Source organism: Brevibacillus sp. SAFN-007a, assembly GCF_051967035.1.
Classification (GTDB): domain Bacteria; phylum Bacillota; class Bacilli; order Brevibacillales; family Brevibacillaceae; genus Brevibacillus.
The window spans coordinates 1-49092 of record NZ_JBQCKK010000022.1 but is presented as its reverse complement, the minus strand read 5'-3'; the positions used below and the strand labels follow the sequence as shown (position 1 = coordinate 49092).

Here is a 49092-nt window from a genome sequence, read left to right as displayed (position 1 = left end):
TGTCAAGGGTCCGCTACGCCTTACGCCCTTGACTTTATTGGCTTCGAAAAAGATGTCCCAATTAGGGGGATGAAACCTTTTCATATATCGGTTGATCGAGTTTACACAAAAACCTTGACAGACCCGAAATTCGAGTTTTCCCAGTTATTAGAAGGGTATTGTCGCACATTGAGTTGCGAAAGCTGAGAGATATCATTAGCATCATTGTTGATTTCTATTTGATTACTACTAATAATAAAAACTTTATAATGAAAATAATACAAACAAAAGGAGCATATAAGCATGGATTCATCTGTTTCAAAGAAAGTAACCATTCTTTCATATATCATTAGTTTTGCATTCATCATCGCAATGATTACGGCTTCGGTGATGTTGAAAGATCCCGAAATTATTTTGCCGGAAGTTGCGGCAATGGCGATTGCCATGTGGGTGTACCGAGAAGCGGGATAGATCAGGCAACCTTCGAAGATTTTTCTTGCTCCGTCCATCACTGCTGCGATCGGTTTCGTAGTGAATCAAATACACATTACTTATATAGGTAAAGTAAGCCTTACCCTCATTCTGATGATGCTTTTTTTACGGATCATTCAATCGAACTTGGGACCGTCAATTGCAACGGGCTTACTACCGGTGGTGACGAATGCAAACGAATGGTCTTTTATTATTTCAGTTTTCATTTTTACCTTCATATTGATGCTTGGGGTACTCGTATTTGGGTTGAATAGAGGACTTGAGAAGAAAGTGATGATACAGTACAAGTACATGTTAGTGTTCTTAGTGCTGATTTTCATGTGGATTGGAGTATGCTGGCTCGTTGGCTATCAACTGGCAGTTATTCCGCCGATTCTCGTTGTTGTATATGAGTCACTCCAGAAGCCAATGTACAACGGAAAAATGGCTTTTAAACAAGGACTTGTGTTGACAATATCTGCGACTGTCGGAACGCTGTTGTACTTTGCTATCGATTCGTGGATATTGGTAACGCTCTTAGATATGATTTTGATGCTTATTCTGCTGCGTATTGTTGGCATCCGTATTCCAGCAGTTTACGCCTTTCCACTGCTCCCGTTTGTCTTCCCTGATGAAATCGTCGTAATGTTGCCGCTAGGTTCGTTGATTACGTGTGTATTCCTGTTTGTTTCGGCGTTGATGTATAAAAAGATTGAGATGAAGCGAAGAGGAGAGGGGATACAAATTTGAAGGAGATGGAAAAGAATTCGTGTAATCGAACGGGAGCAACTTCCAACTCTTCGCAGGCATCTCGTAGAAACATACTGTTCCAAATCAGATTCCAAACCGTTAATAAAACCTTTTTTGGAAACGTAGGGCCTATATTTAGTTGTATGTCTCAAAGTATCCTGGTCCTAATTCGATGTAGGTTTGCTTACATGTCATCATTACAATAATCGCTCGTAAGATAGTGTAAAAACAACCCGATTCTTTCCTCATTGGGTGACAACTCGATGGTAATGAGTTGCTAAAAGATTTCTTTCTTTTTTGCTGCTGCACGTGCGGATTCCACTAACGTACTACGCAGCTTTTTGCTTTTATTACCCTTACTAGTCTAAGTAGGATATTTTTCTGAAATTTCCAGGGATATAGATAAGCGTCCTTTCAATCCTGGAAGCATGTTGACATAATTCCTATTCACTGTCACATATTGGACTCGACTTTGCCCTTTGTTTCCAGTTTCGAGTTATAAGACCTGCGAAGCTTCCTTTCAGGAATACCTTCTGATCGAAAATTCCGACTAACTGTATATCGAGAATATCCCGTTTGACGGGCGCTTTTACAAATAATCTTGCCTTTGTAACGATACTACTATTCCACTTCCTTAACATTATGTCATTCCCTCCGATGAAAAATTTTCGCTGTTATCAAACTGATAAAGATATCCGCTAAGGGGGGCAATTCTTTTTTTGGCGCGCCCGAGCAATTACACCTCGATGACATTGATTTGCCTTTACAAAAAACAAGCTGGCGCCTATCGTAAATAGAAGCCATAGCCAAGAACAATTATGGATCATTTGCTACATCAGTCTTCACATTTAAAAATTTTGTCCGTGGTGTCTAATTTGTACGAAGACCGGTGCATTTCCCTCTCCTCTAAGATCACTGGATGCAGCAGATTTTTCATTTTTTTGTCCTTTTAAGTCTTGAACCTCCTGATACAATCGTTTATTCTTTTCCGTCAGTTCTTTAATCTTCATTTGCAATTCATTAACATCTATCGGATCATCCGTTTTTATAGAGCTCACATGCCCTTTATGATTGTGATTCATACCCTTCATGCAAATAAGCATCATTAACGGACAAGCCAATAGGGTCAATATAGACAACCATTCCATGTAATCGAACACTCCTTTCTAAAGTACCTTGGTCTTCATTGTAACCTCAAGTTGTGAGGAAAATATGAAGACACCATAAATTGATGTCACAATTACTGCTGGGACAATCGCGATTACACGGGTAAACAAAAGGCGCTACCACGATTTCGTATCGATATTTCAATCCTTTTCATGAAAATTTATCCTGCGCAGAAGGAAGAGACACCTTGTGCGGAAACAAAGTGTCTCTTTTGATGTTATTTGACGTATTTGACGAGAACCATCAGTCCCCCCGGTTCCACATCGGCGTTTGTCGTGTGGTGAAGTTCATGACAATGGAAAACCCATTCTCCAGGATTATCGGCAATAAAATCGATGTCGTAGGTCTCGCCCGGATTTACCGTAATCGTGTTCGCAATGAGGGGATTGGCAATAGGATGTCCATCCTTTGCGATGATGCGAAAATCGTGGCCGTGCAAGTGCATTGGATGGATGCCATTACTGATGTTAGCCAGACGTATACGAACTAGATCTCCCATTTTTACCTCAATTGGATCGGTGTCTGGAAACGACTTGCCGTTAATGGTCCAGTAATTGTAATCCATCCCCATAACTGTACTGCCTGAGTTGTCTTTCGGGGATTCTGTCGGTGGCATGATCATCCCCTCATGAGGGTTTTTCTGCTGGTCTTTGTTTTTACTACCATGTTGCATCATGCTTCTGACGTTACCTTTATGTTTTTGCCCGTTTGGCTCTCCTTTAGACATTCCTGTCATATGGTCGTTTTTGGTTTGATGTTGTTGTCCCCCAGACTTGTTCGGGACGTTCCACCCTCCAAACAACATGGTGAACTCCCGGTCGTGTTTCAACGGACCCTGGTTCTGCGGGTCGATGATCAACAATCCGTACAGACCTTTGTCAATCTGCGGGATGCTGTTGAAATGTGAGTGATACATATAGGTTCCCGCGTGATTGGCTACAAACTCGTAGGTAAACGTCTCACCCGGTCTCACAGCGTGTTGGGTGAAGGATGGCACCCCGTCCATCTTGTTGGGAACGTGCAAACCATGCCAATGAATGGCAGTTTCTTCCGGCAGACTATTTTTGAGAATGACACGGATGGTGTCCCCTTCCTTGGCGCGAATGGTAGGACCGGGAACCGTTCCGTTTAACGTGTAAGCGTCCGTCTGTACTCCGGACACAAGCTCCCAACGAGCAGGCTTGGCCTCAATTTTGTATTCGTGGACATGCCCTGTTGGCCGAATGGCATCTGTTTCCGTAAGTACAGGCAGCTTTCTTAGTTTTTGGGTAGTAAGAATTTCATTATTAGGATTTGTCTTGGCTGGCGCCTGATTCTCTGCAGCGATCTTTGTTTGATCTGACGGTTGCATTGCATTTGGCACACATCCCCACATTACCAGAACAGTTAGGGCGGTGAAGGGTATAGCAAGTCTTCTCATGCGTATTCCTCCCTGTAGTGTTACTTGTATTTTTTGCGTAAGAAGACAAACTATGTATACGATATGTTCAGAGGGGAGTGGAAACGTAATTCAATAAATTCGATCTTTTCATTCCACATTTTCACATGTAAGCTGTTATGCATCTGTTCCGCAAGGTAATTAAACACTCTTGACTGTATCCAGTCACGAGCTAATAGCCTTTCTTGTTTGATCTATAATATCCTTCATACTGAAGTGGAATCGGCCAGTACGTGGTTTTTTTGCGGTGGTTCGACTCTGGTAATAAAACTGTTTGGATAACCTTAACAGCACATGTTATCGGACCGAGAGTCCGAACAAAAAATTTTCGTCTTCTTAAGGTTGTGTTTCCGGTTCCACACTTTCTTGTCAGGGGATTTGCGATGATGGAAAACATTTTGTCGTTTCTAACCCCAGTGTGACATCCAAGTGTGTTTTCCCCCGCTTGGTGGGCCAAGATAAATGAGGTTCTTCTGATGCTCGATAAACTGAAGCCTTATCCTGTACTTCACACCTCGCCATTTTCATAAAAAAAGATGGTCACGCTTTCACGTTCCCATCTCATAACAAATCATTGCTCGATTTGCCCCTTCCATTTAGCCATGCCGCCCTCAAGGTTATAAACATCCTTATAACCATTTTGCAGTAAAAAATTTCCACTTTCTGTTCCCATACGTCCAGTATGGCAAACAAACACAATTTTCTTATCTTTAGGAATGCTTGTATACTTCGTTTTAATATCTACGAAAGGGATATTAATAGCGGTGGGTATCCTCCCTTTTGCAAATAGTTCCGGCTCCCGAAGGTCGACGATAACCATATCCATCTTTTTTTCTAACATTTCTGTCAATGTTTCAGAACTGATCACCTGCAATGTCTTTTCTTGCATGTTAAAAAGGTACATCACGAAAATACTTACTGCGGCGACAAGAGCAACGAGTGAAACTAACCAAACTTTTTTCACACTTTATCGTACCTCCCAAAACATATTCCATTATGTGGATTATTTCATTACCGGTACAATGGATAAAATGCTTCCATTTGCTGAACCGGAATATAGCATACAATTAAGTAATGAAGAAATTATGGAGAACAAACAAATAAAAGAAGCCCGATAAATTGTTTTAAAGATGAGAGCAAAAAACCAGTATCCGATTTCACAAATGGATACTGGTTTTTTCACTACTACATTTACTGTTTCATTCCCTCATCTTTCTTGGCGTTATACGCTGCCATGAACTTGTTGCAACTTTGCATCATCTGTTGTCCTTCGGGCGTATTCATCATATTCATCATACTTTGTTCATCCATCATCTTCATCATATTCGTCATGCCGTTCATCATGGACGGGTTATCGATGTCGGATTCGGCAGCAAAAGAAACTTGACCTACGATCAGAAGAGCTAGTATAGAGAACACCAAGATCAGTTTCGTCTTCTTTTGCATTATGAATTCCTCCTTGTGGATTGATAGCTACACGGTTAGTATAGGGGAAGGGTTTGTTCAAACCTTGAGGAATTTTTGAAGAAATGGTGACGCAGCTGTTAATCGTCTTGATTTCTTTTCGTTTTCATCAGTACATAAAAAATGGCTGCGGTAATGACTGGTACACTAATCCAGAAGCAAATTTTAAAAAGTGTTTTTACGTAAGCAAAAATGGAATCCGGACTCGCCATCCAAGTAGCCGACATCGTCAGGCAGGACAGGCCGATTACTATCATAAGGGAAACCATGATCCAATCAATCCATCTCACCTGTCTTCCCCCCTTTTCTCGGTTTCAGCCACATTTGGAAACGTCAACTCAAACCGAGTTCCTTTTTCTAACTCGCTGGTAACGAAAATCGTCCCTCCTTGAAGTTCAACCAGGTTCTTCACGATTGCCAAACCTAGCCCTGTTCCACCATATTGACGTGAACGTGACTTTTCTACACGATAAAAACGGTCAAAAATATATGGAAGTTCTGCTTCGGGAATTCCCATCCCGGTATCTGTAACGGCAATCTTGATTCCATCTTCTTCTTGCCACATCGTAACAGATATTCGGCCTTTTTCTGTATACCGGATTGCGTTATCCAGCAAATTGATAAAAACTTGTGTCATCCTGTTTCCATCGCAATAGGCGAGTGGTAGTCTATCCTGGACGCTATACTCAATATCTAGGCCCTTCTTTCTCGCTCGAAAAACTGATTTATGAATGGCCCCTTCCATCACTTCGGACAAATCAACCCATTCCATCTGTAATGAAATTTTTCCCTCATCCATTTTTGAAAGGTCAAACAAATCTCCAATCATATTGGAAAGCCGAACAGACTCCTCATAAATGATGTCCAAGTATTGTTCTTTTTCTTGCTCTGATTGATACATCTTGTCTTTCAACGCTTTTGCATAACCTTCCACGTAAGTGATCGGAGTTCGCAGTTCATGAGAGATATTTGCAAAAAACTCCCTGCGTGAATCCCGAACGCGTTGTAAATCGAAGGCTAAATCATTAATCGCCTGCGCCAACGATCCAATCTCATCTGATGTGCTCCTTACTGTTATCCGTGTATCCAAATCCCCTTTAGCTATCTTGCGAGCTGCTTTTTCCATTTGTATTAACGGATGTGATAATTTCTTGGATAGGATGTAGGTAAACCCAAGGGCAAGGAAAAAAGCGCCAACTCCCGATAACAGCAGCATGGCCCTTACATTTTGCAAAGATTGATCAATTCCTTCGATAGATGACATCACATAAACTCCGCCCAAAAATCCCTGTTCATTTATGATTGGCTGTCCAGAAACAAGATATCGTTTCCCGGTTGACGGTTCCATGTAAACTTTTTCAATCGCTTTTCCTTGCGAAAGAGGAAATATCTCTTCCGTTGGCAGAAGAGTCCCTTTTACAAGGTCCGGTATACCGGAGTTTGCGATGATTCGACCGCGACTGTCGACGATATACAATTTGATTTGGGAAAAACCGGCCATCATTTCAATCATGGGGATTACACTGGAATTGTTCGTATTGGCAATTATAGTTGCATACTGGGTTGACAAACCGACATTTTGTTCCCGTACTTCATTGTAGTAGAATCCAGAGAAAATCCTTTCGATAACGAACCCAACGGGCAAAAGCACAATGAGGAACAGCAAAATAATAGTTCCGCCTAACTTGACAACAATTCGACTTCCAATCATTTTCGTCCATCAATTCCCTGAAATTTGTAGCCCACACCCCAAACTGTATGGATCGGGTTAAAGGATAATCCTGCATTTCTTGCCTTTTCACGGATGTTTTTCACGTGTGTGTCAACCGTTCGTATATCCCCCAAAAAATCATGCCCCCATATGTTTTCTAAAAGTACTTCTCGACTGAATACGCGCCCTGGCTGACTAGCAAGGGAAAAAAGCAAGTCAAATTCTTTAGGCGTAAAATCAACTGTGTTTCCTTGAATCAGCACTTGCCTTCCTTCCGGATCAATCGACAGGTCGTGGTAAACAAGCATTCTTCTTGCTGGGATCATTTCCGTTATACTCGTCCTTCGTAGAAGAGCAAACACCCGGGCAAGCAATTCTTCCGGTTCAAACGGTTTGACCAGATAGTCATCTGCACCAATCTGTAGGCCCTTTACCTTATCCTTAGTTTCGTTTCGTGCTGTCAACATGATGATTGGTGTATCTTTCTTTTCACGTATTTGCCGGCAGACTTCCCACCCGTCCATATCTGGCATCATAATGTCTAAAATGATCAGATCAAATGATTGCTGGGTGGACAGCGCTACAGCCTCGTTCCCATTTTTTGCTTCCGTCACTTCGAATCCATTCTTTGCAAGATAGATACGGAGGAGATTCCTCATGTTCCATTCATCATCAACGACAAGTACTTGTACTTTTTTCATGCGTATCCCTCATTTGTTAAAGTTCTCCCAAATCACCAAAACGTAAAGAAGTCGGAGATTCCCAATAGGATAAAGATCACGCCGGCGAGCTTTTGAGTGAGAGAACCCATTTTCCTATACTGTTTCATAATAATCGGTCTGCCACTCGCTGCTACGAATGTAAGCAGGACAATCATTAAGGGAATAGTGGTCCCAACGGCAAAAACAGCAGGAAGCAGAGGCCCAACTGAACTGGAAAGCATTAACGGCATCGCAAGACCAAAAAACAGCCAAAACATCGTCGGGCAAAATCCTAGCGAAAACGTAAAGCCAAGAAGGAACGACTGCATTCCTCCATGAAAACGATCTGTAAACTGCTCCATTTTTTTTAAGAACGATTGCGTCCGGAAAAAAGGCAATCGAATCCATCCCAGCATAAACAAACCGATCAGGAGGAACAATGGGGCGAGTAATTTCCTTGCCCACTGGAATACTGGAATGGCTTGTGTAGAAAGCTGCTCCCCAAACATGTACACGATCCCGCCTAAGGCTGAGTAGACCACGATTTTTCCTAGAATAAACAGCACAAGATTATAGCCGAATGTACCTTTATTAATCAGATTTTTTCCAAACACGGTGAAAGCAGCGACGTTCCCCGACAACTGGCAAGGGGCAAATGCTCCAATAATCCCGAGTAATAGCGCTCCGATCAATGGTGCTTGTTCCCCCATTCCAAAGTATAAGCTAGTAAATGGCTTGGCAAACCAGGAGCCTAGTTGGTACAAATACAAATACCAATCCATATCTTTCCCTCCGCCCTATGCGATAACTTTCTTATCCAGGTATTTTACGATCCTTTTTTGAGGGAATTATGAAGAACACCGGTATACATCCTCAAGATTGATTCATACTACATTTGAATCCCGGAAAGGAGGTGTTTAATCATGCCCGTTACCATTTCGAACACGTATCAACAATGCATTGAGGCGTGTATGAAATGTCTTCAAGCCTGTGAACAATGCCTCACAGCCTGCCTTCAAGAGCCAGATGCCCAAAACAGAACCAGGTGCATTCAAACTCTGCGCGATTGCATCGATATCTGCGCTCTTTCCGTGCAATTTATGTCACGAAACAGCCAATACGCAAAGCAGATGTGCAGCATTTGTGCCACGATCTGCGAAGAGTGTGCTACCCATTGTGAGATGTTCAAGGATCCCCACTGCCAGGAGTGTGCCAAAGTCTGCAGAGTGTGTGCAGAGCATTGCCGCAAAATGGCAGGATAATCGAAAAGGGGAAAGGCAATGTTCCTTTCCCCTTGAACACAATTTCTATCCTTTGAACAGACATTTTTATGGTTTCCTCCCCGTTATAGAGAGAATGTAATTTATATTGTAATGGAGCATTTCGTCTATTTAAACAAAACCTGCAACTCTCATTAAGTATGACAGCAGCCCGTTCATGTTATATGTCGTTGTTTCAAAACCATCCAGTAATAAATTGGATGGAAAGGCAATTCGCATGACCGTATTCTGTGGCTTTCCCCAATCGCCAAAGTGTAATTTTTTTAGGTTTTTATTCACGAAATACTTTATTATGTTCTGATTTTATTATCACATTTAAGTGATGGATTTCTGCTTCACATATGTTCATCGTATAACAATACCGTTTACAGGCCGCATTCTTTACGAATGTTATCTACCCCGTATCTCTGTACAAACTTGGAAAACTTCTCCCGTTTCTTTCCTTTCTCTTGATACAAAGTAATCACACTTTTGACTACCGTTGATAGTTCTTCTTCTCGAACTTGATCAACCAACAGATCAGCCGTTTTCGCTTCCATTGATTTTGACTGACCGCCAATGTAAATTTCAAACATATCTTTCCGCTTCACAATCCCAATATCTTTAACCAACGGTTCCCCACAGGCATTGGGACAACCTGTGTAGCCAACTCTCATCGTGAAGGGTACCGGCATTCCTGCGATCGTTTCGTTCAGATCTCTTGCTGCCTGAAGCCCCTCAACCTCTGCACCTTTACAAAAGGTGCAAACTGACAAGTTCTTTACGACAGAACCGACTTCATACACACATAAACCAAAATCTCGCAGCGCCTGTTTGGCCTCATCAGCCTTTTCTTCACTCATTTCTACAATCAATTGCTGAAAGGTCGTCAGCTCGATTTGTGCGTCTTCCCCTACAATCTCTCCGATAGCCACCATATCCTTTGGAGTAAAAACAGCGCCTCCTACCCTGATTTCAGGACTGACTGCGAACTTTACACGATTCATTCGTAATGCCTCCCCGACATGATAGTGTTTTCTTTTTTTCAATTTCCCAGATAAAAGATGTGACGTTGCCCAAACAACAGGCCCCTTGCGGATTATTCACTTCACAACCACAGCGATCGGCTTTGACCTGCTCACGTATAAATTGGATAGGATCGTTTTTTTCTTCGACTGCATGGTTCAAGCGCTCTCTCGTCCATCCAAAACAGTAACAGACAGGTACTTGTACTCGATTATCCTTTTGGAACACAGGTACTTTCATATCCTGGGTTTTGAAAGTGTTGGCTTCACTGTAATACACCACTTCACAGGTTGACGTGGAACAAAAGAAATATTTCAACTTTGGATGCATCATGGAAAGCGCATCAGGCTTAAGCAATGATTTCAACGTGATGATAGGAACACTTCGACCATTTTCATGGCAGGTTGGGCAAAGAGTAACTCTTGAATTCGCTTGTGTAGTGGGCTGACAGCAGCTTTCCACAATCAGTCAACTCCTGTTTACAGAATAGATCGTCTTTATTGTGAAGAAAGGCCGCGATTAAAAACCGCAGCCTTTCCTCCATCTCTGCATCAGATAACATCATACCCTTGGTCTTCAATGGTTTCCTTAACTTTATCCAACGAGACAGCAGATTCATCAAATGTAACGGTTACCTGATTATCTGCAAGGGAAACTTTTGCTGATTGTACACCCTCCAGTTTATTGAGTGCCCCTTCGATAGAGTTCACGCAGTGATTGCAAGACATTCCTTGTACGTTCAAAGTAACTGTGCTCATAATCAATCTCTCCTTTTCATCTAATGAGGTTTATAAACACTTGAATTGCAGTATGCTACCGACTATAAAGTTCGTCAGATCTTTACCCGCTTTAGTCGTAATGCATTTAGGACAACGGAGACAGAACTGAAAGCCATTGCTGCACCTGCAACCCAAGGTGCTAACAGACCTGCTGCTGCAATCGGGATGCCGACGCTATTGTAGAAAAGTGCCCAAAACAGGTTTTGTTTAATGTTTTGCATTGTTTTGTGGCTAAGTGTAATGGCTTGCGGGATGCTTGTGAGTTCGCCGCGCATCAATGTGATATCGGCTGCCTCCATGGCAATATCAGTACCAGTCCCAATAGCCATTCCGACATCAGCCGTTGCCAAGGCGGGAGCATCGTTAATCCCGTCACCCACCATCGCCACTTTTTTGCCTTGCTGCTTGAATGCTTCCACTTCTTTCGCTTTGTCCTCAGGTAGAACTTCCGCTCGAACCTGAGTTATTCCAACCTGTTGTGCAATAGAACGAGCTGTCCGTTGGTTGTCACCCGTAATCATGACCACTTCAAGCCCGAGATTTTTAAGCTGGGCGATCGCTTCTTTCGAGCTTTCTTTTAATGTATCAGCAACTGCAACAACTCCGGACAACGCGCCGTTTATTGCAACCAGCATCGCGGTTTTTCCCTGGTCTTCCAAGTGCTGCATCTGATTTTCCACCGAAGAGGTATCAATGTCATAACGCTTCATTAATTTTCTCGTTCCGATCAAGAGACGTTGATCGTTCACTTGTGCTTGCAAACCAAAACCAGGGATCGCTTCAAAGTTGGTCACAGGAGACAATGTCACTCCTCTGGCTTCGGCCCCTTTCACGATAGCTTGGGCCAGTGGGTGCTCGGAATTTTTTTCAGCAGAAGCAACCAAAGTCAGTAGATCCAACTCAGAATTGTTACCGAGAGCGATCACATCGGTTAACGAAGGCTCTCCTTTGGTAATGGTACCAGTTTTGTCGAGAATGATCGTGTTCAGTTTATGGGCTGCCTCCAAATGTTCGCCGCCCTTGAATAGGATTCCAAGTTCAGCCCCCTTTCCGGTACCTACCATTACAGAAGTAGGAGTGGCCAATCCAAGCGCACAGGGGCATGCAATCACCAATACAGCAATCGCTGGTTCGAGTGCTGCCGTAAAGTTACCTGGCTCCAGGAAGAAATACCAAACAATAAAGGTAATGACTGAGATCCCCACCACGATGGGAACGAAAATACTCGAGATTTTATCGGCCATCCGTTGAATGGGTGCCTTTGAGCCTTGTGCTTCCTCCACCACTTTAATAATCTGGGCCAGCGCCGTATCTTTACCGATCTTTGTCGCTTCAATCGTCAATACGCCATTTTTGTTTATCGTGGCACCGATTACTGGGTCTCCTGCCTTTTTGTCGACAGGGACACTTTCGCCTGTAAGCATTGATTCGTCGACAGCGGATGTACCGCTCTTTACCACCCCGTCTACCGGAATCTTCTCGCCGGGCTTGACTAGGGTGCTGTCTCCTACCACGACTTCTTCAAGGGGGATCACCATTTCCTTCCCGTCCCTGATCACAGTAGCTGTTTTAGCTTGAAGCCCCATCAGCTTTCTGATCGCTTCCGATGTCCGCCCTTTTGCGAGCGCCTCGAAAAGTTTGCCAAGGATAATCAACGTAATCAGTACGGCACTCGTTTCGTAATACAGCTTATCCGTTCGTCCGGCAAGGCTGGCAAAGAAACTGTAGAAGTACGCGGCAGAGGTACCCAATGCCACTAAGACATCCATATTAGCGCTGCCGTTTTTTAACGCCTTGTAGGCTCCTCTATAGAAGGGCCATCCGATTATAAATTGCACCGGTGTGGCTAGAGTAAATTGAACCCATGGATTCATTAAGAAATGCGGCATGTAAAAGCCAGGCAACCCTAGATGAGCTACCATGGTATAGAGAAGCGGCAAAGACAATGCAGCCGAGACAAAGAAGCGCGTCTTTTGAATCTTGATTTCTTTTCCCCGTTCGTCTTCTTTTATGCCTGTTTCTTCACGCTGACTGGCTCCGTACCCCAAATCCTTGATTTTTTCGATCATCTGTCCGGGACTGATTTCACCCGGATTGTAGTGGACTGTCGCCCTTTCCATCGTTAAGTTGACGTTTGCATCGATCACGCCAGGTAGCTTCTTTAAGCCTTTCTCAATACGAGCTGCACATGCCGCACAGGTCATGCCTGTAACATCCAAATCCACTCTCTCAGTCGATACTTTATACCCGAGGTCATTCACTTTTGCTTGTAGGGCGGTCACGTCTACCTTTGACGGATCGTACGTGACTGTTGCTCTTTCCATTGCGTAGTTGACGTTTGCTTGCTTGACTCCTTCCATCTTGGCAAGCCCTTTTTCAATTCGGATTGCGCAGGAAGCGCAGGTCATTCCCTCGATATTCAATGTTGCACTTCTTTCATTCGCCTCTTTGGCCGTGGTTGCCGTGCTCATACAGGTCAACACCTCCATTGGCAAAACGATTGTGTCTTAATAATACAATACCCCAGTAGGGTATTCAATACCATAAGTTCTTTTAATTTTTTTATCTGGGGTTACAACCTACCGTTTACCTTTTTCTTTCGCATTCATTCGTTTTTCCTTTTGATAACGATATATGTAATAAGTAACTGTGCTTCCGACCACTAATGCGATCAGATACAACAATTCATCCAAGCAGCAACATCTCCATTTTTACTTTTACTTTTCCCATCCCTCCATGTTTTATCCACTCTTGCTCCCCCTAACCGGGAATGAAACACCAGAATACGACCATGCTAAATGCGAACAAGAAAGTGAAGTATGGAGGTTGAGTCCAATGAATAAATTCACAAGTATTGTCATCTATGCTTATGCGCTTGCCCTAGGCGCATGTACCCCCAATGCCGCCCAACCGCAACAACCGGCACAAGACCACGCCCAGCATAATCAACCAGCAACAGGGGGTAACGAGACGACCAACAGTTCACAAGTACAGGCGGTCTGAGTTTAGCAACCAATCACTTCAAAGCAATCAGAAAGAAGAAATATCCATTCAGATACAAGACAACACGGGAAAACCAATCGAAAAATTTGAGATTAACCATGAAAAAGAGATGCATTTGATTGTGGTCAGTAAAGACCTATCCACATTTCAACATCTTCATCCCGAGAACAGAGGGAAAGGATTGTTCACCGTTACGATGACTTTCCCTACGGGTGGCGATTACAAGCTGATCGCAGACTTTATTCCGAGCGGCGGAGAACCTAAAACGAAGAGCCAGTGGATTACCGTATCCGGTCAAGCTCCCTCCCCTCGTCCACTTCAGCCGGAAATGAATCTGACCAAAATCGTAGAGGGAAAAGAAGTTACGTTATCCTTTGACAAATTGCAGTCCGGACAAGAAGCGACGATGACATTCTCTTTTAGAGACGCAGCCAGCAAGCAGCCAATCACCAATCTGCAACCGTATTTGGGAGCTATCGGTCATGTGGTCATCATCAGTTCCGATGTGGAGAAGTACATCCATAATCATCCGTTGGAAGAAAACACAACGGGACCTGAAGCCAAATTTGGAACTTTGTTTCCCAACTCCGGCGTCTATAAGATCTGGGGACAGTTTCAACAAAACAACAAAGTATTCGTCGTACCATTTGTAGTGGAGGTACCCTAGAAATATCCCATATCACTGACACTCTGCTGAGTCCGTGTTCTGAGGTGCCGGTCCTTGGTTATTAAAAGTGCTTCCAAAAACAAATATGGTAGATAAAATGAAGACTCCCCGGGTCCTTACCCGAGGAGTCCTTTTCTCATTTCTTGGAGGTATCATTGTTGTTCATGTTGGAGTGATCCATATTTTGCATGTTGGAATGGTCCATATTCTGCATATCCCCGTTTTGCTTATCAGATGCTGAACACGCGCTTACCACTAGCGAAAGGATGAGAAGCGATGCAAAAACAACCTTTTTCATGCAGTAATCCCCCTCGGAAAGTAATCTTGGGGATAATCATACCCAAAGATTGTGTAGAGAATATGAAGAACTGGTTTCCACTACATACCCGCATAGGAGTGTAGGCCAGCAATGACAAGATTGACAACCACCAAGGTGATTAGGATGATGACGAAACCAATGACTGACATCCACGCTGATTTGGCTCCGATCCAGCCACGGGACAGTCGCAAGTGAAGGTAGGCACTGTAAAACAACCATACTATCAAAGCCCATACTTCTTTGGGGTCCCATCCCCAAAAACGGCCCCACGCTTCCTCTGCCCATATCATCGCGAAAATGAGAGCACCGAGCGTGAACACCGGGTAACCGATGCTGATAGCACGGTAACTGATCTCATCCAGTAATTCTGGATCAATACCTGCAAGCGAAGGCTGCATCACCGATCCCAAGCGTCTACGGAAGAACAACCGAAGCCCTCCGTAGAGCACTATGCCCGACAGGATAGACCAGACCATCGTGTTCAGTTTCCTCGCTGCGTCTTTCCCATCCATCCAAGCGGGGGCCTCGAACCATGGCGACAACGGACCTGGTTTGACAATCTTGGAGTTAGCCGGGGCCACAATAGCTGGAAGCGTATATTCCACGGTCACATTCGTCAGTTGCCCCATATTGTCCATTTCTTGCTTGGGCATTTCAAACACTGTTTTTTGATCCAGACGGACAAATGTTGAATCCATGATAATAAACCCAACCAACATCAATACGACAGCCAGCACGATCTCCAGCCATCGTGTCCCTTTGGTCGCCGTATCCTGGGGCACGGTTCGGATCAGATACATCAAACCTGCAGCAAACCCGACAGCCAGAATCCCTTCTCCTAGAGCAGCCGTGGTTACATGAATTTGCAGCCAGTAACTTTGCAGCGCCGGAATAAGTGGCGTCACTTCCTTCGGAAACACGTATGCATACCCCAGCATAATGACGCCGAGTGGAAGCACGAATGCACCAATGACTGTCAATTTATAAATCCGATAAATGATAAGGTATGCGAGGATTATACAAAAGTCTAGAAACGCCATAAATTCAAACATATTACTGGTAGGGCTGTGTCCCCCTGCAATCCACCGGCTAACAATATATCCCCCCTGTGCGAGAAAACCGACGACAGCTATCCAGTATGCCAGCCTGCCAATGCGCTGTTCATGTTCTTTTGGATCTCTTCCTTTCCAGTTCTTTCCTGTCAATACAAAGGCGAAACAAGCCGATGAGATCACATAGAGTGCGAAGGCGATATCCAATAGCCATTCACTTACTTGGACGAGCATCAACTCCATCTCCCTTCTTTAGTTACCCTACATCTTTGTTTTGTCCTCTAATGAAATCGACAGCTTCATCTCTTCCATGAAAGCCTGAACTTCCCGGCGCATTCCGAACCAGTTTTTGTTGGTGTGGCCTGCCAGGTACAGGTGCCCGTCCCCGAGTTGGATCCAGATGCGGCGGTGCTGCCAGAAAAAGCCCATGACCACCCCTACCATGAAAATGAACGCGCCGAAATATATCAGCGGTACAGCCCTGTCTTTACGTACCATGATACCGGAAATATCTACGAAATCAGGCATTTCGATTTCCAAACCAAAACGGCCATTCTTGTCCTTCAAAATGACCTGTCCACTAAGGTACGCCATTTTCTCCCTTATATTTTCTTTTACGGATTGGACCTCGATCGCAAACATGGGATTTTTGGGCAGGTTGCTCTTTGTAGCGGCTTACCGTTATTGTCTAGATAAAAGTTCGGAAAATAGTCCAAAACACGTACTTTTACCCCATCGGTCACCAATTGCTCAGGTTTAGGCTCATACAAGTCCAACTTGATTGTGCCAAGCTTTTTGTTTCCCGCCTCCTTATCGATCAAACTGAAATTAAGTGCGCCCAGTTCCATCTCCTGCACGCCAGATTGGTACAAAGAGATGTCGTCATACTTCATAGGGTGGTTGACTACAATCGGTCCTCTCTGTATTTCTACAAGATCAGGGTTGGCCCCAGGAAGCTCGGTGTTCTTGTTGAGGTAAAGTACCGCGTCTGTTTGGTAATTCTTTGGAATTGTGCCGCCTTTCAAATCTAACTTTTCCGCCATTTCTTCCTCCTTCCAATACTCCGTCTTGTAACCAAGGTTTTTTATGTAATAGGGCGTGTCCGGCAATGCCACCGTTTCTCCTTCTCTGACCCAGACATACGTGTCCAGGTAAAATCCGGGAATGTTGCGCATCAATACCCCGATGAGAAAAATAATCAACCCGATGTGATTAACGTAAGGGCCCCAACGACTGAAGCGTCCTTTCTCTGCAAGGATCGCTTCACCACTCTGAAATATTCGATAACCCTTTTTCTTGAGCAATTTCTCGGAACGTTCCAGTAACGCTCTAGAGTCTGCCGTGCCGTCAAAATTTGTCTCACCGAAAAGTTTCTGCCCTTTTAAGAAAGAAAGATGCTGGTTAACACGAGGTTTGTTCAAAGCCTTGTATAGCGGAATGACCCGGTCCAGACTACAGATGATCAAAGAGGTCCCCAGCATAACCAATAACGTGACAAACCATCAGGAAGAATAGAGGTTATGCAAGCCAAGCCGGTAAAAAAGTTGTCCCCATATCCCATACGTTTCACTGTAAAATCGGGCAACATCCGCTTCTGTAGGCACCGGAACGGGAATGTACATCTGCTGAGGGAAGATTGTCCCGATGGCAGAAGCAACCAGGATGACGAGGATGATATAGATGGCTACTTTGACAGATGAAAAGAAGTTCCACACCAGGTTAATCGGTGTGGAAGCAAATGTTTGAGATCGCCGCGCCATGCCTTCATAACGTATATCTGGAAATTGTGGCTGTTGAATCGACTGATTCGTGTCCAAAAGCTTTCCGCACGATTCGCACAAAAGCGTTCCAAACGGATTGGCATGTCCGCATTCACATTTACGTTGATCCATAGTGTTCCTCACTTACGGTAAGATTTTGGCCACGTTTTCCGCAATAATGGATTCCGTCATTTGCCCGACAAAGATTTCCTGTACTTCTCCGTCCGGATCGATAAAAAAAGTGGTTGGTATGGGCCCGATACGGTACAGTTTGGTTATATTGGACTGACGATCCATTAGAATCGGGAAGTTTACATCAACCTGTTTCACGAATTGCTCTACTGTAATGGCTGATTCTCCAATATTAACACCCAAAACCACCAGTCCTTTATCCTTAGAGGCTTCATATTGCTTTTGCAGGGCAGGCATTTCAGCTTTGCAAGGCTCACACCAGGTCCCCCAAAAATTAAGAACCACACCTTTTCCTCTAAGGTCAGAAAGGGTTACAGGTGTTCCGTTCAATTGCTCCAGGCTAAAGTTGGGAGCGTCTCGTCCCACTTTTATGACATTTGGGTCTTTAACAAAGCTTGAATATACTGCAAAAACCAGCGCCACAAGCAATATGCCGAGAATGGCAATTCGGACGGACGTTCGGTTTTTCGTGTTCATCGCCGCTTATTTTCCTTCCTCGTTCCCTTCAGAAATGCTCTTCCCTTGATCAGCGATTTTTTTCCATTTCAAACCTTGGTCGTTTGAGATATAGACGTCGTTTTTGAAAGTCGCAAATGACATTTGGTCTTCATCTGAAGGATTCTGGGCAAAATAGGCAACTGCGTCTTCGGTCAGAGCAGGAATTAGCAGGTTTTCTGCCTTCTTACTCGTCATATCCATTTTTTGCAGATACGCCTTGTTCTGGTAACCGCCGATGAACAACTCGCCGTGATTATTAAAAAATAATGCTGTAGCTTGTCCAGCCGAAACCAATTTTTCAAAAGTGTTGCCATAATCCTTGGAAAGGTAGACAGCGCTAGGTGTGCCAATAGCTATTACTGATGCTTCCGTAGGATGCACAGCCATGGCAGTCGGTTCCTCACCGAAGCCGTTCATTTGACTTTTTGTCCATGTAACGCCTTCGTCTATGGAATAGTAAAGACCCGGAGTGTTCATTTTAGAATTAGGCTGGGGGTTCATCACGTAAATGACATGAGACGAATAACCAACTGCCATGTTGTGAAAGTCTGTTTCCCCTTCAAGAGCCAGTGTCTGTAATGATTTTCCTTCATCAGTACTTTTAACGATTCCGAATGGATTTTTCATATCAGATCCCACTGCTGGATGACCGCTGCTGTAAAAACCGTTATCAACCGGGGAGAAACCCATATAATCGTGCTTTTCACCTTCTGGTATTTTCCAAATCCCATCTTCATATGCCTTTAATCCATCGTGAGCGGGAATCAAAACCCTTTTGCCATCTGTCGAAAAACCCAATCCGTGTATGTGCTCAAGATAAATCGCCCTATCCGCATTAATGCCGAAGATAGAAAGCACTCCAGTCGTCACCACCATAAGGACGGCTGCACTCAAGCCCCATTTTAAATAGCGCAGCATTTTGGACAACTGCAGACGTTTTTCCCTGTCTTCCTGTTTCTTCACATTTTTGAGCGTTTGGATTTGTCTTTTCGTAACGATAAACCAAACAAACAGCACAAGAGTTACTAAAGATGTACCTACCAGTGCAAGACCCATGAATGAAACTCCTTTCGCTCTTTCTCTCTTTTTCAGGAAACGATATCAAGAATCTGTATTATTCTAACCGCCACTTGTGAAGAAATTATGATGAAAGTAAGAAAGACTTGTGTCGAATCATTTCCTATAGATTGATGCATATGAATAAGGTATTGCTGGTGCTGAATGATGAATCTTCGCGAAAGTTAAAACGCTTATTCAGTCAGTAAAAAATGCACCTTTAAGAAGGTGCCGGATTATTACGACGTCATCACCCCTGAGGAAAGACAATACTCTCTTCAATTTCTATTTGTGTTGGATATGCAATGGAGTCAAAATTGCCGAACACAAAGCCATGCATGAAGGGAGGTTGTGGTGGCCTTCTGAAAGGAGGTCGCAGGGATAGGAGATAATCTTTTATTTCTTTTGGCAGCCTACCTGATCGGGTTATCAATAACGGTGCATGTTTCCCTAGATGAGAAAAGAGCCCCGATATAATGGCAAGTCGCCAATCTCTTCTGTTTACGAAGGAAAATGCATCCCCTCTTCCCTTCTCATTCCGGTTCCACCCTACACGTGTTTCAGCGTCAAAAAATTGCGAGAATTGGACAGAAATATCAAATGAAGATGTACCTGAAATACGGACCACTTTTCCATCAGTCAAGCGATGCAAAGTCCGCTCAACCTCATGCGAAATGGTTGCTTCAGAACCGACGATGTAAATATTTATCTTCGGACGGGAATAGATAAATTGCTGTACTGGAGTCGGTATCCGATCCTTTTCTGTAAGTAGAACTGGAATCCCCTGATGCATGGCGTAATTTGGTACGAACATACTTTCCTCGAACGTCTCTCCTGATAGGAGGAAGGCGTTTTTTCTTCCCTGTTCTGACGGGGGCGGATATGTCAAACGAAATTGAGAGGCTTCCACCGAAGTAGAATACGGATCTTGATTGCCGATTCGAATGGTGGAAAACCCTATTGTCTGAACCTCACGTTCAAAATACTGACTCACAGGACCAACTAAAAAGATCTGGGCTGGTACGTTCTTCCCCTCTGGAGACAATCGAAGGATTTCGTTTTTTATTTCCTCAGTAAGCCTTTCGGGGACAAGCATCACTGGGGCGTTATTTGGATCATGCACCAGGGAAGCAGAGGTAAAGGCGAAGGGAAAATGCGAGGAAGGTACCATCGTGATTGCATTTGGTTTCCAAGGCACCTTAGCCGTAGGGAATCCGGGATAAGCCATCTGAAAAGCATTTAACATAACGGAGAACACATCTTCTCCCCAAACTCTCGTGGTATCAGTGGTATTTCCGCTGAACATTTCGGTCACCTCCCCCAGCATCATATGTGTTGATACCCACAAAGAGTTCCTCATTTAATGGTATAGCCGTGTCGTCATCCATCCGGATGATTTGTGTGGCTGGCAGTACAGCCAGAACACCCTTCCGCATGACCTGCTGAAAAGTCTCGGATTTATTCTGTAACTTATCAATTGTGGTCCTTTGATAAAACGAATAGCCCGATTACATCTTCATTTTTTCTCCATAATCGTATGATATGCTTTCCCCAGTAGCAGTTGAGGAGGAGTGAATATGCTTAAGAAACGCACGAAGAAGTGGGTTGCACTACCAATCGTTCTGACGGGTGTGCTTGTGCTTTCCGCTTGCACAAATGGTGGCCAAAATATGCAAGGCCATGACATGTCAAATATGGAAAATATGAATTCCATGAAATCAGAAAGTGACCAGCAGCCAAAGCAAATGTCTGCCTCTTCGGATTCACCAATCGAGGTGCTGACTGGAAATACGTTTACGCTTACCGCCAAAGAAAGTATGCTTCATCTCGACGACAACACAATGAAAAATGCTTGGACGTATAACGGAACCGTACCTGGGCCGCAGTTGCGTGTCAAACAAGGTGAAACCATCAAGGTTGTCTTAAAGAACGAGCTACCAGAACCGGTTACCATTCACTGGCACGGGTTGCCTGTTCCGAACAATATGGATGGAATTCCGGGAGTAACGCAAAATGCGGTAAAACCAGGGGAGAGCTTTACGTATCAGTTTAAAGTAGAAGTACCCGGTACCTACTGGTACCATTCACATCAGAAGAGTGTCGACCAAGTGGACAAAGGGCTTTATGGATCAATTGTAGTGGAGCCTAAGAATCCCGAACCAGTTGACAAAGACTTCACCCTTGTTTTGGATGAATGGATGAAGGACGACAGCATGGCTGACATGCACGGCGGTGGTGGTGCAGGAATGGATAAGAATGGTGGTAACTCCAGTAACTCAAGTATGGATATGAGCAGCATGAACCACGGAAGTAGCACCAACAGCTCCAGCATGGACATGAGCAATATGAACCACGGAAGCAGCACAAACAGCTCTGGTATGGACATGAGAAATATGAGCGATGCCGAAATGATGCCGCTGATGTACACCATCTTCTCTGTAAACGGGAAGACAGGGTCGGCTATCCAACCCTTGAAAGTAAAAGAGGGAGAAAAAGTAAGGATCCGTCTAATCAACGCAGGTTACCTCTCCCATAAACTGCATTTGCCGGGACATGACTTTAAAATCGTCTCGACGGATGGACAGCCGATTAACAACCCGCCCAAGATAAATGGACAATTACTCAACATCGCCCCCGGCGAGCGATATGATATCGAATTTGTCGCAAATAATCCGGGCAAATGGCTATTGGACGAACACAGCTCCAATCCTGGAGCAAAATCTTTGGCCGTTCCCATCGTCTATGAAGGATATGAAAATGTTTCTCCGAAAACAGATTCGGGCGATATGCCTTTGGTTGATATCACCAAATACGGGGAAGCAGCAAAAAGCAATTTCTCTCTGGAAGACAAGTATGACATCCAATATACAATGGACTTGGGTACGGATATGAGTAACGGCAAGATGGCTTTTACGATCAATGGTAAGACTTTCCCGAATACTGATCCCCTAAACGTGAAAGAAGGCGACCTGGTAAAAGTAAAGTTGGTAAACAAGTCTCCAAAAGACATTCACCCGATGCATTTGCATGGCCACTTCTTCCAGGTATTGAGTAAGAATGGTAAACCTGTTTCGGGATCTCCACTGGTGAAGGACACACTGAACATCTTGCCAGGTGAAGAATACGTCGTTGCTTTCAAGGCTGACAATCCGGGGAACTGGATGTTCCACTGCCATGATTTGGGCCACGCTTCCCAAGGGATGGTAACGGAAGTGAAGTACGATGGATTTAAGCCTGACTTTACTGTTGACCCTACAGCAAACAATATGCCGGAATAACAAGAAAAAGGGCAGAAACAATTGTTCCTGCCCTTTTGTATATGTACGAGGTTTGGACATAACCTATAGGTGTAAAGGTCCCGTTTTTATTAATTTCCCCGGGCTTTGGAGAAGCCGCCAAAATTGTCCATAAATGCACTCCCCGGTTCTTTTTTCGTTTAAACTAAACCTTTACCGATTCGTTTCCCCCTATCCAGTTGCCAAGCACATCTTTGTGGCCTTCCAAGTCAATGCCGATGGCCATGTAGCGGGGTTTTTAAACGATGGCGCCGTCTTAATTAACTATAAAGTGAATGGTATTCAAGTAGACGACCGCGAATACCGTCTGTAACGGTTTTGCCATTCTTTGATCAATTGTCCACGTTCAGTTTCTATTTACTCTTTCAACTTGTGATTCTATTCTTCTCCGACACGACATAAATTTATAGAGACTAGCGAAAAGGAGGAGAATTATGGTTACAATAAAAAAACACTTATACCTTTTATCAATTGCTTTTGGATTCTTTTTTGCTTTTGCTGGTTCTTTTTTCCACGAAAACAATTCTTTCCTGATGATTAGACAAAGTCTTCATAGTTTTCAACGCACACCTACTGTCGAGGCATTAACCACCAAATTATCGCAAGGGCAAGAAATAGCCAAAGCATTTCTGCAGCAAAATCCTAAAATTACCCAGTTGTTATTTGGATTACCAGCTGGAATTAATATATCGGATTTACACACAATTTTGGTTCAAGAATTACCTGGGGCGTCAGCAAAACACATAATAGAAAGCACTATTCTGAAAGATCAAAATATGAACTCTTCCATAACTTTACGTAATGAGAAGCATACAGTACGCAGATATGACAATGATAAGAAACATTCAGAAGGTTTAAAGAGCACCTCCCCCCCACCTCTGTTTCCAAAATCGAATAAAAAAATAGCGTTTGTTTATCATACACACAATCGTGAATCATGGTTGAGCGTTGTAGACCCATCCCCACAAACTGAGTCTGTTGAACACCCGACAAAAAACATTACTCTTATTGGGCGCCACCTTGCGGAGGCACTGAACGATAAGGGGGTAGGCACGATTGTGAACACTGATGATTTTTACCAAAAATTACTCGATCAAGGTAAGTCATACGTGGATTCATACGAGGAATCATTAAGGGCAATTAAGACCACAAAACAGAAGTATAAAGACTTGCGTTTCTTTATTGACTTGCACAGAGACGATAAACCTCGCGAAAAAACAACCATATTGATTAATGGCAAATCATACGCTCGAGTTTTCTTTGTTATTGGTAACTCAAGTAAGCGTAGAAATGAAAATGCACAATTTGCCACAAAATTGCATGAGATTATGGAAAAAAAATATCCTGGTCTTTCCCGTGGTATCGTTGAGAAAAATGAGGCAGGTGGCAACGGAGAATACAATCAATCTGTTTCCCCAGAGAGTGTCCTTCTGGAGATAGGTGGCATTGAAAACACCATTCAAGAAGGTTATAACACTGCAGATGCTCTTGCAGAAGTCTTATTTGATTATTATTTTATTTATCAAAAAAGCGATTCGATTCCTACTGTTTCTTGATTAAGACTTTCCGTTTATAAATGGCTGTGCTTACTTTTCTATCGAACACTTTTCAACTTCTTAACGAACGTGTCAAGTAAAATAAACTTGACCAACCATCTACCAATCGGCAAAATCTCAGGGTCCTCGCTACTGATCTGCAACGTTGAACATAAGCACCGCTCAGGCGAAGAACCGTCTCTTGGTTAGGATAATACGAATCACCCGTTCCCAGCAGCGAATTTGTTAATATCTTAGGGACTGGTGTAAATTTTCCAATACCCTTTAGCCGAGGAAACCATAGAGTGCAATCTACTAGAAATGACGACGAAATCCATCCTAGTAGTAGGCGCACCTCGATAGCTTCTATTCAATCAGTTACCCTTTTGGTACTGATTCGGTAGGCATTTAGGGAGACATCGACTTCTTGCGAGTTGGGTTAAAGAAACTAGTTGAAGGAGATGGATGTGGAAGTCAGCCAGCAGATTGGGGCTGAGCGTTATGAACGCACCGGGAAGCGTAAGAACTATCGAAACGGGTATCATGGTTGTGGGATACAAGAGTGGAACCATTAACTCTCGAAACTACGAAAATCATACTACTTCCTAGTCTTCTGAATCCGCGCAGACGGGTGGAGCATTTTTTGCTCTCTGTGGTCAAGGTGTGCACACTACGTCAGCTGGTTTTCCGACTCGCCACTTTTGTACGTTGTCAAGGGCAGTTAGGACATTGCCCTTGACAAACGACAAGTAAAAAAATTTTTCGGAACAAGGCTAAAAAGGATTACTTTTATCCTCTGGATAAAATCATTAATTAGTTCAACGAGGTATTGACCGCCTCGTACATAACAGGAGGTGTTTTGGTTTATGGAGAAAACGCAATTAATACAAAGGTTCGATAAACAGGCTGTCAAATATTCGAAAAAACGTCTAAAACAAGAGCAAAATAAATGGCGAAAGAAAATTTTCCAGTCAGTTAAAGGAAAAACTCTAGAGGTAGCCGTTGGAGCTGGATGAATTTCGCCTTCTATCCTAAAGACATTGAGTATATAGCTGTAGATTTCAGTCCCAAAATGATTGAACAAGCTGAAGAAGCAGCAAAGAAATATGGGATTAAAGCTGAATTTATTCTAGCTGATGTAGAAAGTCTTAACTTTCCTAATAATTACTTTGATACAATTGTCTCATCGGGTACTTTATGTGGTTATGAAAATCCAGTTCATGTTTTAAAACTTTTTAATCAATGGTGTAAGGAAGAAGGACAGATATTACTTATGGACATGGTTTATTTTCTGTTCCTGCACTCGCTTGGATTCAAAAGAAACTTGATTACTTTGCAGTAAAAGCTATTGGATGCCATCAAAATCGAGATATCTTAGATATAGTCAAGCAATCCAATTTGATAATTAACAAGCATGAACGTGCACTTTTTGGATATCTTAATCTGGGCAACTCCACAAAAATATAATAGTACAATATTTAGCCGCTAGTTCGACAAGATGGTTTAATGATCCAAAAGAACGCATCACCGTTGGGTTCCAATCCGTTAAACACATCGGCTACATACGAAAAGTGAATAAACGTCTAAACGCACTCAAAAAATACATCATCGAGTGATTGTTTCCAAATATAAAGAAGATATATGGTTTGCGTGGACCACTTTGCGTGCACTGAATAAAGTGAAAATGCAGGCAATACTTGTTTTACTTGCATGAATTTGAAAAATTAGCGAACTTGCTATAGCAGCTGGGAAAAGACGGACGCTATTTATTTTTTGCATATAAACACGACAAACTCCCTCTGCTGTTGTGGTATATTTACTTTCATCCCTTTGCTATCTTATGTAATATTTCTTTGTCGTCGCCAAACTTGCACATCGCATCACAATGTTCGCATAGATCCTCAAAAAATAAATAGCGTAATTTCATATCGGTTAGCTCCCTAAAGCTCGGCCGTCTCAACTGTGCCAAAATTTCCTTCTCTCGCTCCTGTGGCGCCACCAGATAACAAACCTGCCTTCTACCGAGTGAAAGGGACAAATCATACATTCGCAGTATGCCGGAGTAAATAGACGTTGTACTCTCAACTTCAAAAACAGCCTCTATCTTATTCGTGTCCTTTTGAAACCAGATGACATCAATGAGCTTTGCCGTATCAATCACTTCTTGGGGATAGGGCAGAGAGGGAAATACGGGCAGGGAATGACTCCCCAGCTTCTCTCCGTTGTATTCTTTTCCGTGATCGTTTGAAGCAATCCAGACATCGTATCCAAGTGCCCTCCCCAGTTTCGACAGTAAGTACTGCTGTTGTTGATGGGCATTTTCCTCTTTCTTCATTATGCTAGCAGAACTTGATCTCTTCTCCTGATATTTTCGAATTTTTTCGTCGTCCAGCTTAATAACAATACCGGAAGAAATCGGCGGCAAGATTTCTCCGGTCCCTACTTCAAAAAGGAGACCGGCAATCATACCTAAATCTTTGGACAGTTCTCGGCTGTACGCCCTATTCACCTGGATGACCATCTCCCGCATAAACAAATAAGATTCCCATGAACCCAGTTTTGCTTTCTGCTGAAACAGCAGGTTAAACCCCTCCACCATTGCAGTATTAAAAGGAAGAAAAATTGTGGGATGCAGAAAATACAAGATATTGGCAACAGCCGGTCCCAATCCTTTAATCCTCCGATTGGCCAGCTTTTCTACTTCATTCAAAAGGGAAGATTCGGTCTGTCCTTGCAAGCAAGCTTCAAGAAAGGCGCCGAAAACACGTTTATTCTCTTCGTTTTCATAAATGTCCGGTATCCTTAGTTTTGGTTTCCAGATAAACGCGTGACTTGCTCCCTGGAACACTTCCTTTTGCTCACAAATTGACTGTAGCACGGATTCCAGAGATGATCCTTTAAAGTCGTTTCCAAATGAACCTGCCTTTATTTCGTCAATAACCTTGATGACGCCTTTTCGTATGGATCGAAAATATTTTAACCGATTGTCGTTGGCAAACCATGTATTGTAAACGGAATTGGCGTCTTTTTTGTAAAGTTCAATCAATTGCAGAAACCAAGGCTCAATCGAATTCAGTTCGATCATTATCGCTCACCCATTTAAAAACGATTTTTTTGGAAAAGTATAGCACAAATACATTCAGAATTGAACGAAAAAACTCAGGGACTCCTTCAAGTTGTTTTTTCCTTAAATACCTCCTGAAAATGCTCCGGGGGGGTGGATTTGTGATAACGGATATTCTCTTACTAATTCGTTTCATCGTACCGGAAATCAATAGTTTCCGATGATTGTCCTTTCTAAGTGGATTTCCCCGAATATCTTGAATCCACAGATTCTTAAACATTGTACTGATGGACATATTTTTGAATTTAAAGCAACCCCGGTCGCTTAATGTGAGTACCGCTAAGTCTTTTAGTTGCCATAGCCGGAACAAACACCAAACCCACCCGTTTGATCGTATGCAGGTGCCTCCTCAGAAATTATTTAACGAATTTGACCAGAACCATTAGACAGCATGGTTCAACAACGGTATTCGTCGAATGGATAATAGTTCATGGCAATGGAATACCCACTCTCCAGGATTGTCAGTAACGCTTCTTCCTGACCATCAATCGTTGAGAATGAGCGTCTCCGAGCGATTAATGGAATCCGGTCAGCGATTGATCCAAATGCACGTTTTGGCAGGAAAAGCGAGACCAACCCCTTTTTTGGCTACAATAAGGGCACAACGCGTTTACCGATGAAGAAATCATTACAGCCATAAAAGAAAGTTACGTGCGGGAACGAAGACGATGGAAAGCAACTCCCGAAGCTATTGGAGCAGACAGAGCAAACCGGAATCGAGATTCAAGAAGTGGTGGGAGTATTTATAGGCATAGTAGGAACCAAAAGCCACAGAAGTATACTTTTTTAGGGTATTCGGAAAATAGTGTGGAAAGAGGGCTAAAAGGAACCCTCTTGCATTGTCTTAGTCGGTGTGGAAATGTCAAAACCATAGACTTTCGCATAGACCTATTCATGAGCAAGTGGTTGAAGATGTAATGGCTGGTCTGGCATCTTCCCGAATGAAGCATTGACATCTTTGAACTTCGTTTTCTTCTTAGTCTTACGATAGCCCTCTGTGAAAAGTATTTTGGCTCTCAGGGCTTCAAATGAGTAACCTCGGCCAATTTATTCGGTACCTTGATTAGATTGTTTAGCGAATCTGTATAAGCGTTTGTGATAGACACATCAAAGTAGTTGAATATCTCTACTTTCCAATTAGTCATGGAATTAATGAGTGGGTCAAAGTAAGGCATTAATTCCTTGGGTATCTCAGTAAGCCAAGATTAATAAAAACTAAAGGCTTCATCCATAGATTCAGTTTTATAGATGTCAAAGAACTTCTCTTTCAACCCGTAACCTTTGCCAAGTAGAGGGAAGTTTTCCGTCCATATCTGAAGCTTTAATTGATCGTCAAAGTCCTTAAGTTCACTTTTGCGTTTAAGAAGTACATTGCGATCCTTTTTAAGTTGTCTGCGTTCTTTTGCGGTAATATTCTCACGGTTCGCTTTCCGTATCTTTGATTGACATCATTCTGTTCCTTTCGAATGCAGCTTTATTGTATCGGGATTGGATAACCTGCTAATCTGAATGGTGTTCTCCTAAATAAAGTGGTTAACTTCAACAAAATGAAGCCGCATTTCTACGTTAAATGCGGCTGTTTTCCAAATAAATAGGTTGTTTACTCACAAAAAACTTTGAAAAAAACTTTTTACCGGCTTAATGTTAATTGATTTTATGTCGGCTGTGCTGATCTCGCCGAGCAAGGGTGGGCACGTAACAATTGGGCACTAGGCACGCTCCCATCAAGCCACATCCCCGCTCGTCGCAGACTCGGCAGGACCGCACATCGTGACAAGCCACCAACCCCAGGCTGGGACAGCGAAAAAACGAGCGAACCCGGTCAGGCGGTCCTCAGCCTCGCATTGATTGCGCTCCTATGCCGTCGTTACAGGACAGAGTTCGCTCGCTCGGTCGAGGCCGAGCAGAAGTCGCTGCATCTACGGCTGCGCCCCCGTACGCTGCTCGTGCTGCTTACGACACCCGTACCGGGTCATGCCCCGTGGCTTGTACACCGAGAGTATCGTGGTCACGACCAACACCAGAAGGCCGCCCCCGGCGTGGAGGAGTTCGCCCCACAGCGCACCCCGCAGCCCGCCGAGATCGGCACTTCCCGTCTCTGCCGCTACACCTGCTAGGAAGCTCACTGTTTGCATGTTCAGCACCAAGACGATGATGGCTAGGATGGTTAGCAGGAGTTTGAAAAGGACCCAATAGTGCCGGAACAAGCCCCACGGGGTGCCAAGTGACATGACAAGTCCGCTTAGCAGCGAGGCGAGGGCCAACGGGACGATGGCGAACCAGCCGGTCAACTCCATCGCGATTAAGGCGGCACGCACCGTCTGAGCATCCTGGCTGGTCAGAGCGGTGACGACGAGAGATAGGAAACCAACGACCGCGCCGAGCCAGCCGACCGAGGAAGTGACATGCGCGGTGAGCGCGAACTTGCGGAGGCCAGGTGTCATGGTCATGGCTGTTTCACTCCTTGTTCTATGCCGCTGGAGGACGGTATGTGGCGACCAGGGCCGTGTTTACCACCGCCGATGAACATCATAATGACGAACAGCAGGACCAGGACGATCGCGATGATCCCAGACACCTTCACCCAGCGTGGTGTGCTGGTGGTCGATCTGCGGTCGGGCATGTGCGTGTCCTCCTCTGTTGCGCGTCGTACTAATAATTTTCTCATTGAGATATTCTCCTCTTTGTTTTCATGATCTCTTAGTGCAAAATCAGTATAGCAATGTTTTATGAACAGAAGATGAACAGAGAATAACTCTTTTTCATGTTTTTTAGATTTGTTCTGAGCTATAGGGAGCATAAAAGTGAAGATTGACCCATTTCCCACTTCACTCTTCACGTGAATGGGGCTTTGATGGAGATCTAATATGTGCTTAACAACGGACAAGCCGAGCCCTGTAGTATACCCCCTATAGTATTGGCCAATGGCTTTTTAAACATTTATTTCCATTTTGACTCTTTACCGTCCAAGCAAGAACCGCCCTTTACGTGTCTTTTCTTGCATGTAAAGCATAAGAAACCTGACGTGAAGCAAAACACATCAGGTTTCCGTTACAATTGTATTAACTTCCTTCAAACACTTGATTTTCCCAATTCACATATCCGTCGACGAGAAAAGAATAAGGGCGGATGGTTCTCCATCTAACGATAGTAATAAAGGGGTAGATGAACCAAAATGTGCATGAATACTCTCTAATGGGCCAATCTGGCAAGATGCTCAGTCATGTAACTGCACTTTGATCTTTTAATTGAGTAGAATAATTTAATTTCTTGTCAATCACACTGGCACACACGGCATCTCCCAATACGTTAACCGATGTCAACGGCATATCGACTAGACGGAACAACCCCATAATAATTGCTATTCCTACTCCCTCAATTGGCAATCCGACGGCAAGGAAAATCATAGAAAGCGATACAAAGCCTCCACCGGGGATGGCTGGGGCGCCAACAGAATCCAACAATGAGATGAAGATGATCGTGAGATACTCCGTGAAACCAAGATGAATACCGTTTAGTTGTGCAACAAATACAGCAGCAACACCGTGACTCAATGATGCGCCGTTCATATTCATTGTCATTCCAAGAGTGAGAACAAAGGAGCTTACATTCTTTGACATTTTTAATTCATTTTCACAACAACTTTTCGTAATAGGAAGGCTTGCAGCACTGCTACTAGTTGCAAAACCGGTTCCAATGGCAGGCATCATTTTTCCGAAAAAATCAAAAGGATTTGTTTTTGATAAAAAGGCGAGCATCGACCCATAAACGATGAAAACTTGTATTGCCAAGCCAATAAGAATGGCCATCAAATATTTTGCAATAGAGCCAACCAACTCTATCCCCGCATTGCCCATTGCCTCGGCAACAAGTGCAAAAGCAGCATATGGAATAACTTTCATAAAAATTTGGACGAGTTTCATCATCAGTTCATTTAACTGATTTACCAATATTCGCATTGTTTCCGCTTTTTCTCCTAGCATGGCCATAGCGATACCAAAGAAAATGGAAAAGATAAGAACCTGCAACATGTTTCCAGTAGCCATTGCACCTATTGCATTACTAGGAATGATATTTAATACTGTTTCTTTTAGTGTAGGCGGTTTTGTAGTATCTGATGATGAACTACCATGGCCACCACTACTTCCGTCTGATAAGGGGTTGCATGTTCCGGAAGAGTTACATTTATTCCCGGCCCCACCACTATGGTGGTTAAAATCCCAACCGTACAGGCAATTATGGTTGTAATAACAAATAAAGACATTGTTCTTGTACCAAGTTGCCCCAATTTCTTTACACTGCCTGTTGCCGTGATACTGGTGACAATCGCTGAAAATACCAGCGGGATAACAACCATTTGGATGGCCTTAATGAATAAACTGCCAACCGGGTCAAAAATATAATTGTTCAGTGGATCATAAACAACTGGAGCATAAATACTCAATCCTAGTCCAGTACCGATGCCCATCAATATGCCAATAAGCGTTTTTGTCGCCAAATTCATTGGCTATTCCCCCCATAGATCTTTCTGCTCTAAATCCCTTTAAAACCGTGTGAAGTGACGATGAGAACGATTCGATCATCCTCGTCAACTTTTCCTGATTGGACGAGCTTGGACACCGCCGACCAGGTAACTGCGGAAGCACCTTCGGCAAAAATCCCTTTCCTTGCCAAATTTCCTTGGGTCTTCTCTACTTCTTCATTGGATACAACTACCGCTCCCCCTCCAGAGGATTGAATCGCATGTAACGATTGATAGGTTACCGTATTACCTCCTATTGAGGGTAACAACCTCGAATCGCCTGGAAATTCCCCCCGGTAATCTCGTCCGGCCAAAACTTCAACCAGACGGGGAAAAGGCTCGACAGCATAGAGGCGGGGCAGTTGTTCAATCCATCTCATCCGTTTCGCTTCAACAAATCCTGCCCAAATTCCCCATAGAAGATCCCCTCTTGCACAAGGAACAACAACCGCTGTCGGCGGTGTCTTCTGCATCTGTTCGACTATTTCTAACCCCACAGTTACATATCCTTGAACGCCAAATAAGTTACTTCCCACCGGTGGTACATGGTAATTTGTTGCTGGATACCCCCCCTCTTCCTCAACCAACTTCCTAACAATTTCCCAACGCCCAATGGAATCGGAAACTTTAATAATTTCCGCCCCTGTCATGCGAATCGCTTTCTCCCATAGATGATGTATTTGTGATGTGGTGACAATCTTACAGTGAATTCCTGCCGCGGCTGCATATGCAGCCAGTGAAACACCAGCGTTTCCGCTTGACGCCGCAATCACCGCTGGACATTGCAATGACATGGCCCGAGCTACAACGAGCGGACTCATTCGATCTTTGTGGGATCCGGTTGGATTTTGTCCTTCGTTTTTTATCCAAACCGTTGGAACCCCGAGTTCATTTTCTAATCCTTTTACCTCAATGATTGGTGTGCCACCTTCACCTAAAGTAGGAAAGGTACGGTAAGGTAAACGATCGACATAGCGAAACATTCCTCTCGCCGAATTATTAATGTTCCATGGCTCCTGCTGCTCGTACGTCACTTGTAGACTAACCGGATATCCTTGTTCCAAACAGCGGGGACACCCCGTGAAATAGTCAGCAGGTACGTATTCATGTTCACACCTTAAACAAGTAAATTTATCGACCAACCCGTTCCATTCGTACATATCTTCCCTCCTTTCAGACTGAATTATCTAAATATTAAGAAGGTATTTTCGATTTGTAAAACGAATATTTTCAATGATCTTCATTTCGTTTCTCGATGGTTTGCAATACAGGAGGAGACAAAATGGATGTAGATCAGTTAAAAGCGTTTTTGCTCGTTGTGAATACGAAAAGCTTTACCCGTGCGGCGGAGTCGATGAATGTTGTCCAATCGACAATTACGACACGAATTCAAATGTTGGAAAGAGAATTAGGTAAAGAACTGTTTAAACGGGATAAGCGCCAAATCAGCTTAACTTCTGCGGGAAGAAGCTTTTTACCCTATGCAGAAAGGATTGTGGAATTATCAAGAGAAGGCATGAAGGTCGTGCAGCTGGAGCATTCGTTCCATGATCAATTGGTAGTTGGTACCACGCATGCGATATGGGACTATGTCATTTTTGAGGCAATTGATCGTTTTCACACAACATATCCGGATATTTCGGTACGAATGGTCACCGAACATTCAAGCATTATTATTCGAAAAATGATAGACGGATTAATTGATTGGGGCATTGTTTTTTACCCCGTACATCACTCGAAGTTGGAACTGATTCCAATCATAGAAGACACCTTTGAACTTATTGCAGCTCCCACTTTTACCACTCCCCCAATTCCTTTGATTCCTGACGATTTACGCACACTTCCGTATGTACATTTGAATTGGGGCGGTTCCTTCTCCGATTGGATACAGCAAATTTTTGGAAGCCATTATGTATTCCCGTTAGAAGTAGATCATGTTTCGCTTCTATTGAAGTTTCTACAAAGCAAACAGGGTGTCGGGTTTCTACCACGCTCGGTAGCAAAAAGTTTAATTCATAACGGAGTAGTAATAAGCCTTCCGTTCATCACAGATACACCTATACCGAAACGTATGATATACCTTGTGCAAAGGAAAGGGAATATCAGCATTGAACATACAGAAAAATTAACCGAGTATATTAAAATTGCATTTTCTCAATGAACCGTCTCTCTTTTTTCTACAAATTCTTCTGTTAAAATCGTACTGAATACAGCAATAATATGATTCATGAACCATTATTTGAAGGAGTTTCTCATTAATGCGAACAGTGGAATTAGAAACACCATTTTAGATCCTTTCTTGGCTGGTACCGATCTCTGTTTATTTTCGGTTATTATTTGTATACAGAGCACTAAACCGTGGATGAGAACAGAACAAGTACGCTTGGCTATGCAACTGACCATTGTTGCCGCAAAGTATACTTTTTCATAGCAAGAACTCTTTTGCATGTCAGCCACAAAAACAAGCATGTTGTCATTGATGATCAAAAGCGATTTTTTTTATCGCTAAATGCGTATTAGTTCTAATACCCTGAACGAAGTATGGCGAAGCCGTTGTTTTATACATGGAAAAATGGAAACAAAAATTAAATTTAGATCGTCTTACTTACATAAATGACATAAGGAGGGTTGATTTATGTTTAAAGTGTCGGTAGCTGTAGTAATGGGTATCCTGCTTTTTGCAGGCATCTACTCGTATCCAACAACTGTTGACCCCATACCAACTAACTCTTCGCCGAATTCAGCCAGTTATATCGACTTGATAAAATGGGGCGGCATCACTTACGTAAAATCCTTTGAAAAGAAAATTTCAAAAAATGAAGTTGGCGACAAAATTGGTGAGATTAAATTTAAAGTGGTGGGAAGCGGCAAAAGTCCCGATTATCAAATCAAAGATGGAGACGCCACTTTTCTTGAGGAAGGAACTGCTTTTTACAAAATTAAAAACTCCCAGGATATTGCTGTTTATTTAGGCGATAAATGGGTGGTTTATGAAAAGACAAATTATTAAAAGCAGAACGCTGCCAATCTTGCAGCGTTCACTGGTTGTCGAGAAAGTCTCAATGGCCTGTTTTTTTCAATGAACTATTAACCGCGCTTAACATACTAAATTATCACGAATATTTCATCATGCAGGGGTTTTTAAGAACAGGAGTTGAAGTATTAATAATTCTGTATCGAGCATTTATTACCATATAATTGCTCCATGAGGTGTACCAAGCCCACACAAAACTTAAATAATCGCTGTATGAAAGAGGAGCAGTCAAACGTACTAGTCATCTTTTTAATGGATCCATATCTATATGGAGTAACCAGATACTTCTCTCTGTTCTTGATAATCCGATCCGCCATTTTGTGTCGTGATGTCTGATCCTATAGTGATTGGCGGGAATCTGTATGTAATCACAAAGACATCATTACAGAACGGTAATACTTCCAACCATGCCACTTTCCTTGTGCCCTGGGATTGTACAATAAAACTGATAAGTCCCGGTAGCCGTGGCCATGAAAACGACGGTAGCCGTTCCCCCTGGTTTGGCATGAAGATGCACCTTCTTAGCAGCTGTGTTTTCGTGTTGAGAAGCGTAATCGGACGTGGGTTGAATCACGATGTGTTTATTCGAAACCAGTTCAAAATCGTGCTCCACGTTCCCTCCATTTTTTAACGTAACTTTAATGGGTATATCTTTTTTGATTACAAACTCATTAGGTTTATAGGAAAAGTCAACAGCAACGAGATTCACTACTTCTAGAGTGGTCTCCCCTTTTTCTGTGAATTGAAAGGAGAACGGTAGAGATTGATACCAAATGAATGCGCCGGTCAGAAGAACAGCGGGCAGCATTGGATTATGTATCGTGAACACCCACTTTTTCTCCTCTCTGTTTTCTTTCCCCTTAGTTTCAATTAACTTCGCAAATATCAGAAGACTGGCCGTGTATAACATAACAAAAAGAAATAAGAGTGGAACCACCTTATCAGCAGGGAGCATCTCCCCAAGCATTGCCCCCATCATGCCAGCCATAATACCGGAAAATGTTCCTTCTATCGTGCAAAGAATGGACAAAGGAATCCCGAAAAGAAACCCTACACTACCTGCCAAAATCATTCCCCACATTGTGGAGGTATACAGATCCCCTTGATAAACGGCACCAAATAAAAGTCCAGTCATTAGACCGACCATCATGCCTATTGCCATTCCGATTATCATCCCGTGCATATGATCGAGATGCTTTTTTCTTTTCCAGACAAACCATGTGAACCACCCAAACGACAATCCGATGTACGCTAAAACCTGATAGGTCCCATTCATGATACCGCCCCCGAGTATAATTTCATCAGTACAATTTATGCGGTTATGAAAAAAACAGGACAAGAATAAAAACCCTCCGATCACTTCGTGAGGGGTCACCGTTGCTGGTTTCTTTAATTCGCGTACTCTTTTCGACCACATCGTGGTGATGGTTGACTTGGACACAGCATCAAGCAACGACGTAGGTTCGTCAGCCATTATCGTATGCCAATTAGGGCCAATTTTAAATTTTGTGTCTAGACAAATTTGTACCCCCTAAAATTCTTTGATTTTTCCAAGAGATCACTTTTGCAGCAGTCAACGATCATGGGCTCTTTTTGACTTCTTAAAAATCAATGCTTTTACGAAAAAACATTTAACAAAATTGAAAAATTCCCTAAAAATATTGACAGGTTGACGCCCATTCTCCCTCACAAACCAAGTATTAAAAATCAATACGAAAACAGAACACGAGCCTTAGAAGCGATTCTAGAGGCTCGTTTTTTGAAAATGATGTTGATCGTACAGAATGCGACTTTTGAATTGCTCTCGTGACCGAGCTTTTTATCACTTGCGTAAAGATGGTAATCGGATCGTTACTATAGTTCCTTTCCCCAACTCACTTTCAATCTTAATTTCTCCTTGATGGGCTTCCACGATTCCCTTTGCGATGGTTAGTCCAAGTCCGGATCCACCCCGTTCCCTGTTGCGTGACCGATCGCCACGATAAAACCTTTCAAAGACATGCGGAAGATCTTCTTCGGGAATACCGATACCATTGTCCTGTATTGTTATCAGCACCGTCTCACGATCTTTTTCGACGGAAACAACTACCTCTCCATTTGGCTCCGTATGTTTGAGCGAATTGGTGAGCAGATTGGAAAAAACTTGTGCTAACCTTTGTTTATCACCCACAACTAACGCCAACCGTTCCAGCCTGGGAATCAACAGAATATTTTTTCGCTGAAACGAAGACTTCATGGATTCCACAATCTCTTTCGCGACATCACTAACATCCAGTTCTTCCTTAGATATGCGGAAGGCACCTGCTTCTGTTTGAACGACTTGATCTAGATCGCTTACTAGCCTCGTCAAACGAAGTACTTCGGATCTAGTGGATTCCAGATGTTCTGGACTTGCCTCCCATACACCGTCGATCATTCCCTCAATTTGGGCCAACAATGTATTTAATGGCGTGCGCAATTCATGGGCAATGTCTGAAGTCAATCTTTTTCTTAGCTCTTCTTGTTTTTGTAAACTCGTAATCAGTTGATTAAATGTGTACACTAACTCAGACAGTTCATTCTGGTCCTGCGGAATCGGTACCCTAACAGAATAATTACCATTTGCAACTGATACCGCTGCCTTACTCATGTGTACGATAGGCTGTACAATTCGACGTGCTATGATGATGCTAGTGATCGATGCGATTAATAGTAATACCAACATTGTCCATTGCATTGCTTTTGTATGAGCAATCTGAAAATGTTCTTCCAACGACATGGCCGAATTATCAGCATTGTGTAAAATATAGATGTACCCAATACTTTCATTACCAAGCGTTATAGGAATCGTATTTGCATTCGAATAAGGTTGAGCATTACCTTCTCGATGATTACCTACCATTCTAAGGATTTGATGATTCTTGTCATAAAGTGTGATTTCAAGGTCCAGTACCTTTGCCAAGGCTGCCAATTTTGAAAAGACGCCGTTTCCCCATCCGTTTTCTTTTTGATATTCCTCACGCACAAGTGAGATAATTTCCTCACGATGCTTTTTGCTTAAATCCTGCAGATAAAAGGAAAAGTGATAATCCATTTCTTTAATGGACAATAACATCGATACCAGAATACCACTTGCACTTACAATCATTAGTACGAGAGCTAGCTTGACCCAAATTTTTCGCATCTGCTACCCTCAATTCTTTGTAGGATCCTCAAACCGATAGCCTAAACCGTATACGGTCTTCAAATATACAGGTTGTTTCGGATCATCCTCGATTTTTTGCCGCAGGTTTTTGACATGGGTGTCGATCGTTCGATCACTACCATGAAAATCAAGCCCTAAAACCTCCGAAACTAGTTCTTCCCTGCTCCAAGTGCGTCCAGGGTGCCGGATTAATGTTGTGAGTAAACGAAATTCATTAGGAGTTAATTCTACAGGTATCCCATTCTTCGTGACAGTTTTGTAGGTTAGTGAAATTGCCAACTCACCAATTTGGATGTGATCACTAAGCGTTTGGTATTCTCCGCTCCTCCTTAAAATGGCTCTAACTCGAGCAACTAACTCACGTGGGCTAAATGGCTTTACCAGATAATCGTCTGCACCAAGTTCCAATCCTTTGATTCGGTCTGATTCACCGCTTTTCGCCGTTAACATCAAGATGGGAACCCGAGAATGTTTTCGGATCTCTTTACATACCTCTTCGCCGTTAATATCTGGGAGCATCAGGTCCAAAACAAGTAATCCAATAGGGTATGTTAATGCTAACTCGATTGCTTCCTTCCCGTTTTCTGATGTTATGACGTGATACCCGTCCTTTTTTAAATATGAGGAGAGGATCTCAAGAACCTGTGGTTCATCATCTACAATGAGTATAGTGGAAGACATTCAAGACACCTCCCTATTACATTCTATCCCGTTCATACGTTACGAGACGTCGCCCCTTTTTTCACGAAAAACTATGGCGATGGCAAACATTATCATCAATACGATTATTGCGAAACTAGTCCATTGCGCAGCCGTCCAGTCGAGCAAATACCTAGGTGTGTCTCCTCTTAAAAATTCAAGAGCAAATCTGCCTAATGCGTACAGGGATTGGTACGTAACAAAGAGAATGCCTTTCGGAAGTTTTTTTGTTTTCATTGCGATCAAGATACCAAAAATAATAAAATCCCATTGTCCTTCCCAAATTTCAGCCGGCCACAACGGTTGCGATCCGTAGCGTTCATAGGCAATCGTCCCTTCCGGATAGACGATTCCAAAATTACTCCCGGTCGGCGATCCAAATGCATCGCCATTCAAAAAACAAGCAATCCGCCCTATTCCTTGTCCAAAGACAACTGCAGGGGCCAACGTATCAACAAAGTCCCAAAAGGACAACTTATGTCGCCACGTATAATAAATCGCGGAAGCAATACCGCCGATAATCGCTCCCTGTATAGATAAACCACCGTTCCAAATTGCGATTATCTCCAGCGGGTGAGTCGAATAATACGCCCATTGAAAAAACAGAACCTCCCACAATCTTGCCCCGATTAAAGCAGAAATGACCGCTGTAACTGCAAACGGGGATATATGATCACGATATACGGTATCTCTGGCCAGATATCGCGCGATCCCGACAGCTAAGAGGATGGCTAGGACGACCACGAGTCCGTAGGAACGGACTGGATAATCGCCAAGATAAAACAGAACGACTTTCATGTTATATCCTTCCCTTCTTTTTTATACGTGTTGAATATAATGCTTAAAGCGGCAACTACAATGAAGAAAAGCTGCTGAAGAGACAGACCGAGAAAATATGGTGTTGTATACTGGAAGAATGTCAACGTCATCTGAAACAAACTAAAGTACAACAGAAATGAACCAAATGATACAGACTTTCCTCTTCTTTTCGCCCATATCATCAACAGTCCACTAGCAATTCCAAAAATGAGTTGATACAGACCTAATGGATGATATCGGTACGAAGATTGATCAACTGCTATTCCCCAGGGCATTTCAGTCACCGTTCCGACACTTCGGTTCAGAAGGAAAAACACCACAAATCCACTTAATAGTCCGAATGGCAATACTTCCGTTATTTTTTCTGCCGGTATGCTGTCTTTTCGAATTTTGTAGGTTATAAACCATACTCCTGCAGCAACACCTAGGTATAATCCTAGATCCGTACCGGTGGAAAGCAAAAAACTAAATAGGTTCAAGGTTTCGTCCAACAGCAACGTAGGCTGTAAAACGAGTGGGGATAGCTTCCAAATGGCTAAAACAATTAAACCGCTTTTGAATAGAGCGTCTGTTATGGGTTCTCGAGACGGTTCCCCTTTTAACAGCCTCGATATCACGAAATAAGCGACCAATCCGGAAAAGGTCATGGAAAGCCATTCGACATTTGTGAGCTGATGTAATAAACGAATCATCATGTTACCGAACCAACTCTTTCATGTATTGTTCAAACGATCCAGGATCCGTTGCACCAATGATTTTTTGTGTGATGATGCCATTTGTGTTAATAAAGTATGTGGTCGGAATGGAAATCACCTGATACAGATTTGCTATCTTACCCGTTTCATCCAGCAGAATAGGAAACGAGAGTCCAAATTCTTTTACAAACGCTTTTGCAGATTCAACATCATCATTGGCTGTAAGATTAATCGCGTAGAAATCCAAACGATCTTTGTACTTCTCGTATAACTCTTTTAAGTATGGCACCTCTTCCCGGCAGGGACCACACCAGGACGCCCAGAAGTTCAGAATAACCGGCTTATCGCGTTTCCCGGCAACTTGGTAGGTTTGGTTATCCAGTGACGACAGTGAAAAATGAGGAGCTGTAAATCCTATCTTGGGAATCTGGTCAGGTGAACCGTTTTTTGTCTGGTTATTGTTGTAGATGGCAATTACCGCCAACATGATAATAAACAGAATCGCAATACTTTTTTTCATAAATGCTCCCCCTTTTTACGTCTTGACCAGAATATCAAGAAGACAAGGCTTCCCAATATCAGCGATACGGCCAAACGGGATTTGTTTTCCGAGAGAAATACGATATCATGCCCAACAAACGTCTCGAAAACCAAGGAAGGAATTTTCCCGATCAATGTAGCCAACAGAAAATCCAAAAGAGATATCCTTGTCAGAGAGGCACCGAAGTTGACAAATCCGGACGGCAAAAGGGGGTTAACCCGCAGTAGGACTATGCCTGCCATTTGCTTTAGCCGGGAAGCTTGGTTGACTCTTTGTACCCAATTGCTTTCCGACCATTTCCTCAGTTTTCTTGACTTACCTACTCCCCAACGATAGAGCTGGAATGCCAGTACTGCTCCCGTCACTTCACCCACCAAAGAAACGAGAAAACCTCCCATCAGACCAAATACGATTGCATTTGCTCCCGATAAAAAAATGGAAGGCAGCACTCCCGTTATACTGATGACCACATTGAGCAGTATACTGCCTGCAATAGCGATCACTCCCCAGGACCGTAACCATTCCGCGATCGCTTCTACGTTTGTAATCCAATCCACAGTGACCTCCTAACCCGTCTATCCGTTTCTTGTAAGGTAAGTATAGAATCAAAATATGTAGGAATTATGGAGCGCCGGAAAGAAAAAGATGGTCACGAATCATCCGTGCCATCCTAGTTGTCATGGGTTCCGTTTTCTTACCCACATCAACATCAATATTCCTGCTACTACAAACACGAGTATGAACAAATACACGGGCATCCAATTGTTTTCCGGATCTTTAGCCTTTAACGGGGTTGTGAATTCAGCCTCATATTTTTGATCGGTTGGATTTACTTGCCTTTGTTCAGAGTGACCGCGGATGGCTTTTATTTTTACGATCCATTCTCCGGCAGTAGGCAATGCGACTACACCCTTATACTCGCCATTCTGTTCATGAATAAGAGTAGCCTCAATCTTTTCTTGGCCTTTCGTGAAAACTGCTGTAACTTGTGCGTCGGTAACTGCTGTGGCACTTTCGAGTTCTCCCATCTCACCATTCTTTACCTTTGCCTCTACGACACCAACATAAAATACGGTATCCGTTTGTGCGATTATTGGTCCATCATACGAGATACCGGTTATATACCACCCGTTTTCAACATCTGCCTTCACGCCTGGGATGGTAATCGTCCATACAAATAAAAAAACGATACAAATCAAAATAGCCTTTATTCTCAACTCGGTACTTCCTCCTTCTTATGTCTTACTTACTTCAGAAAGCCGTCGGGATCTACGGCCTGCTCATTTTTGTAAACGGTAAAATGGAGATGGTTCCCTGTAGAACGCCCAGTAGAACCAACCTCGGCAATTTTCTCACCACGTTTTACCGTTTGCCCGACTTTTACCATAATGCCTCCTTCGCGGATGTGAGCATACAACGTGGTGATTTCTTCATTATGTTTGATAGCAATTACGTTTCCGTAACCGCGCAAATAACTGGCGACAGTTACAACGCCGTCTTCGGCGGCATAGATATCGGTCCCTTTGGGAGCAGCCATATCAAGACCATTATGCCCTGACGACTTCCCGGTAATCGGATCTTTTCTTAAACCAAAGGAAGACGTCAAACGGTAACTGCTTGGTGGCAACGGGAGAAAAAGTTGACCTCCAGAATAAGTACTAGAGTATACGTTCTTATTCTTTTGTCTTGTTTCCGCGATCTTTTTGGATTCAGCGGTGATCAATTGCAGCAAGTTTTGTTCTTCCTCTTCCCTTATGTCAGAGAGTTTTGCCTGCTGTTCTTTCAATGCTGCTTTTACCAACATACTCTTTTTGTACTGTTGATCAAGAGAGATCTTCAGATTCTCAGATTCTTCCACCAACGACTCAATTACCGACAACGAAGCTCTTATTTTTTCTTCCTGTTGCCGGAGAAGCGCTTTGTCTTTTTGGTGAGCCTCCAATATTGTTGTGTCTTGTTCAACAATCATTTGGATTATCTTCCAACGAAGGAGAAAATCACTAAAACTCTTCGAACCAAAAATTACATCCAAATAGGTTGTCGATCCCTGCTCATACATGGCTTTGACTCTTGCCCGCAGTACCGACTCCCGTTTTGCAATCCGTTTGGAAACTTGATCCAGTTCCTTATGTATCTGCACCATCTGTTGTTTTGTCAGTGCTATTCTATTTTCCAAACGGTCTATTTTGGTTTGGAGCTCGTTTCTTCTTAGGTCAATCACCATCAGCTCATCGTCCAATTGTTTGCTTTGTTTTTGTATCGTCTGAATTTGTGAATCAATGTTTTTCATAGATTGGACTTTCTTCCGCTTTTGAGCGCGAATTTCATCAAGTTGCTTTTGAATCTTGGAAACGGACTCTTGTTGTGCTAAGCCTTCTGAGTACGGAATCAAGCTCCATGAAATGAAGAATGCTAGTGCAGCAATAAATGCCCTTGTTTTCATGTGTAACTCCTAATGTTATTAAAGAGTTAATAGAACAAGAACAGTTTACGAAAAAGATGTGTAGAAAATATGGAGGTATTTCGGGGAATGCTGATTAGTTTAAATAGATTCTACTGGTCGAAAGTTTAAGGAGGTTAAGAAAACAAACAAAACCCTTGGTCTCCCTACTACAAGACCAAGGGTTTGTGAAATTACACTTTGCAACTGACCTGTAACGACGAGGAGGAGGATGTCTGGTTTGAATCCATTTGCTCTTCTATTGACTTGCAGATGATTAGTGCTTGTTGTACATGTTCCTCTAGAACAACGGGAGAATCTGCTTGTACAGCAATGTCTCCTGCTGCACGAATAAGTCCTCCCAGTTCTCGAAGACGGGTCGTCAGTTTATCTGGATAACCGGACATCTCCTTCGCTTTATTTATCACAGCTTCGACTGCTTCACGGGTGAAATGCGGGATTTTTCCGTCCCTGCGTACTTCCTGTGCTACAAACAGAGTCAATTTATAGCGATTTTCTTCGGTATCATCCATGGTTGTCTTCATGTAGATTTCGTACCCGTATCCGCGGATCCTTGACCGTAAAGCAGGATGAATTTTGTCAACGTCCGACAGATTACCAGCCAGAACCATCAGGAAGTCACACGGTACAGGTTCTGTTCGAATCATTGTTCCGCTTGACCCCGGCGAAAGCCCTGTGATGCTCAGTTTCTTTTCCTGAAAAGCGGTAAGCAGGGACTGCTGGGATTCCAGCGAGAGAGTGGAGACTTCATCAATAAAAAGTACGCCATTGTGTGCCAAATGGATTGCACCGGGTTCAACCAAGTGATGTGGCATCGCCTCTAATCCTCCGGATTGATAAGGGTCATGACGTACATCTCCGAGTAAGGCCCCAGCGTGGAGTCCTGTCGCATCAATGAACGGAGCTCGTGATGTGTTTCGATGGTTTACTAGGAATTTTGGCAATTGACTTGTGGATTTGGCTTTTATGGTTTTCCCGAACCAATAGAACAATGGGATTGCAAACAGTCCACCCATGATGTAAATGGGATTATCTCGGGTAACGGAGTAAAATACAGAAACAAACAGAGACACAGTACAGGCAAACCCTACAATCCAACGAAGAGTTAAGACACTGGTGTAAACATCCTTTTCCCGTTGCTTAATAATTCTCTCCGCTTCACCTGCCGGGAGTCTTCTTACTCGTGGAACATTTCTCTCCTCTTCGTTCAACTCCACAATGATATCTTCCAACGAAGAAGCGGGAAGTAATTCAGACATGGCCTTCGCCAGCATGCTTTTTCCTGTGCCTGGCTCGCCAATAAGAAGTACCGAACGTTTTTGTCGAGCGGCCAATTTGATAATGTCTACGGCCCGCTCTTGTCCAATGACTTGATCGATTAACCTGGAGGGCACAGGAAGCTCTTCCGTAGTGACATAATGTTTTGTCAACACAACAGGTTTGTCGTTCTTTCCCAACAGAGGGGCGATGTGTGTCTTGACGATTGTGTTTACTTTTGCCGATGAATCAGATTGGAGATGAGAGTACACAGACAGAAGCCGCTCCCGTACAAACGGAATTTCCCAAAGCTTGATAAAAGTCAGGGCGGCCGTTTGACGTACCTTGTCGGAAGGATGAGAGAAAGCTTTTTCCCAGAAGGACCATACTTCGTCAAAGCTAACGGCTGATGCTGCCACAATACCCTTTGCAGCCCCTTCTCGGACATACAAATTGTCATCATCCGCCAGAGTAAACCAGATTTCCGCTGCCTTCTTTCCACCAGCTTGCAAAAATCTATAGAGTTCCCTTCCGGCTATGTAGCGAAGCACCCAGCGTGAATCCTTACTGAATTGTATCAAGATGACAAACAACCTCTCTGGATCCCTCTCCCATAAGCGAATGAACATTGAAATCGTTTGTTCAAGCAATCTAACTTGTCGCCTATGAGCAAACCTGTGCATGGCCATTGAAAAAAGCTGTACAATGACGGTGTTCAATGGTTCTACCACCTTAATGGCATGGAATAAACATCAGAGCATGTCGTAATTCATGAAGGGAATCGTGTACGGGAGCATAACCAGAGAACAGGGTGGTATATAGGACAATTCCGGCGAGAAAAAGAACTGCGGCTAACTGGGCCGGCAAAGAAAGGAACATGTTTTTCACGTTGTATTTTTTTGCATGTTCGAACTTATGCGACATCAGGGTACTCTCCCTTCCATTTTCGATTTGTTTTTCCCCATCGTGTAACACTTACCCCCACAACCATTCCAAAAGCGATAACTGACAGTAGAAACACCATGGTTTTGACTTTAAAAGCAAAAGGAGGATGAAACCCCTCTACCTCTACGGTTACTTTCTTCTCTGCAAGAATAGATTTTGTGGCTGGATCGACAAGCGAAATGGTTACCTCATGTTCTGCTCCATCAAAGAATTGCATAGCAAATTTATATGATCCATCGGGGGAACTGCTTTTCATTGACATGATTTCGGCTTTGTCCTCCAATCGGATCGCATGGAACTGAACTTCATACGGGCCTCTTTCTTGACCTGACGTTTCGAGTTTCCCTTCAAAATAGGCCAGTTCCCCGACCCGAGCATGATGGTCGCCACCCCCTTGATCGGATCCATGTGCAAAAACAGTGGAGCTTGTCATTGACATAAGCAGTACACTAACTAGGAGTACAACCCTAAACCGCATGGACACGTTTCCTCCCTCTCGATAAGACATAGCCGACAACAAAGCCAAAAGCAACCAATATCGCAATAAAAATAACAGCATTTTTTACTTCTTCCGGATTCTCATTGATGGTAATGACAAGCTCGTGAGTTCCTGCAGCTTTTCCTTCACCATCCACTACGTCTACTTTTAGATGATAATCGCCCCGAATGGGAAACATGTACTGAAAGGTTGCCTTCCCGTTTTCTATCGGCAAAGTCGCGTCAATTAAATCCGTTCCTTCCACAATGGGAAAATCCGTTGGCGAAAAGAATTTGCGTTCAGGACTACGAAGGAAGATATGAGCAGTACCGTTCTGGATATTGGCAAACATAAGTTCTACCTCTGCGGTATCCAAATCTGGGCGTACGTCTCCCCCTTGTTCATTCTGTACGTTTGCGATTATCGATTCTCCGGCTGTTACAGGTGAGTTCGAAAACATCAAAGCGAAAATGATAGCGATGATTCCTAGAAAAGTCACCTTCGTCATGTCTTTCTACTCCTTTTCTTATGATGGCGAACCCGAACAAAAAAGCACTTTCTACAAATGTGCAGAAAGTGCCTATAGACGCGACAAAACAAGCGTCATCTATACACACCTCCCTATCCTCGTAGGTACTGTTGTGATCAAGAAAAAAGGTAGGTCTCCTGGCTCATGGATCAAACGCACGTAGCTGAATAACTACATTCAGCTTGCTTAAGCCTTCCCGTTAGGACACAGTGACCTAAGCGTGCTCTCCAATAACAGTGGCGGGACCGCGACGGATTTGCACCGTTCTTCCCTTTTAAGAAACGCTGCAGCGTTTCACCTTTTTTCCACTATATTCAATTGTCAAACAAGCTATGTACATTATAGTCCATTATAGGTTACTTGTATAATACAAATCATAAAACGATCATCGTTCCACTGTGATCGTCTTTTCCGTAGCATCACTATTACCCCAACTTAAAATGGTTATCGGAAATAAACACAAAGAATATGACAGTACAAACTCCAGCGGCTCCTAATAACATGATTCAGGTTCGTGTATACTGTTGAAACAGTCGAACAACTCCTAAACTGGCAAGCGAACCGGTAGTCAAAAGGTAGGCAACACCAATCCAAAACTGTTCCCAAGTTAAGTTAGACAAATCTACAATCCCCAAAGCAACACACCTTCCCTGTCTCACTTTAATCAAACGTGCTTTTTAACACATGATTACTATATCAGGACTCCATCCTAATTGACTATCGGAAATCTGATTCGACACGAAACTTTCAAGTCTCGATTCGTATAGAAAGCCATCGCCCCTGTCCGGTAATCGTTTCAAATAAAAAGAGGATAGCAGTAATCAAAATATTTTCCTTATAAAACCATAATTTCTAAGTATTGACAAATATATTTCCAGTATTTTGTTATAATTTTGTAAATTTGTATATGTTGGGAGGTAGAAACAATGATCAAAGAAGCAGTAATCAAAAAAGCTTTTTCATTGCTTGGCATCATGACTCTAACTTTTAGTGTATTATTGGGAGGCGGAATCGAAAAAGGTTATGCAGTTGAAACAAAAAAGGGGAAGGATTCTGAAAACTGCAAGAGTGTCGATGAGTTTTTAGCATCTGATGCGTACGAGGCTAAGGTGTTTAAAGACAAAGGGTATAAAGAGTTTGTTATTAAAAATCCGGAAGAGTTTGTTAAAAAAGCAGGATTAAAAAAAACTGACCCTAAACTCAAGGCCAAAAGTGTGATAATTAGAGTACCTCTCGAAGAAAGTAATGACGAAAAAGTCTACCAATACAACAAAGACAGTCGTGATGGCAAAAACAATCGTGAAGGCGAAGTTACCACACAGGACTTAGATCTAAAACCGGATTATGTGACTGTGACAGATACTTCGTATGCGTGCGGCGTTGAAGAAATTCAAAGAGTAAGCGGTTCCAAAGGTACCTTAACTTTGACAGTTTCAGAAAAGGTTGCGGCTACCTTCAGTGCAAACGTTTCGGTCAGTGCAGAAATTGTTTCTGCTGGAGTAGGGTTTAACGTTACAAGTGAATATACTGTAACAGATTCTAATACGGTAGACACGAACGGAAGATTTACAGAGCTGGTTGCTTATCCGTATTATAGAATCAAGTACTTTGACGTATATGATGAGGCGACCTTCGGATCAGATAACTATCTTGGTAGTGGTGAAGCATGGAAACCGATTGGTGTTTGCTTCGCTGTTTTCGATTAAAAAAGGGGAATTCCCCCTTTTTTGTTTTATGTAAAAATTTATGTTATGCTAATTAGACATGAATAACTAGAAAGGATTCCCTACTTAATGTGATTAAAGGGTGGGATTAGATCACATGGCAAAAAAAATTGTGGGTATAGGGTTTTGTTTAATATCCGCTTTGTTATTTTCAACTCGATATATTTGTGCGGCAATTTACAGTATCAGCTCTGCAAATACTCCTAGCTCATTTGGTTCCACAGAATTCAATAAGTGGCTCGATTATATTGGAAACACACCATTAATCCTTAGCATTCTGGCATTAGCCCTTGGCATAGGTTACTTAGTTTGGTCAGAAAAGGATGAATAGCCAAAGCTGTAACGTGGTAACGGCCATCGTTACAAACACGTGTGGGCGTGGAAACTAGGGGTCTGTCAATGATTTTGTGTAAACTCCAATAGTCGTTAGGTTCAGCGGAGATATGGTTAAACTCGCTCTGGAAACTGAATGGACAACTGAAACAGAACGACAGCCCAGAATCTTCCAAAGATGAATCCTTATTTGAGTCCAATACCACCAATTATTTCACTATCGATCCTCGTTAGCGTAAAAAAGCACCCTCTTGGGTGCTTACCAGACAGCGTCCTCAATACACCGCCTTCCCAGTGCTATAGCGTAGGTGCATTCAAAGCGGTCTGGATGTTCTGCAGGTCGAACTGGTATTGCTCTTTCACGTTCCACGGGTGGTACCAGCCACGCTCCATCAGATACATCGAGATTCGCTCGTGCATGTCGATTGCTTCCTCTAATTGCTTAATGAGCATCGCCTTAATTTCTGGAGTGTAGGCCTCCGTTACCGCCATAGCGTAGTTTCTCACGCCGCTCTTCGCAGCGATCAGAAAGTCCATCGCAATAACTGAGTCTGTAAAATAATTTGTGTAAACTCTCAACCTCTAAACTACAATTATGAGTAGAAAGGTTGGGAGATTTTTATG

At 43.1% G+C, this 49092-nt stretch carries 48 protein-coding genes, 6 pseudogenes and 1 riboswitch; of the genes and pseudogenes, 12 read left to right on the top strand and 42 right to left on the bottom strand.

All coding sequences use genetic code 11. From position 1 onward, the window contains the following. The first annotated feature begins 282 nt into the window (after positions 1 to 282). A pseudogene (locus ACTHO6_RS18495) lies at positions 283 to 1200 on the top strand (hypothetical protein). An 848-nt stretch (positions 1201 to 2048) separates the two neighbouring features. Here the strand turns inward: ACTHO6_RS18495 and ACTHO6_RS18490 are convergent. The 8 genes from ACTHO6_RS18490 to ACTHO6_RS18455 all read right to left on the bottom strand — a co-directional run bounded on the left by ACTHO6_RS18490 (position 2049) and on the right by ACTHO6_RS18455 (position 8463). Further along, positions 2049 to 2348, bottom strand: a complete 300-nt coding sequence (locus ACTHO6_RS18490; protein WP_238504332.1) for a DUF2933 domain-containing protein — start codon at positions 2346 to 2348, stop codon at positions 2049 to 2051. 236 nt (positions 2349 to 2584) lie between these two features. After that, complete coding sequence (locus ACTHO6_RS18485; RefSeq protein WP_122904512.1) at positions 2585 to 3787, bottom strand: multicopper oxidase family protein; 1203 nt, start codon at positions 3785 to 3787, stop codon at positions 2585 to 2587. A 589-nt stretch (positions 3788 to 4376) separates the two neighbouring features. Next, on the bottom strand, positions 4377 to 4769 hold the full coding sequence (locus tag ACTHO6_RS18480; protein ID WP_122904513.1) for a rhodanese-like domain-containing protein: 393 nt from the start codon (positions 4767 to 4769) through the stop codon (positions 4377 to 4379). A 227-nt stretch (positions 4770 to 4996) separates the two neighbouring features. Then, a complete protein-coding gene (locus ACTHO6_RS18475) occupies positions 4997 to 5251 on the bottom strand; it encodes a hypothetical protein (RefSeq protein ID WP_440243153.1) in 255 nt (84 codons plus the stop codon). A gap of 98 nt (positions 5252 to 5349) precedes the next feature. Further along, entirely contained in the window at positions 5350 to 5559 is a 210-nt protein-coding gene (locus tag ACTHO6_RS18470; protein WP_044900472.1) for a hypothetical protein, read from the bottom strand. After that, on the bottom strand, positions 5556 to 6980 hold the full coding sequence (locus ACTHO6_RS18465; protein ID WP_238504336.1) for a sensor histidine kinase: 1425 nt from the start codon (positions 6978 to 6980) through the stop codon (positions 5556 to 5558). Before ACTHO6_RS18465 ends, ACTHO6_RS18470 begins: the two co-directional genes overlap by 4 nt. After that, entirely contained in the window at positions 6977 to 7681 is a 705-nt protein-coding gene (locus ACTHO6_RS18460) for a response regulator transcription factor (RefSeq protein WP_238504337.1), read from the bottom strand. The genes ACTHO6_RS18465 and ACTHO6_RS18460 overlap by 4 nt, the downstream gene beginning before the upstream one ends. 32 nt (positions 7682 to 7713) lie before the next feature. Continuing rightward, on the bottom strand, positions 7714 to 8463 hold the full coding sequence (locus ACTHO6_RS18455; RefSeq protein WP_238504338.1) for a cytochrome c biogenesis CcdA family protein: 750 nt from the start codon (positions 8461 to 8463) through the stop codon (positions 7714 to 7716). Between the two features lie 141 nt (positions 8464 to 8604). Here ACTHO6_RS18455 and ACTHO6_RS18450 point away from each other — a divergent pair, with 141 nt between their 5' ends. After that, entirely contained in the window at positions 8605 to 8943 is a 339-nt protein-coding gene (locus tag ACTHO6_RS18450; RefSeq protein WP_440243152.1) for a four-helix bundle copper-binding protein, read from the top strand. 383 nt (positions 8944 to 9326) lie between these two features. On the opposite strand, the gene ACTHO6_RS18445 is transcribed toward ACTHO6_RS18450, so the two are convergent. The 4 genes from ACTHO6_RS18445 to ACTHO6_RS18430 all read right to left on the bottom strand — a co-directional run bounded on the left by ACTHO6_RS18445 (position 9327) and on the right by ACTHO6_RS18430 (position 13216). Continuing rightward, positions 9327 to 9947 (bottom strand): nitrite reductase, encoded by a 621-nt coding sequence (locus ACTHO6_RS18445; RefSeq protein ID WP_122904519.1) that lies wholly within the window; start codon positions 9945 to 9947, stop codon positions 9327 to 9329. Next, positions 9916 to 10428: a putative iron-sulfur cluster-binding metallochaperone gene (locus ACTHO6_RS18440; protein WP_440243151.1), complete on the bottom strand. Its 513-nt coding sequence runs from the start codon at positions 10426 to 10428 to the stop codon at positions 9916 to 9918. Before ACTHO6_RS18440 ends, ACTHO6_RS18445 begins: the two co-directional genes overlap by 32 nt. Positions 10429 to 10517: 89 nt before the next feature. Then, the gene (gene copZ, locus ACTHO6_RS18435) at positions 10518 to 10724 is read right to left on the bottom strand and encodes a copper chaperone CopZ (protein WP_035301135.1); all 207 of its coding nucleotides are present in this window, start codon (positions 10722 to 10724) and stop codon (positions 10518 to 10520) included. A 74-nt stretch (positions 10725 to 10798) separates the two neighbouring features. Continuing rightward, positions 10799 to 13216, bottom strand: coding sequence for a heavy metal translocating P-type ATPase (locus tag ACTHO6_RS18430; protein ID WP_440243150.1), 2418 nt, complete (start codon positions 13214 to 13216; stop codon positions 10799 to 10801). A 428-nt stretch (positions 13217 to 13644) separates the two neighbouring features. Here ACTHO6_RS18430 and ACTHO6_RS18425 point away from each other — a divergent pair, with 428 nt between their 5' ends. Continuing rightward, positions 13645 to 14415 (top strand): hypothetical protein, encoded by a 771-nt coding sequence (locus ACTHO6_RS18425; RefSeq protein WP_440243149.1) that lies wholly within the window; start codon positions 13645 to 13647, stop codon positions 14413 to 14415. 136 nt (positions 14416 to 14551) lie between these two features. On the opposite strand, the gene ACTHO6_RS18420 is transcribed toward ACTHO6_RS18425, so the two are convergent. From ACTHO6_RS18420 to ACTHO6_RS18390, 7 genes and pseudogenes are all read right to left on the bottom strand, one after another. Next, positions 14552 to 14713, bottom strand: a complete 162-nt coding sequence (locus ACTHO6_RS18420) for a hypothetical protein (protein ID WP_170163418.1) — start codon at positions 14711 to 14713, stop codon at positions 14552 to 14554. A gap of 80 nt (positions 14714 to 14793) precedes the next feature. After that, complete coding sequence (gene ccsA, locus ACTHO6_RS18415; protein ID WP_440243148.1) at positions 14794 to 16023, bottom strand: cytochrome c biogenesis protein CcsA; 1230 nt, start codon at positions 16021 to 16023, stop codon at positions 14794 to 14796. 24 nt (positions 16024 to 16047) lie between these two features. Beyond that, positions 16048 to 16353, bottom strand: coding sequence for a cytochrome c biogenesis protein ResB (locus ACTHO6_RS18410; RefSeq protein WP_440243147.1), 306 nt, complete (start codon positions 16351 to 16353; stop codon positions 16048 to 16050). A 47-nt stretch (positions 16354 to 16400) separates the two neighbouring features. After that, positions 16401 to 17546: pseudogene (gene resB / locus ACTHO6_RS18405) on the bottom strand (cytochrome c biogenesis protein ResB). 144 nt (positions 17547 to 17690) lie between these two features. Then, positions 17691 to 18215 (bottom strand): thiol-disulfide oxidoreductase ResA, encoded by a 525-nt coding sequence (gene resA / locus ACTHO6_RS18400; RefSeq protein ID WP_122904524.1) that lies wholly within the window; start codon positions 18213 to 18215, stop codon positions 17691 to 17693. A gap of 6 nt (positions 18216 to 18221) precedes the next feature. Next, positions 18222 to 19292 (bottom strand): F510_1955 family glycosylhydrolase, encoded by a 1071-nt coding sequence (locus ACTHO6_RS18395; protein WP_122904525.1) that lies wholly within the window; start codon positions 19290 to 19292, stop codon positions 18222 to 18224. Between the two features lie 250 nt (positions 19293 to 19542). Then, a complete protein-coding gene (locus ACTHO6_RS18390; protein WP_440243146.1) occupies positions 19543 to 20598 on the bottom strand; it encodes a cell wall-binding repeat-containing protein in 1056 nt (351 codons plus the stop codon). Positions 20599 to 20869: 271 nt separating this feature from the next. Between ACTHO6_RS18390 and ACTHO6_RS18385 the strand changes: the two genes are divergently transcribed. Next, complete coding sequence (locus ACTHO6_RS18385) at positions 20870 to 22570, top strand: multicopper oxidase family protein (protein ID WP_440243145.1); 1701 nt, start codon at positions 20870 to 20872, stop codon at positions 22568 to 22570. Positions 22571 to 22739: 169 nt separating this feature from the next. Here ACTHO6_RS18385 and ACTHO6_RS18380 read toward each other — a convergent pair. Then, positions 22740 to 22907, bottom strand: a pseudogene (locus ACTHO6_RS18380) (transposase); the annotation flags it as partial. Positions 22908 to 23022: 115 nt separating this feature from the next. Between ACTHO6_RS18380 and spoIIP the strand changes: the two are divergent. The 3 genes from spoIIP (at position 23023) to ACTHO6_RS18365 (ending at position 25465) form a co-directional block, all read left to right on the top strand. Continuing rightward, on the top strand, positions 23023 to 24144 hold the full coding sequence (gene spoIIP, locus ACTHO6_RS18375; protein ID WP_440243144.1) for a stage II sporulation protein P: 1122 nt from the start codon (positions 23023 to 23025) through the stop codon (positions 24142 to 24144). 845 nt (positions 24145 to 24989) lie between these two features. Further along, positions 24990 to 25139: a hypothetical protein gene (locus tag ACTHO6_RS18370; RefSeq protein ID WP_440243143.1), complete on the top strand. Its 150-nt coding sequence runs from the start codon at positions 24990 to 24992 to the stop codon at positions 25137 to 25139. After that, on the top strand, positions 25136 to 25465 hold the full coding sequence (locus ACTHO6_RS18365; protein WP_440243142.1) for a class I SAM-dependent methyltransferase: 330 nt from the start codon (positions 25136 to 25138) through the stop codon (positions 25463 to 25465). Before ACTHO6_RS18370 ends, ACTHO6_RS18365 begins: the two co-directional genes overlap by 4 nt. A 480-nt stretch (positions 25466 to 25945) precedes the next feature. Here ACTHO6_RS18365 and ACTHO6_RS18360 read toward each other — a convergent pair whose 3' ends face one another. Continuing rightward, positions 25946 to 27208 (bottom strand): hypothetical protein, encoded by a 1263-nt coding sequence (locus ACTHO6_RS18360; protein ID WP_440243141.1) that lies wholly within the window; start codon positions 27206 to 27208, stop codon positions 25946 to 25948. Between the two features lie 526 nt (positions 27209 to 27734). Between ACTHO6_RS18360 and ACTHO6_RS18355 the strand changes: the two are divergent. After that, positions 27735 to 27983 (top strand): annotated as a pseudogene (locus ACTHO6_RS18355) (hypothetical protein); the annotation flags it as partial. Between the two features lie 280 nt (positions 27984 to 28263). Here ACTHO6_RS18355 and ACTHO6_RS18350 read toward each other — a convergent pair. The 7 genes and pseudogenes from ACTHO6_RS18350 to ACTHO6_RS18320 all read right to left on the bottom strand — a co-directional run bounded on the left by ACTHO6_RS18350 (position 28264) and on the right by ACTHO6_RS18320 (position 32929). Next, positions 28264 to 28683 (bottom strand): annotated as a pseudogene (locus ACTHO6_RS18350) (ISL3 family transposase). 483 nt (positions 28684 to 29166) lie between these two features. Next, positions 29167 to 29697, bottom strand: a complete 531-nt coding sequence (locus ACTHO6_RS18345) for a DUF2269 domain-containing protein (RefSeq protein ID WP_440243140.1) — start codon at positions 29695 to 29697, stop codon at positions 29167 to 29169. Next, positions 29694 to 29915 carry a hypothetical protein gene (locus ACTHO6_RS18340; protein WP_440243139.1) on the bottom strand — a complete coding sequence of 74 codons (222 nt, stop codon included), beginning with the start codon at positions 29913 to 29915 and terminating at the stop codon, positions 29694 to 29696. Before ACTHO6_RS18340 ends, ACTHO6_RS18345 begins: the two co-directional genes overlap by 4 nt. Before the next feature lie 129 nt (positions 29916 to 30044). Next, positions 30045 to 30173: pseudogene (locus ACTHO6_RS18335) on the bottom strand (ATP-binding protein); the annotation flags it as partial. A gap of 295 nt (positions 30174 to 30468) precedes the next feature. Then, on the bottom strand, positions 30469 to 31320 hold the full coding sequence (locus ACTHO6_RS18330; protein WP_440243155.1) for a dicarboxylate/amino acid:cation symporter: 852 nt from the start codon (positions 31318 to 31320) through the stop codon (positions 30469 to 30471). Positions 31321 to 31337: 17 nt separating this feature from the next. Beyond that, on the bottom strand, positions 31338 to 31751 hold the full coding sequence (locus ACTHO6_RS18325) for a cation:dicarboxylate symporter family transporter (RefSeq protein WP_440243138.1): 414 nt from the start codon (positions 31749 to 31751) through the stop codon (positions 31338 to 31340). Between the two features lie 29 nt (positions 31752 to 31780). Then, a complete protein-coding gene (locus ACTHO6_RS18320; RefSeq protein WP_440243137.1) occupies positions 31781 to 32929 on the bottom strand; it encodes a threonine synthase in 1149 nt (382 codons plus the stop codon). 122 nt (positions 32930 to 33051) lie between these two features. On the opposite strand from ACTHO6_RS18320, the gene ACTHO6_RS18315 reads away from it, so the two are divergent. Beyond that, entirely contained in the window at positions 33052 to 33930 is an 879-nt protein-coding gene (locus ACTHO6_RS18315) for a LysR family transcriptional regulator (protein ID WP_440243136.1), read from the top strand. A gap of 474 nt (positions 33931 to 34404) precedes the next feature. Beyond that, positions 34405 to 34779, top strand: a complete 375-nt coding sequence (locus tag ACTHO6_RS18310) for a hypothetical protein (RefSeq protein WP_440243135.1) — start codon at positions 34405 to 34407, stop codon at positions 34777 to 34779. Between the two features lie 406 nt (positions 34780 to 35185). On the opposite strand, the gene ACTHO6_RS18305 is transcribed toward ACTHO6_RS18310, so the two are convergent. From ACTHO6_RS18305 to ACTHO6_RS18245, 13 genes are all read right to left on the bottom strand, one after another. Continuing rightward, on the bottom strand, positions 35186 to 36079 hold the full coding sequence (locus ACTHO6_RS18305; RefSeq protein ID WP_440243134.1) for a plastocyanin/azurin family copper-binding protein: 894 nt from the start codon (positions 36077 to 36079) through the stop codon (positions 35186 to 35188). 546 nt (positions 36080 to 36625) lie between these two features. Then, on the bottom strand, positions 36626 to 37966 hold the full coding sequence (locus ACTHO6_RS18300) for a sensor histidine kinase (protein ID WP_440243133.1): 1341 nt from the start codon (positions 37964 to 37966) through the stop codon (positions 36626 to 36628). A 9-nt stretch (positions 37967 to 37975) separates the two neighbouring features. Then, positions 37976 to 38668: a response regulator transcription factor gene (locus tag ACTHO6_RS18295; protein WP_122905087.1), complete on the bottom strand. Its 693-nt coding sequence runs from the start codon at positions 38666 to 38668 to the stop codon at positions 37976 to 37978. 39 nt (positions 38669 to 38707) lie between these two features. Beyond that, complete coding sequence (gene lgt / locus ACTHO6_RS18290; protein WP_122905086.1) at positions 38708 to 39484, bottom strand: prolipoprotein diacylglyceryl transferase; 777 nt, start codon at positions 39482 to 39484, stop codon at positions 38708 to 38710. Continuing rightward, positions 39481 to 40200 carry a prolipoprotein diacylglyceryl transferase family protein gene (locus ACTHO6_RS18285; RefSeq protein WP_440243132.1) on the bottom strand — a complete coding sequence of 240 codons (720 nt, stop codon included), beginning with the start codon at positions 40198 to 40200 and terminating at the stop codon, positions 39481 to 39483. The genes lgt and ACTHO6_RS18285 overlap by 4 nt, the downstream gene beginning before the upstream one ends. Position 40201: 1 nt before the next feature. Further along, positions 40202 to 40720 carry a TlpA family protein disulfide reductase gene (locus tag ACTHO6_RS18280; RefSeq protein ID WP_440243131.1) on the bottom strand — a complete coding sequence of 173 codons (519 nt, stop codon included), beginning with the start codon at positions 40718 to 40720 and terminating at the stop codon, positions 40202 to 40204. Next, the gene (locus tag ACTHO6_RS18275; protein WP_122905083.1) at positions 40717 to 41298 is read right to left on the bottom strand and encodes a TVP38/TMEM64 family protein; all 582 of its coding nucleotides are present in this window, start codon (positions 41296 to 41298) and stop codon (positions 40717 to 40719) included. Before ACTHO6_RS18275 ends, ACTHO6_RS18280 begins: the two co-directional genes overlap by 4 nt. A gap of 120 nt (positions 41299 to 41418) precedes the next feature. After that, positions 41419 to 41958, bottom strand: coding sequence for a FixH family protein (locus ACTHO6_RS18270; protein WP_440243130.1), 540 nt, complete (start codon positions 41956 to 41958; stop codon positions 41419 to 41421). A gap of 29 nt (positions 41959 to 41987) precedes the next feature. Further along, the gene (locus ACTHO6_RS18265; RefSeq protein ID WP_122905081.1) at positions 41988 to 43184 is read right to left on the bottom strand and encodes a murein hydrolase activator EnvC family protein; all 1197 of its coding nucleotides are present in this window, start codon (positions 43182 to 43184) and stop codon (positions 41988 to 41990) included. Between the two features lie 191 nt (positions 43185 to 43375). Further along, positions 43376 to 45178, bottom strand: coding sequence for an ATP-binding protein (locus ACTHO6_RS18260; RefSeq protein ID WP_440243129.1), 1803 nt, complete (start codon positions 45176 to 45178; stop codon positions 43376 to 43378). A 13-nt stretch (positions 45179 to 45191) separates the two neighbouring features. Further along, complete coding sequence (locus ACTHO6_RS18255) at positions 45192 to 45338, bottom strand: CbtB domain-containing protein (RefSeq protein WP_440243154.1); 147 nt, start codon at positions 45336 to 45338, stop codon at positions 45192 to 45194. Between the two features lie 34 nt (positions 45339 to 45372). Then, positions 45373 to 45843: a hypothetical protein gene (locus ACTHO6_RS18250; protein WP_440243128.1), complete on the bottom strand. Its 471-nt coding sequence runs from the start codon at positions 45841 to 45843 to the stop codon at positions 45373 to 45375. 28 nt (positions 45844 to 45871) lie between these two features. After that, positions 45872 to 46390, bottom strand: coding sequence for a hypothetical protein (locus tag ACTHO6_RS18245; protein ID WP_122905077.1), 519 nt, complete (start codon positions 46388 to 46390; stop codon positions 45872 to 45874). 131 nt (positions 46391 to 46521) lie between these two features. Beyond that, positions 46522 to 46728, bottom strand: a riboswitch (cobalamin riboswitch). Between the two features lie 609 nt (positions 46729 to 47337). Here ACTHO6_RS18245 and ACTHO6_RS18240 point away from each other — a divergent pair. After that, positions 47338 to 48117 (top strand): hypothetical protein, encoded by a 780-nt coding sequence (locus ACTHO6_RS18240; protein ID WP_440243127.1) that lies wholly within the window; start codon positions 47338 to 47340, stop codon positions 48115 to 48117. A 115-nt stretch (positions 48118 to 48232) separates the two neighbouring features. Beyond that, complete coding sequence (locus tag ACTHO6_RS18235) at positions 48233 to 48466, top strand: hypothetical protein (RefSeq protein ID WP_148039117.1); 234 nt, start codon at positions 48233 to 48235, stop codon at positions 48464 to 48466. A gap of 299 nt (positions 48467 to 48765) precedes the next feature. Here the strand turns inward: ACTHO6_RS18235 and ACTHO6_RS18230 are convergent, their stop codons facing one another. Beyond that, positions 48766 to 49047 (bottom strand): spore coat protein, encoded by a 282-nt coding sequence (locus tag ACTHO6_RS18230; RefSeq protein ID WP_440243126.1) that lies wholly within the window; start codon positions 49045 to 49047, stop codon positions 48766 to 48768. Positions 49048 to 49092 lie beyond the last annotated feature (45 nt).

Excerpts from the sequence above, each read along its gene's own strand:
- ACTHO6_RS18490 (WP_238504332.1), bottom strand. The coding sequence starts at position 2,348 with ATGGAATGGTTGTCTATATTGACCCTATTGGCTTGTCCGTTAATGATG.
- ACTHO6_RS18485 (WP_122904512.1), bottom strand. The coding sequence starts at position 3,787 with ATGAGAAGACTTGCTATACCCTTCACCGCCCTAACTGTTCTGGTAATG.
- ACTHO6_RS18475 (WP_440243153.1), bottom strand. The coding sequence starts at position 5,251 with ATGCAAAAGAAGACGAAACTGATCTTGGTGTTCTCTATACTAGCTCTT.
- ACTHO6_RS18465 (WP_238504336.1), bottom strand. The coding sequence starts at position 6,980 with ATGATTGGAAGTCGAATTGTTGTCAAGTTAGGCGGAACTATTATTTTG.
- ACTHO6_RS18460 (WP_238504337.1), bottom strand. The coding sequence starts at position 7,681 with ATGAAAAAAGTACAAGTACTTGTCGTTGATGATGAATGGAACATGAGG.
- ACTHO6_RS18455 (WP_238504338.1), bottom strand. The coding sequence starts at position 8,463 with ATGGATTGGTATTTGTATTTGTACCAACTAGGCTCCTGGTTTGCCAAG.
- ACTHO6_RS18450 (WP_440243152.1), top strand. The coding sequence starts at position 8,605 with ATGCCCGTTACCATTTCGAACACGTATCAACAATGCATTGAGGCGTGT.
- ACTHO6_RS18445 (WP_122904519.1), bottom strand. The coding sequence starts at position 9,947 with ATGAATCGTGTAAAGTTCGCAGTCAGTCCTGAAATCAGGGTAGGAGGC.
- copZ (WP_035301135.1), bottom strand. The coding sequence starts at position 10,724 with ATGAGCACAGTTACTTTGAACGTACAAGGAATGTCTTGCAATCACTGC.
- ACTHO6_RS18430 (WP_440243150.1), bottom strand. The coding sequence starts at position 13,216 with ATGAGCACGGCAACCACGGCCAAAGAGGCGAATGAAAGAAGTGCAACA.
- ACTHO6_RS18425 (WP_440243149.1), top strand. The coding sequence starts at position 13,645 with ATGCCGCCCAACCGCAACAACCGGCACAAGACCACGCCCAGCATAATC.
- ACTHO6_RS18420 (WP_170163418.1), bottom strand. The coding sequence starts at position 14,713 with ATGAAAAAGGTTGTTTTTGCATCGCTTCTCATCCTTTCGCTAGTGGTA.
- resA (WP_122904524.1), bottom strand. The coding sequence starts at position 18,215 with ATGAACACGAAAAACCGAACGTCCGTCCGAATTGCCATTCTCGGCATA.
- ACTHO6_RS18395 (WP_122904525.1), bottom strand. The coding sequence starts at position 19,292 with ATGGGTCTTGCACTGGTAGGTACATCTTTAGTAACTCTTGTGCTGTTT.
- ACTHO6_RS18390 (WP_440243146.1), bottom strand. The coding sequence starts at position 20,598 with ATGTTCAGCGGAAATACCACTGATACCACGAGAGTTTGGGGAGAAGAT.
- ACTHO6_RS18385 (WP_440243145.1), top strand. The coding sequence starts at position 20,870 with ATGCTTAAGAAACGCACGAAGAAGTGGGTTGCACTACCAATCGTTCTG.
- spoIIP (WP_440243144.1), top strand. The coding sequence starts at position 23,023 with ATGGTTACAATAAAAAAACACTTATACCTTTTATCAATTGCTTTTGGA.
- ACTHO6_RS18370 (WP_440243143.1), top strand. The coding sequence starts at position 24,990 with ATGGAGAAAACGCAATTAATACAAAGGTTCGATAAACAGGCTGTCAAA.
- ACTHO6_RS18365 (WP_440243142.1), top strand. The coding sequence starts at position 25,136 with ATGAATTTCGCCTTCTATCCTAAAGACATTGAGTATATAGCTGTAGAT.
- ACTHO6_RS18360 (WP_440243141.1), bottom strand. The coding sequence starts at position 27,208 with ATGATCGAACTGAATTCGATTGAGCCTTGGTTTCTGCAATTGATTGAA.
- ACTHO6_RS18345 (WP_440243140.1), bottom strand. The coding sequence starts at position 29,697 with ATGACCATGACACCTGGCCTCCGCAAGTTCGCGCTCACCGCGCATGTC.
- ACTHO6_RS18340 (WP_440243139.1), bottom strand. The coding sequence starts at position 29,915 with ATGAGAAAATTATTAGTACGACGCGCAACAGAGGAGGACACGCACATG.
- ACTHO6_RS18325 (WP_440243138.1), bottom strand. The coding sequence starts at position 31,751 with ATGAATTTGGCGACAAAAACGCTTATTGGCATATTGATGGGCATCGGT.
- ACTHO6_RS18320 (WP_440243137.1), bottom strand. The coding sequence starts at position 32,929 with ATGTACGAATGGAACGGGTTGGTCGATAAATTTACTTGTTTAAGGTGT.
- ACTHO6_RS18315 (WP_440243136.1), top strand. The coding sequence starts at position 33,052 with ATGGATGTAGATCAGTTAAAAGCGTTTTTGCTCGTTGTGAATACGAAA.
- ACTHO6_RS18310 (WP_440243135.1), top strand. The coding sequence starts at position 34,405 with ATGTTTAAAGTGTCGGTAGCTGTAGTAATGGGTATCCTGCTTTTTGCA.
- ACTHO6_RS18305 (WP_440243134.1), bottom strand. The coding sequence starts at position 36,079 with ATGAATGGGACCTATCAGGTTTTAGCGTACATCGGATTGTCGTTTGGG.
- ACTHO6_RS18300 (WP_440243133.1), bottom strand. The coding sequence starts at position 37,966 with ATGCGAAAAATTTGGGTCAAGCTAGCTCTCGTACTAATGATTGTAAGT.
- ACTHO6_RS18295 (WP_122905087.1), bottom strand. The coding sequence starts at position 38,668 with ATGTCTTCCACTATACTCATTGTAGATGATGAACCACAGGTTCTTGAG.
- lgt (WP_122905086.1), bottom strand. The coding sequence starts at position 39,484 with ATGAAAGTCGTTCTGTTTTATCTTGGCGATTATCCAGTCCGTTCCTAC.
- ACTHO6_RS18285 (WP_440243132.1), bottom strand. The coding sequence starts at position 40,200 with ATGATGATTCGTTTATTACATCAGCTCACAAATGTCGAATGGCTTTCC.
- ACTHO6_RS18280 (WP_440243131.1), bottom strand. The coding sequence starts at position 40,720 with ATGAAAAAAAGTATTGCGATTCTGTTTATTATCATGTTGGCGGTAATT.
- ACTHO6_RS18265 (WP_122905081.1), bottom strand. The coding sequence starts at position 43,184 with ATGAAAACAAGGGCATTTATTGCTGCACTAGCATTCTTCATTTCATGG.
- ACTHO6_RS18255 (WP_440243154.1), bottom strand. The coding sequence starts at position 45,338 with ATGTTCCTTTCTTTGCCGGCCCAGTTAGCCGCAGTTCTTTTTCTCGCC.
- ACTHO6_RS18250 (WP_440243128.1), bottom strand. The coding sequence starts at position 45,843 with ATGTCAATGACAAGCTCCACTGTTTTTGCACATGGATCCGATCAAGGG.
- ACTHO6_RS18245 (WP_122905077.1), bottom strand. The coding sequence starts at position 46,390 with ATGACGAAGGTGACTTTTCTAGGAATCATCGCTATCATTTTCGCTTTG.
- ACTHO6_RS18240 (WP_440243127.1), top strand. The coding sequence starts at position 47,338 with ATGATCAAAGAAGCAGTAATCAAAAAAGCTTTTTCATTGCTTGGCATC.
- ACTHO6_RS18235 (WP_148039117.1), top strand. The coding sequence starts at position 48,233 with ATGGCAAAAAAAATTGTGGGTATAGGGTTTTGTTTAATATCCGCTTTG.